General features: G+C 64.8%; 57 protein-coding genes and 1 tRNA gene (2 of these 58 cut by a window edge). 40 read left to right on the top strand and 18 right to left on the bottom strand.

Annotated features, from left to right (window positions below; genetic code table 11):
* Together K3152_RS09295 and dut are read left to right on the top strand one after the other, a co-directional pair.
* Positions 1-657, top strand: the final stretch of a protein-coding gene (locus K3152_RS09295) for a bifunctional phosphopantothenoylcysteine decarboxylase/phosphopantothenate synthase (RefSeq protein ID WP_247713334.1). It extends 1,125 nt beyond the left edge of the window; only the last 657 of its 1,782 coding nucleotides appear in the window; its start codon lies beyond the left edge, outside the window; it ends in the stop codon at positions 655-657.
* Positions 650-1,111, top strand: a complete 462-nt coding sequence (gene dut / locus K3152_RS09290) for a dUTP diphosphatase (protein WP_221573852.1) — start codon at positions 650-652, stop codon at positions 1,109-1,111. The genes K3152_RS09295 and dut overlap by 8 nt, the downstream gene beginning before the upstream one ends.
* Positions 1,112-1,201: 90 nt before the next feature.
* Here the strand turns inward: dut and K3152_RS09285 are convergent, their stop codons facing one another.
* Positions 1,202-1,738 (bottom strand): hypothetical protein, encoded by a 537-nt coding sequence (locus tag K3152_RS09285; protein ID WP_221573851.1) that lies wholly within the window; start codon positions 1,736-1,738, stop codon positions 1,202-1,204.
* Positions 1,739-1,868: 130 nt separating this feature from the next.
* On the opposite strand from K3152_RS09285, the gene K3152_RS09280 reads away from it, so the two are divergent.
* On the top strand, positions 1,869-2,867 hold the full coding sequence (locus K3152_RS09280; RefSeq protein ID WP_221573850.1) for a winged helix-turn-helix domain-containing protein: 999 nt from the start codon (positions 1,869-1,871) through the stop codon (positions 2,865-2,867).
* 60 nt (positions 2,868-2,927) lie between these two features.
* Here K3152_RS09280 and K3152_RS09275 read toward each other — a convergent pair whose 3' ends face one another.
* Positions 2,928-3,674, bottom strand: coding sequence for a DUF4136 domain-containing protein (locus K3152_RS09275; RefSeq protein WP_247713333.1), 747 nt, complete (start codon positions 3,672-3,674; stop codon positions 2,928-2,930).
* Positions 3,675-3,952: 278 nt separating this feature from the next.
* Between K3152_RS09275 and K3152_RS09270 the strand changes: the two genes are divergently transcribed.
* The 3 genes from K3152_RS09270 to K3152_RS09260 all read left to right on the top strand — a co-directional run bounded on the left by K3152_RS09270 (position 3,953) and on the right by K3152_RS09260 (position 5,782).
* Complete coding sequence (locus K3152_RS09270) at positions 3,953-4,696, top strand: YebC/PmpR family DNA-binding transcriptional regulator (RefSeq protein WP_221573849.1); 744 nt, start codon at positions 3,953-3,955, stop codon at positions 4,694-4,696.
* A 136-nt stretch (positions 4,697-4,832) separates the two neighbouring features.
* Complete coding sequence (ruvC, locus tag K3152_RS09265; protein ID WP_221573848.1) at positions 4,833-5,315, top strand: crossover junction endodeoxyribonuclease RuvC; 483 nt, start codon at positions 4,833-4,835, stop codon at positions 5,313-5,315.
* A 119-nt stretch (positions 5,316-5,434) separates the two neighbouring features.
* Positions 5,435-5,782, top strand: coding sequence for an ArsC family reductase (locus K3152_RS09260; protein WP_221573847.1), 348 nt, complete (start codon positions 5,435-5,437; stop codon positions 5,780-5,782).
* Here the strand turns inward: K3152_RS09260 and K3152_RS09255 are convergent.
* The gene (locus K3152_RS09255) at positions 5,776-5,943 is read right to left on the bottom strand and encodes a hypothetical protein (RefSeq protein WP_221573846.1); all 168 of its coding nucleotides are present in this window, start codon (positions 5,941-5,943) and stop codon (positions 5,776-5,778) included. The genes K3152_RS09260 and K3152_RS09255 overlap by 7 nt on opposite strands.
* Positions 5,944-6,035: 92 nt before the next feature.
* Positions 6,036-6,794, bottom strand: coding sequence for a bifunctional 2-polyprenyl-6-hydroxyphenol methylase/3-demethylubiquinol 3-O-methyltransferase UbiG (ubiG, locus tag K3152_RS09250; protein ID WP_221573845.1), 759 nt, complete (start codon positions 6,792-6,794; stop codon positions 6,036-6,038).
* Positions 6,795-6,847: 53 nt separating this feature from the next.
* On the opposite strand from ubiG, the gene K3152_RS09245 reads away from it, so the two are divergent.
* From K3152_RS09245 to purU, 5 genes are all read left to right on the top strand, one after another.
* Positions 6,848-8,128 carry an aspartate kinase gene (locus K3152_RS09245; RefSeq protein WP_425594674.1) on the top strand — a complete coding sequence of 427 codons (1,281 nt, stop codon included), beginning with the start codon at positions 6,848-6,850 and terminating at the stop codon, positions 8,126-8,128.
* Positions 8,129-8,136: 8 nt separating this feature from the next.
* Positions 8,137-9,300: a formate-dependent phosphoribosylglycinamide formyltransferase gene (gene purT / locus K3152_RS09240; RefSeq protein ID WP_221573844.1), complete on the top strand. Its 1,164-nt coding sequence runs from the start codon at positions 8,137-8,139 to the stop codon at positions 9,298-9,300.
* Positions 9,301-9,345: 45 nt separating this feature from the next.
* Positions 9,346-10,362, top strand: coding sequence for an NAD(P)H-dependent flavin oxidoreductase (locus tag K3152_RS09235; protein ID WP_221573843.1), 1,017 nt, complete (start codon positions 9,346-9,348; stop codon positions 10,360-10,362).
* 1 nt (position 10,363) lies between these two features.
* On the top strand, positions 10,364-10,690 hold the full coding sequence (locus K3152_RS09230; RefSeq protein WP_221573842.1) for a hypothetical protein: 327 nt from the start codon (positions 10,364-10,366) through the stop codon (positions 10,688-10,690).
* A 73-nt stretch (positions 10,691-10,763) separates the two neighbouring features.
* Complete coding sequence (gene purU / locus K3152_RS09225; protein ID WP_221573841.1) at positions 10,764-11,618, top strand: formyltetrahydrofolate deformylase; 855 nt, start codon at positions 10,764-10,766, stop codon at positions 11,616-11,618.
* Between the two features lie 18 nt (positions 11,619-11,636).
* Here the strand turns inward: purU and K3152_RS14150 are convergent, their stop codons facing one another.
* A complete protein-coding gene (locus K3152_RS14150) occupies positions 11,637-12,083 on the bottom strand; it encodes an NINE protein (RefSeq protein ID WP_247713332.1) in 447 nt (148 codons plus the stop codon).
* A gap of 206 nt (positions 12,084-12,289) precedes the next feature.
* Here K3152_RS14150 and K3152_RS09215 point away from each other — a divergent pair, with 206 nt between their 5' ends.
* The 4 genes from K3152_RS09215 to K3152_RS09200 all read left to right on the top strand — a co-directional run bounded on the left by K3152_RS09215 (position 12,290) and on the right by K3152_RS09200 (position 15,978).
* A complete protein-coding gene (locus K3152_RS09215; RefSeq protein ID WP_221573840.1) occupies positions 12,290-13,162 on the top strand; it encodes a dienelactone hydrolase family protein in 873 nt (290 codons plus the stop codon).
* Positions 13,159-14,418 carry a serine hydrolase domain-containing protein gene (locus K3152_RS09210; RefSeq protein WP_221573839.1) on the top strand — a complete coding sequence of 420 codons (1,260 nt, stop codon included), beginning with the start codon at positions 13,159-13,161 and terminating at the stop codon, positions 14,416-14,418. The genes K3152_RS09215 and K3152_RS09210 overlap by 4 nt, the downstream gene beginning before the upstream one ends.
* A gap of 94 nt (positions 14,419-14,512) precedes the next feature.
* A complete protein-coding gene (locus K3152_RS09205; RefSeq protein WP_221573838.1) occupies positions 14,513-15,535 on the top strand; it encodes an SPFH domain-containing protein in 1,023 nt (340 codons plus the stop codon).
* Positions 15,535-15,978 carry an NfeD family protein gene (locus tag K3152_RS09200; RefSeq protein ID WP_221573837.1) on the top strand — a complete coding sequence of 148 codons (444 nt, stop codon included), beginning with the start codon at positions 15,535-15,537 and terminating at the stop codon, positions 15,976-15,978. Before K3152_RS09205 ends, K3152_RS09200 begins: the two co-directional genes overlap by 1 nt.
* 16 nt (positions 15,979-15,994) lie before the next feature.
* Here the strand turns inward: K3152_RS09200 and K3152_RS09195 are convergent, their stop codons facing one another.
* Positions 15,995-16,945 (bottom strand): complex I NDUFA9 subunit family protein, encoded by a 951-nt coding sequence (locus tag K3152_RS09195; RefSeq protein WP_221573836.1) that lies wholly within the window; start codon positions 16,943-16,945, stop codon positions 15,995-15,997.
* Positions 16,946-17,130: 185 nt separating this feature from the next.
* Between K3152_RS09195 and K3152_RS09190 the strand changes: the two genes are divergently transcribed.
* Positions 17,131-17,217: transfer RNA gene (locus tag K3152_RS09190), tRNA-Leu, on the top strand.
* A gap of 13 nt (positions 17,218-17,230) precedes the next feature.
* Here K3152_RS09190 and hutC read toward each other — a convergent pair.
* Positions 17,231-17,923, bottom strand: a complete 693-nt coding sequence (gene hutC / locus K3152_RS09185; protein ID WP_221573835.1) for a histidine utilization transcriptional repressor HutC — start codon at positions 17,921-17,923, stop codon at positions 17,231-17,233.
* Positions 17,920-19,290, bottom strand: a complete 1,371-nt coding sequence (locus tag K3152_RS09180; RefSeq protein ID WP_221573834.1) for a formimidoylglutamate deiminase — start codon at positions 19,288-19,290, stop codon at positions 17,920-17,922. Before K3152_RS09180 ends, hutC begins: the two co-directional genes overlap by 4 nt.
* A gap of 65 nt (positions 19,291-19,355) precedes the next feature.
* Here K3152_RS09180 and hutI point away from each other — a divergent pair, with 65 nt between their 5' ends.
* Genes hutI through hutU form a run of 4 tightly spaced genes read left to right on the top strand, consistent with a single transcriptional unit; the run spans position 19,356 to position 24,544 of the window.
* Positions 19,356-20,570, top strand: a complete 1,215-nt coding sequence (gene hutI, locus K3152_RS09175; protein ID WP_221573833.1) for an imidazolonepropionase — start codon at positions 19,356-19,358, stop codon at positions 20,568-20,570.
* On the top strand, positions 20,560-22,095 hold the full coding sequence (gene hutH / locus K3152_RS09170) for a histidine ammonia-lyase (protein WP_221573832.1): 1,536 nt from the start codon (positions 20,560-20,562) through the stop codon (positions 22,093-22,095). The genes hutI and hutH overlap by 11 nt, the downstream gene beginning before the upstream one ends.
* Positions 22,092-22,880, top strand: a complete 789-nt coding sequence (gene hutG, locus K3152_RS09165; protein ID WP_221573831.1) for an N-formylglutamate deformylase — start codon at positions 22,092-22,094, stop codon at positions 22,878-22,880. Before hutH ends, hutG begins: the two co-directional genes overlap by 4 nt.
* On the top strand, positions 22,877-24,544 hold the full coding sequence (hutU, locus tag K3152_RS09160) for a urocanate hydratase (RefSeq protein ID WP_221573830.1): 1,668 nt from the start codon (positions 22,877-22,879) through the stop codon (positions 24,542-24,544). Before hutG ends, hutU begins: the two co-directional genes overlap by 4 nt.
* Before the next feature lie 4 nt (positions 24,545-24,548).
* Here hutU and K3152_RS09155 read toward each other — a convergent pair whose 3' ends face one another.
* The gene (locus K3152_RS09155) at positions 24,549-25,733 is read right to left on the bottom strand and encodes a molybdopterin molybdotransferase MoeA (RefSeq protein ID WP_221573829.1); all 1,185 of its coding nucleotides are present in this window, start codon (positions 25,731-25,733) and stop codon (positions 24,549-24,551) included.
* Between the two features lie 9 nt (positions 25,734-25,742).
* Positions 25,743-26,759, bottom strand: a complete 1,017-nt coding sequence (gene moaA, locus K3152_RS09150; RefSeq protein WP_221573828.1) for a GTP 3',8-cyclase MoaA — start codon at positions 26,757-26,759, stop codon at positions 25,743-25,745.
* 116 nt (positions 26,760-26,875) lie between these two features.
* On the opposite strand from moaA, the gene K3152_RS09145 reads away from it, so the two are divergent.
* Genes K3152_RS09145 through K3152_RS09135 form a run of 3 tightly spaced genes read left to right on the top strand, consistent with a single transcriptional unit; the run spans position 26,876 to position 28,652 of the window.
* A complete protein-coding gene (locus K3152_RS09145; RefSeq protein WP_221573827.1) occupies positions 26,876-27,808 on the top strand; it encodes an MBL fold metallo-hydrolase in 933 nt (310 codons plus the stop codon).
* Complete coding sequence (locus K3152_RS09140; protein WP_221573826.1) at positions 27,805-28,239, top strand: YeeE/YedE family protein; 435 nt, start codon at positions 27,805-27,807, stop codon at positions 28,237-28,239. The genes K3152_RS09145 and K3152_RS09140 overlap by 4 nt, the downstream gene beginning before the upstream one ends.
* Positions 28,236-28,652: a DUF6691 family protein gene (locus tag K3152_RS09135; RefSeq protein WP_221573825.1), complete on the top strand. Its 417-nt coding sequence runs from the start codon at positions 28,236-28,238 to the stop codon at positions 28,650-28,652. The genes K3152_RS09140 and K3152_RS09135 overlap by 4 nt, the downstream gene beginning before the upstream one ends.
* A gap of 12 nt (positions 28,653-28,664) precedes the next feature.
* On the opposite strand, the gene K3152_RS09130 is transcribed toward K3152_RS09135, so the two are convergent.
* Positions 28,665-28,997 carry an ArsR/SmtB family transcription factor gene (locus tag K3152_RS09130; protein ID WP_221573824.1) on the bottom strand — a complete coding sequence of 111 codons (333 nt, stop codon included), beginning with the start codon at positions 28,995-28,997 and terminating at the stop codon, positions 28,665-28,667.
* 192 nt (positions 28,998-29,189) lie between these two features.
* Here K3152_RS09130 and K3152_RS09125 point away from each other — a divergent pair, with 192 nt between their 5' ends.
* From K3152_RS09125 to K3152_RS09075, 11 genes are all read left to right on the top strand, one after another.
* Entirely contained in the window at positions 29,190-32,165 is a 2,976-nt protein-coding gene (locus K3152_RS09125; protein ID WP_221573823.1) for a molybdopterin oxidoreductase family protein, read from the top strand.
* The gene (locus K3152_RS09120) at positions 32,162-32,911 is read left to right on the top strand and encodes a 4Fe-4S dicluster domain-containing protein (RefSeq protein WP_221573822.1); all 750 of its coding nucleotides are present in this window, start codon (positions 32,162-32,164) and stop codon (positions 32,909-32,911) included. The genes K3152_RS09125 and K3152_RS09120 overlap by 4 nt, the downstream gene beginning before the upstream one ends.
* Positions 32,912-32,924: 13 nt before the next feature.
* Positions 32,925-33,890, top strand: coding sequence for a dimethyl sulfoxide reductase anchor subunit family protein (locus K3152_RS09115; protein ID WP_221573821.1), 966 nt, complete (start codon positions 32,925-32,927; stop codon positions 33,888-33,890).
* 1 nt (position 33,891) lies between these two features.
* Positions 33,892-34,464: a molybdenum cofactor guanylyltransferase gene (mobA, locus tag K3152_RS09110; protein ID WP_221573820.1), complete on the top strand. Its 573-nt coding sequence runs from the start codon at positions 33,892-33,894 to the stop codon at positions 34,462-34,464.
* 68 nt (positions 34,465-34,532) lie between these two features.
* Entirely contained in the window at positions 34,533-35,609 is a 1,077-nt protein-coding gene (locus K3152_RS09105) for a CaiB/BaiF CoA transferase family protein (protein WP_221573819.1), read from the top strand.
* Positions 35,610-35,637: 28 nt separating this feature from the next.
* Complete coding sequence (locus K3152_RS09100) at positions 35,638-37,059, top strand: aldehyde dehydrogenase family protein (protein ID WP_221573818.1); 1,422 nt, start codon at positions 35,638-35,640, stop codon at positions 37,057-37,059.
* On the top strand, positions 37,059-37,508 hold the full coding sequence (locus K3152_RS09095; protein ID WP_221573817.1) for a MaoC family dehydratase: 450 nt from the start codon (positions 37,059-37,061) through the stop codon (positions 37,506-37,508). Before K3152_RS09100 ends, K3152_RS09095 begins: the two co-directional genes overlap by 1 nt.
* Before the next feature lie 60 nt (positions 37,509-37,568).
* Entirely contained in the window at positions 37,569-38,237 is a 669-nt protein-coding gene (locus K3152_RS09090; RefSeq protein ID WP_221573816.1) for an exopolysaccharide biosynthesis protein, read from the top strand.
* A 64-nt stretch (positions 38,238-38,301) separates the two neighbouring features.
* On the top strand, positions 38,302-40,257 hold the full coding sequence (locus K3152_RS09085; protein WP_221573815.1) for a DUF3604 domain-containing protein: 1,956 nt from the start codon (positions 38,302-38,304) through the stop codon (positions 40,255-40,257).
* The gene (locus K3152_RS09080) at positions 40,254-41,039 is read left to right on the top strand and encodes a peptidyl-prolyl cis-trans isomerase (protein ID WP_221573814.1); all 786 of its coding nucleotides are present in this window, start codon (positions 40,254-40,256) and stop codon (positions 41,037-41,039) included. Before K3152_RS09085 ends, K3152_RS09080 begins: the two co-directional genes overlap by 4 nt.
* Complete coding sequence (locus K3152_RS09075) at positions 41,036-42,004, top strand: HupE/UreJ family protein (protein WP_221573813.1); 969 nt, start codon at positions 41,036-41,038, stop codon at positions 42,002-42,004. The genes K3152_RS09080 and K3152_RS09075 overlap by 4 nt, the downstream gene beginning before the upstream one ends.
* Here K3152_RS09075 and K3152_RS09070 read toward each other — a convergent pair.
* The 4 genes from K3152_RS09070 to K3152_RS09055 are packed head-to-tail and all read right to left on the bottom strand — an operon-like array spanning position 41,974 to position 46,224.
* Positions 41,974-43,398 (bottom strand): efflux transporter outer membrane subunit, encoded by a 1,425-nt coding sequence (locus tag K3152_RS09070; RefSeq protein WP_221573812.1) that lies wholly within the window; start codon positions 43,396-43,398, stop codon positions 41,974-41,976. The two genes, K3152_RS09075 and K3152_RS09070, sit on opposite strands and share 31 nt — an antisense overlap.
* Positions 43,398-44,390, bottom strand: coding sequence for an efflux RND transporter periplasmic adaptor subunit (locus tag K3152_RS09065; protein WP_221573811.1), 993 nt, complete (start codon positions 44,388-44,390; stop codon positions 43,398-43,400). Before K3152_RS09065 ends, K3152_RS09070 begins: the two co-directional genes overlap by 1 nt.
* Positions 44,390-45,094 carry an ABC transporter ATP-binding protein gene (locus K3152_RS09060; protein WP_221573810.1) on the bottom strand — a complete coding sequence of 235 codons (705 nt, stop codon included), beginning with the start codon at positions 45,092-45,094 and terminating at the stop codon, positions 44,390-44,392. Before K3152_RS09060 ends, K3152_RS09065 begins: the two co-directional genes overlap by 1 nt.
* Complete coding sequence (locus tag K3152_RS09055) at positions 45,091-46,224, bottom strand: ABC transporter permease (protein ID WP_221573809.1); 1,134 nt, start codon at positions 46,222-46,224, stop codon at positions 45,091-45,093. The genes K3152_RS09060 and K3152_RS09055 overlap by 4 nt, the downstream gene beginning before the upstream one ends.
* Positions 46,225-46,366: 142 nt before the next feature.
* Between K3152_RS09055 and K3152_RS09050 the strand changes: the two genes are divergently transcribed.
* The 3 genes from K3152_RS09050 to K3152_RS09040 all read left to right on the top strand — a co-directional run bounded on the left by K3152_RS09050 (position 46,367) and on the right by K3152_RS09040 (position 49,401).
* Positions 46,367-46,948 carry a TetR/AcrR family transcriptional regulator gene (locus K3152_RS09050; RefSeq protein ID WP_247713331.1) on the top strand — a complete coding sequence of 194 codons (582 nt, stop codon included), beginning with the start codon at positions 46,367-46,369 and terminating at the stop codon, positions 46,946-46,948.
* A gap of 82 nt (positions 46,949-47,030) precedes the next feature.
* Positions 47,031-48,995: an ATP-dependent zinc metalloprotease FtsH gene (gene ftsH / locus K3152_RS09045; RefSeq protein ID WP_221573807.1), complete on the top strand. Its 1,965-nt coding sequence runs from the start codon at positions 47,031-47,033 to the stop codon at positions 48,993-48,995.
* A 115-nt stretch (positions 48,996-49,110) separates the two neighbouring features.
* Positions 49,111-49,401, top strand: a complete 291-nt coding sequence (locus tag K3152_RS09040) for a hypothetical protein (protein ID WP_221573806.1) — start codon at positions 49,111-49,113, stop codon at positions 49,399-49,401.
* Between the two features lies 1 nt (position 49,402).
* Here K3152_RS09040 and K3152_RS09035 read toward each other — a convergent pair whose 3' ends face one another.
* Positions 49,403-50,548 (bottom strand): DUF3667 domain-containing protein, encoded by a 1,146-nt coding sequence (locus K3152_RS09035; protein WP_221573805.1) that lies wholly within the window; start codon positions 50,546-50,548, stop codon positions 49,403-49,405.
* Between the two features lie 110 nt (positions 50,549-50,658).
* Here K3152_RS09035 and K3152_RS09030 point away from each other — a divergent pair, with 110 nt between their 5' ends.
* Positions 50,659-51,441 carry a sterol desaturase family protein gene (locus K3152_RS09030; protein WP_221573804.1) on the top strand — a complete coding sequence of 261 codons (783 nt, stop codon included), beginning with the start codon at positions 50,659-50,661 and terminating at the stop codon, positions 51,439-51,441.
* Positions 51,442-51,508: 67 nt separating this feature from the next.
* Here K3152_RS09030 and rpoZ read toward each other — a convergent pair whose 3' ends face one another.
* Complete coding sequence (rpoZ, locus tag K3152_RS09025) at positions 51,509-51,853, bottom strand: DNA-directed RNA polymerase subunit omega (RefSeq protein WP_221573803.1); 345 nt, start codon at positions 51,851-51,853, stop codon at positions 51,509-51,511.
* Positions 51,854-51,969: 116 nt separating this feature from the next.
* Between rpoZ and K3152_RS09020 the strand changes: the two genes are divergently transcribed.
* Positions 51,970-53,157, top strand: a complete 1,188-nt coding sequence (locus K3152_RS09020) for a phospholipase D-like domain-containing protein (RefSeq protein WP_221573802.1) — start codon at positions 51,970-51,972, stop codon at positions 53,155-53,157.
* Positions 53,158-53,161: 4 nt separating this feature from the next.
* Here K3152_RS09020 and K3152_RS09015 read toward each other — a convergent pair whose 3' ends face one another.
* On the bottom strand, positions 53,162-54,688 hold the full coding sequence (locus tag K3152_RS09015; RefSeq protein ID WP_221573801.1) for a replicative DNA helicase: 1,527 nt from the start codon (positions 54,686-54,688) through the stop codon (positions 53,162-53,164).
* A gap of 133 nt (positions 54,689-54,821) precedes the next feature.
* On the opposite strand from K3152_RS09015, the gene K3152_RS09010 reads away from it, so the two are divergent.
* Positions 54,822-55,029 carry the 5' portion of a UPF0262 family protein gene (locus K3152_RS09010; protein WP_221573800.1) on the top strand. It continues 296 nt past the right edge of the window, so 208 of the gene's 504 nt are visible here — the first part of the coding sequence; its start codon is at positions 54,822-54,824; its stop codon lies beyond the right edge, outside the window.

Raw genomic sequence — 55,029 nt, 5'->3', positions numbered from 1 at the left:
GTGCTGGTCACCGCAGGCCCGACGCGCGAGCCCATCGACCCGGTGCGCTACATCGCCAACCGCTCGAGCGGGAAGCAGGGCTTCGCGATTGCCGCCATGGCCGCCGCAGCCGGTGCGCGCGTGACGCTGGTCACCGGACCCGTGCACCTGCCGACACCGCTTGGCGTCGACCGCATCGATGTCGAGACCGCCGAGGACATGGCTGAGGAAGTGCGCAATGCGCTCCCCGCCGATGCCGCATTCATGGTCGCTGCCGTGGCCGACTGGAAGAGCCGCCATGTGGCGGGCGAGAAGATGAAGAAGCGCGGCTCCGCGCCGCCGGCTCTCATCCTCGCCGAAAACCCCGATATCCTCGCCGCCGTGGCTGCCGGGCGCAAGCGTCCGCACCTCCTCATCGGCTTTGCCGCCGAGACGGAAAACGTGGTCGAGAACGCCAAGTCCAAGCGCAAGCGCAAGGGCGCCGACTGGATTGTCGCGAACAATGTCGCAGGCGGCATGGGCGAAAGCGTGATGGGCGGGGACCTGAACCAGGTTCACATCGTCACGCAGGGCGGGGTCGAAAGCCTCGCCGAAATGCCCAAGGAAGACGTCGCGCGCGAACTGGTGCGCCGCGCTGCCGAGGCGCTTGCAGAGCCCGAGGTGGACCCGCGTGACTGATACGGTCGGCGTGAAGATCAAGCGCCTGCCGCATGGCCATGGGCTCGACCTGCCCGCTTACGCCACCGACGGCGCGGCAGGCATGGATGTTCTGTCCGCGGAGAGCGTCACGCTCAAGCGCGGCCAGCGTCATGCGGTCGCGACCGGCCTTTCGATGGCCATCCCGCAGGGCTACGAAATACAGGTCCGCCCCCGCTCGGGCCTCGCGCTGAAGCATGGCATCACCGTGCCCAATACGCCCGGCACCATCGACAGCGACTATCGCGGCGAGCTGAAAATCATCCTCATCAACCACGGTGATGACGATTTCGCAATCGAGCGCGGCGACCGTGTGGCGCAGCTCGTTCTCGCGCCTGTAACGCAAGCCGCCTGGGAAGAGGTCGACGACCTCGATGCGACGACCCGCGGCGAAGGCGGCTTCGGCTCCACTGGCGGCCACGCGAAGCTTACCTGACTTTCTCTGCAGGGAAGTGACGCCCGCCCCAGGGGAGGCGAGCGTCACGGAAGGTGGTCGCGACTGGCGACCGTGGGCGCAGAGCTGGACTCAGTCCGCGCACGCCTTGCGGAAGAGGAGGGCTGCTATCGCCCACAATGCGGCGAATACACCAAGGACGCCCCATTCGACGCCGTGACCGGGCATGGTGAAGGCTGCGACCAGTCCAAGGATCGGCTGCAGGATGGCTAGGGCCAAGCACGCTCCGCGCATCACTGCAGGACGAAATTTGAAGACCAGCGCGAGGACTATGGCGGCGAAGACTGCGAGCGTGAAACCACCGTTCACCGGCTCGCTCTCTGCCCCGATGATGCCGACTGCCATGTTCGACCACAGCGTCAGGAAGGAGAGCAGGGTGAAAAGCGCGATTGCCGCCGCTTGCAGGCCGCTGCGGCCGATACGGAACGCGAGCTCGACACCGCCACCTAGCAGGCCGAGGAGGATGGCGGCGAAGACGAAGTCGCCGCCACTCCAGTTTGCCTCGCGGGTGAATTGCATGGCTACGGCAGGCAGCGCCAGCAGGGCGAGCAATGCGCCCCAACCGGCGATGCGCCAGCCGTTGAGCCATGGTGTCTTGGTGTCGGTCATCTTGTGCCTCGTACCCTTGCGTTGGCGATGACCATGTTCCTAGGTGCCCGCCGGATGAGCGGCATGAGCAATTCGTGAGCAATGGCTGAAACCCTTCCTCACGCGGCCCTCATCGCCTAACCAGCAGGCGATGGGAGAGAATTCCGCCATCTTGCGCTTCGGCCAGTTCACGCTCGACCTTGCGGACCGGCGCTTGCTGCGCGGGGGCCAAGCTGTCGAGCTGGGCAGCCGCTATTTCGACGCGCTGGCGCTGCTGGCGCGGCATCCCGGACAACTGGTCTCCAAGGACCGGTTTATGGACGAGGTCTGGCGCGGCATTCCCGTTACCGACGAGGCGCTCACGCAGGCAATTCGCACGCTGCGCCGGGCATTGGGCGACGAGGCATCCGCGCCGCGTTTCATCGAGACGGTACCCAAGCATGGCTATCGCTTCGTTGCCGAAGTGGAAGACGTACAAGCGCCCGAAAAGAAGAGTGCACGGCAATCCCCAGCGGCGCGCATTGCGGGGGCGACCACATTGGGTGGGCTTGCGGCGGGAGTCGTTGGCGGGGCCTTCTACGGGATATTCGCCACGAGCGGAGGTATTGCGGGCTTCGTGACGCTCTTGCTGCTGACATCGGCGCTCGCGCTGCTGGGAGGTGCGGGCATCGGCACCGGAATGGCGCTTGCATCGCTTTGGCGCGGGGAGCGAAGCTGGGCCGTCGTGGCAGGCGGGGCGGCAGGCGGAGTGGTCGTGGGTGCGCTGGGCTCGGCGCTGGCAAGTTACGGTTTGCGGGCGCTCACCGGGATGGAGCTGGGCAGGGTTACGGGGCTGTTCGAAGGCATGGTGCTGGGATTGGCGGCTGCCGCGGCGACGGTCGCCGCGTGGAGGTTGTCGCTTTCGCGCCCCACGGCAATTGTTGCTGCGCTAGTTTGCGGCGCTGGCATCGCCGCCATGACCGCTGCGGCAGGTGGTCGCTTCTACGCTACCACGCTGGCGATACTCGAATGGCGCTTCCCACATTCAGACCTCCGCATGGCGGGCGTTGGAAGCGCGCTCGGAGAAATCGGGACCGCTGCGCTTGAAGGCGCGGTCTTCGCCGCCTCCATCGCTATGGCCAACATCATCGCAAAATCACGACAGGCATGAAAAAGGGCGGCCCGATCCTTGGCCGCCCTTCTCGTGTTTCCCGTCCGGGGTTTGTCCGGTTTACCGCACGCGGCGAACCGTGTTCTCGTCTTCCGGCTTCACCGTGATGCGCACCGTCTCGCCCGAATTGCCGGGAAAATCGGTGAACATGGCTTCGACCAGGTTCGGCACGAGGTACTGCAGGCGGTTCGAGCGCGACAGGGCCTGCGCCTTGCCTTCGAACAGGCGCTCGCCGGTGGCGGCGCGGTCGATCTTCATCTCGATACCGCTGGTGTAGACCGTATAGCTGCGGACTTCCGGGCCACCCATCCACGGGTCGTAGAAGCCATAGCCCCAGGGCCTGCCGGCATAGCCGACGCGCACGATGCGGCCATCGCGGGTGCGGACATAGCGCGGGCGGTAATAGGGCGAACGGTAGCCGTAATATCCCATGCGGCCATAGGCGCGCCACGGCGAATAGAACGGGTCGTGCATGCCGGTGGTGCGAACGCGCTCGCGGCCTTCGTCGACACCGTAGTCGAAGCGAACCAGCAGCGTGGCGTCCTCGGGCGAGGCAGCCTGCGCATATCCGAGACGAGCCATCTGCTCTTCGACATGGTCGGCATATTGCGCGAATTCGAGACCGCCGGCGAGGCTCGGGTCCTCGGCGACGACGGCGAAACTTTCACCCTGCGGGGCGGGAAGCTGCGTCTTGAAGCGCGATACGTCGGCGTTGAAACCGGTGGTGCAGGCGGCAAGGCCTGCCAAGATCATCGGTACGGAGGCCAGTTTGAGAGTGCGCCCCCAACCCTTTGCACGGGTAGTCATAACTCTTGGTCCTTTCGCTTCGTACCGGTCACTTCCGCGGGAGTGCGAAAACACATGTAGCACGAATTGTCGTAACTGTCGCTGTGTGCCGTGTCCGGACCTGTTTCCCGGGGACATTCTTCCAGCGAATGACCATGGTTTTAGAGGTTAGGCCATGAACCCGCTTTGAATATGCGGATTCACATATGTTTCACCCTGGTCCAAGGGTTGTGCGCTACGCATTCGAGCGGCTAAAGGTCCGCCGATTCCAAACCCATTTCAGGCGGCAAAGACGACCCATGGCAGGCCATTCCAAGTTCAAGAACATCATGCACCGCAAGGGCGCGCAGGACAAGAAGCGCTCGAACCTCTTCTCCAAGCTCAGCCGCGAAATCACCGTGGCAGCGAAGATGGGCATGCCCGACCCGGACATGAACCCGCGCCTGCGCCTTGCGGTCAACAACGCCAAGTCGCAGTCGATGCCAAAGGAAAATATCCAGCGCGCCATCGACAAGGCGACCAGCGGCGACGACGAGAATTTCGAGGAAGTGCGCTACGAAGGCTATGGCCCGGGCGGCAGCGCGATCATCGTCGAGACCCTGACCGACAACCGCAACCGCACCGCCACTGCCGTGCGCACAGCTTTCTCGAAGAACGGCGGCAATCTCGGCACCGAAGGCAGCGTGCAGCACGGCTTCGAACGCCTCGGCTTCATCCTCTATCCGGCCGCTGCGGGTGACGAGGAAAAGGTCCTCGAGGCCGCCATGGAGGCGGGCGCGGAAGACATCACCTCGACCGAAGACGGCCACGAAATCTGGACCGCGGCAGACGACCTCCACCAGGTTGCTGGCGATCTCGAAAAGGCGCTGGGCGAAGCGGAGACCGTGAAGCTTGCGTGGAAACCCAACATCACCGTCGACATGGACGAGAAGAACGCCGGCACGCTCCTCAAGCTCATCGACGCGCTCGAAGACGATGACGACGTCCAGACCGTCTGGGGCAATTACGACATCTCGGACGAGGTGATGGAGAAGGTGGGCTGATCCTCCCCGGTCCGGGGAGGGGGACCGCGACGCAAAGCGGCGTGGTGGAGGGGACTTTGCCACTTTCACCTGCGCTTGGGGCCGATCCCCTCCACCATCCTGCGGATGGTCCCCCTCCCCATGCTGGGGAGGAAGGATGATCATTCTCGGCCTCGACCCCTCGCTAAGCTGCACCGGCTGGGGCATCATCCGCGCCGAGGGTTCGCGCATCACCCATATCGGCAACGGTCAGGTGCCGACCGACGCCAAGATGCCGATGACCGAGCGGCTGGCGGCACTGCAGCAGGCCCTGGCGGCCGTCATCGCCGCGCATTCCCCGGACCGCGCGGCTGCAGAAGAGGTGTTCGTCAACAAGAACCCGCAATCGACGCTTAAACTCGCTCAGGCGCGCGGGGCTGTGCTCGCTGCCTGCGGCGGTGCGGGGCTGACCGTCAACGAACACGCCGCACGGCTGGTGAAGAAGGCTGTCGTCGGCACGGGCGGGGCCGACAAGACACAGGTGCAGGCCATGCTCAAGATCCTGCTGCCGGGCGCGAAGATTGCCGGTGCCGATGCCGCAGACGCGCTCGCCGTGGCTATCGCCGATGCGCATCTTTCCTACGCCCCGGGCGCGCGCTAGGTCTTGGCCAAAGCGGTGCGGCGACAGCCCGAAACCGGCAGTTGCGCGCCAATTTCCGGCCCTCGCGCTTTTCCGCGCTGGACCGTGTTCCATCTGTTCCATCCTGTAGGACCGCACGAATGACCATCCATGTTTACGGCATCCCCAATTGCGATACCGTCAAGAAGGCGCGCAAGTGGCTCGACGCCCATGGCCTCGAATACACCTTCCACGACTACAAGAAGGAAGGCGCCGATGCAGGCAAGCTTGCATCATGGTGCGATGCGGCGGGCTGGGAGGTTCTGCTCAACAAGCGCGGAACGACGTTTCGCAGGTTGGACGATGCCGACAAGGCCGAGTTGGACCGCGACAAGGCGATCGCCTTGATGCTGGAACATCCGAGCATGATCAAACGCCCGGTCGTCGAATACGATGGCGGCGTGTTGGTCGGTTTCAACGAGGAGGAATGGACAACGGCGCTTCAGTAGCCGCTTTCATCACCCCAGTCGTGATTCCCGCCGGCGGTAAACCCGCGCGCGCCTTCGTTCGAAGTGCTGGTGATCTGGCGCTTGATAGTGCCGAAGTCATTGCCCGACCCGTAAATCAGGCCGACCACTATGGCTGTGCCGAGGAGGAGCTTCTTGAACATACTTCGGGAAAATACCCGATTCGTCGTTAACTCCGGCCTAAGACTTAGCCTTACCGCAAGCGGCGCAGCTGTTAACGGATGGGGCTGCGTGGTCAGCGCGCCCGGGCCGTGACGATGTAATTGAGCGAGAGGTCGTCCGAGAGGTGGAGGCCTTTCATCGGCGAGAAGGCAATGCCCTTGGGCTCGCCCATCTCGAGGCCTGCCGCAGCGAGGAGTTCGCCGAGTTCTTCGGGCGTGATGAAATCGTCCCAATGGTGCGTACCGCGCGGGATGAGGCCGATGCCCTCGGCCGCCCCGATCATCAGCGTGCGGCTGCGCACAGTGCGGTTCGGGGTCGAAAGGACCATCAACCCGCCCGGCGCGAGGCGTGCAGCAAGCTCGTTGGCAAAGGCCTGCTTGTCGGCGACATGCTCGATGACCTCCATCGCGGTGACAAGGTCGAAGCGGCCGATATCGTGGCTCGCCAGTTCGCCTGCCATGTAGCGGATATCGAGACCCGAGCGCTCGGCATGAATGGCGGCAGCGGCGGTGTTCTCGGGCGCGGCGTCCACGCCGGTCACCTCGGCGCCGAGCCGGGCAAGCGGTTCGCACAGCAGCCCTGCGCCGCAGCCGACATCGAGCGCACTCTTTCCGGCCAGCGGTTTTGTGTCGCGAATATCGCCCGCCCAGTGCAGGTCGATGGCTTCGCGCAGGAATTTCAGGCGCACCGGGTTGAGCTTGTGGAGCATGGCGGAGGAGCCCTTCGGGTCCCACCAGTCCGCCGCGAGCTTGCCGAAATGCGCGGCCTCATCGGGCCGGATCGTTTGGCCGGTATAAGTTTTGCTTTGACGGCTCGTGGTTGCATCGCTCATGCCGCGTGGCTAGCAGCCTCAAGGCAGTCATTCCAGCACGGAGAATTCCCCGCTTGGCCCGTATCGTGATGAAATTCGGCGGCACCTCCATGGCGGGGACCGAACGCATTCGCCGCGTCGCCAATATCGTGCGCAAGCAGGCGGCGGGCGGTAACGAGGTCGCGGTCGTCGTCAGCGCCATGGCGGGCGAGACCGACCGGCTGGTCAATTTCTGCCGCGAAGCAAACGCGCTTTACGACCCCGCCGAATATGACGTGGTGGTCGCGAGCGGCGAACAGGTCACTTCGGGCCTGCTGGCTCTCACCCTGCAATCGCTCGGCGCGAAGGCACGCAGCTGGCTCGGCTGGCAGCTTCCGGTCCGCACGATCGAGGCGCATGCCAAGGCTCGGATTGCGGACATCGATGGTGACGAGCTTACCGCCTCCATGAAGGCCGGCGAGATCGCAGTCATTCCCGGCTTCCAGGGCCTGTCCGACGACGGGCGCATCACGACGCTCGGACGCGGAGGCTCGGACACCTCGGCAGTCGCTGTGGCGGCGGCGGTGAAGGCCGACCGCTGCGATATCTACACCGATGTCGACGGGGTCTACACGACCGACCCGCGCATCGTTGCCAAGGCGCGCAAGCTGAAGGCGGTGACGTACGAGGAAATGCTCGAACTGGCGAGCGTGGGGGCCAAGGTGCTGCAGACCCGCAGTGTAGGCCTAGCCATGAAGGAGGGCGTGCGCGTGCAGGTCCTCTCCAGCTTCGTGGGCGACGATGCCGTCCCCGCAGACGAACTTCCGGGCACGATGATCGTGTCGGAAGAGGAAATGAACGAATTGGTGGAGAAGGGCCTCGTGGAACGCCAGCACGTAACGGGCATCGCGCATGACAAGAACGAAGCGAAGGTGATCCTCACCCGCGTGCCCGACAAGCCGGGCGCGGTGGCGCATATTTTCGAGCCGCTCGCCAAGGCCAGCATCAATGTCGACATGATCATCCAGAACGTCGGCCGCGACAAGGGCGAAACGGACGTGACCTTCACCGTCCCTCAGGCCGACCTCGCGCGCGCGCAGGCGCTGCTCGAGGACAAGCGCGACGACATCGGCTACAACCGCCTCATCACCGACAGCAAGATTGCCAAGATCTCGGTCGTCGGCGTCGGCATGAAGAGCCACGCTGGCGTTGCGGCGACGATGTTCCAGGCTCTGGCCGACCGCGGCATCAACATCCAGGCCATCACGACTTCGGAAATCAAGGTCAGCGTGATGATCGACGAGGACGAGACCGAACTCGCGGTGCGCGTGCTGCACACGGCCTATGGCCTAGATGCAGCCGACGAGGCGGCGTAGGAGCGGGGATGGGCTTTACTGCGAAAATCCTGCTGCTGGGTTCTGGCGAACTGGGGCGCGAATTCGTCATCTCGGCGAAGCGGCTCGGCGCTTACGTGGTGGCTTGCGACAGCTATGACGACGCGCCTGCCATGCAGCTGGCCGATGCGCGCGAGGTCTTCTCGATGCTCGATGGCGAGCGGCTGCGCGAGGCGGTCGAGACGCACCGGCCCGACTACATCGTCCCCGAAATCGAGGCCATCCGCACCTCGGTACTCGCCGAGCTGGAGGAAGAGGGCTTCACCGTCGTCCCCTCCGCCCGCGCGGCGCAGCTGACCATGAACCGCGATGCCATCCGCGACCTCGCGGCAAACGAGCTGGGTCTGGTGACGTCGAAATACCGCTACGCGAAGAACCTCGACGAGGTGCGCGCGGCGGCCGAGCACACCGGCTTTCCCTGCGTCATCAAGCCGGTCATGTCGTCGAGTGGCAAGGGCCAGAGCACCGTGCGCGAGGAGGGCAGGCTGGAGGAGGCGTGGGACTATGCCTGCGCCAATATGCGCGGCGACCGCCAGCGCGTCATCGTCGAGCAATTCGTCGACTTCGACTATGAAATCACCCTGCTGACCGTCCGCCACAGGGGCGGCGTGACCTTCTGCCCGCCCATCGGCCACCGGCAGGAGCGCGGCGATTACCAGGAAAGCTGGCAACCCACGCCCATGTCCGACGCGGCCACCGCGAAGGCGCAGGGCATGGCGAAGAAAGTGGTCGACGACCTCGGCGGTTATGGCCTGTTCGGGGTCGAATTCTTCGTGAAGGGCGAGGAGGTCATCTTCTCCGAGCTCTCACCGCGCCCGCACGACACCGGCATGGTCACGCTGGTGAGCCAGAACCTCACCGAATTCGACCTCCACGCCCGCGCGGTAATGGGCCTGCCGGTCCCTGCCGAACTGCGCGCAAGGCCCTCAGCAAGCGCAGTCATCCTCGCCGAGCGTGATAGCGCGGAGCTATCCTACGAAGGCCTCGCCGATGCGCTCTCGGAGAGTGGAGCCGACCTGCGCATCTTCGCCAAGCCCACCAGCCGCCCTTATCGCCGGATGGGCGTGGCGCTGGCGACGGCTGGCGACACCGACGAGGCACGCCGCAAGGCCCGCGATGCCGCGCACAAGGTCCGCATCAGCTACGGCGACTAGCTGCCCGCTTGCCGTAACGTTGCGCGCGTCCTAAGCGCTCCTCCCATGACAGACTTTCCCAAGACCGACCGCCTGATGCAGCGCGGCGCAGAATTCCTCGGCTCCAAATATGCCATCCTGTGCGGCGCGATGAGCTGGGTGTCGGAGCGCAACCTCGTCTCCGCCATCTCCAACGCCGGTGGTTTCGGCGTGATTGCCTGCGGGGCGATGACACCCGAACTGCTCGAGAACGAGATTGCCGAGACGCAGAAGCTGACCGACAAGCCTTTCGGCGTGAACCTCATCACCATGCACCCGCAACTCTTCGACCTCATCGAAGTGTGCGACAAGGCGGGCGTGAGCCATGTGGTGCTGGCGGGCGGTATCCCGCCCAAGGGCAGCGTCGAGGCCATCAAGGGCGGCGCAAACCCCGCCAAGGTCATCTGCTTCGCGCCGACGCTGGCGCTGGCGAAGAAGCTGCTCCGCTCGGGCGCCGATGCGCTGGTCATCGAAGGCATGGAAGCGGGCGGCCATATCGGCCCTGTCTCGACCAGCGTGCTGGCGCAGGAAATGCTGCCTGAGCTCTCCGAAGAGCACCTGATCTTCGTCGCCGGCGGCATCGGGCGCGGAAATGCGATTGCGGGCTATCTCGAAATGGGCGCAGCGGGTGTCCAGCTCGGCACGCGCTTCGCCTGCGCAGCCGAAAGCATCGCGCACGAGAACTTCAAGAAGGCCTTCTTCCGCGCCAATGCACGTGATGCGATCGCCAGCGTGCAGGTAGACCCGCGCCTGCCGGTCATCCCGGTGCGCGCGCTGAAAAACAAGGGCACCGAGGAATTTACGCGGAAACAGATCGAGGTTGCAGGCGTTCTGGACCGCGAGGAAATCGCGATGGAAGAAGCACAGCTGCAGATCGAGCATTACTGGGCGGGCGCACTGCGCCGCGCGGTCATCGATGGCGATGTCGAGAATGGCAGCCTGATGGCCGGCCAGTCGGTCGGCATGCTCAAGGCGGAAGAGCCCGTCGCGGACATCATGCAAAAGCTGATGGCGCAGAGCGAGGAAGCGCTGACGCGCAGGTGACATGGAAATCCACCGGCTCGATCTCGATGTCGCGATTTATCGCGACCGGGTGCAGGTAACGCACCGGCCGACCGATACATTCGTCGACCAGCGGGCCGAATATCCCTTTTCGACCGAGCGTTCGATCGTCGGCAATGCGCGCTATCTGGAAGACACCATGGTCCGCGCCATCCGCAAGGTCATCGCGCAGGGAGGCTTCTCGCTGCGCGACCCGATTGCCCGCGTGGTACGCTGCGACGGCCCCCTGGCAGAGGACGAGCGGGTGATCGTGGAGTATTCGCTGCGCGAGACCGGCATGCGCCAGGTCATCTTCGAACTCGAGGAATGAGAAACCCGCCGTTTGGCGCGGCCTAGTATGTCGCGCTTGCCTTGTGGCGGGTCGAGGCGGCAATAGCGGGGCCATGAGCGAACCTCTCGTCCTGACCCTGTCCTGCGCCGACCGCCCGGGAATCACTGCGCGCGTCACGTCCTTCCTGTTCGAGCGCGGGGGCAATATCCTCGAAGCGCAGCAGTTCAACGACCGTGCCTCGGATGCCTTTTTCATGCGGGTGGAATTCGACCCCGGCGAGGCTTCGCGCGAAGCCATTCGCGAAGATTTTGCTGCAATCGCAGGCGAGTTCTGCATGGACTGGAAACTGGCGCTACGCGACCGAGCGCGGCGTGTGCTCATCATGGTCAGCAAGTTCGACCACTGCCTTGCCGATTTGCTCTACCGTTGGCGTATCGGGGAAATGCCGATGGAGCCGGTGGCGATCGTCTCCAACCACCCGCGCGAAGCCATCGAGCACACGCCGCTGGGTGACATTCCCTTCCATCACCTGCCCATTACCAGCGATACCAAGGCAAGCCAGGAAGCGAAGGTGCGCGAACTCGCCGACCGTTACGATGCCGAACTGGTCGTGCTGGCGCGCTACATGCAGATATTATCCGACGAGCAGGCGGCGCATTTCGCGGGGCGATGCATCAACATCCACCATTCCTTCCTGCCCGGCTTCAAAGGTGCAAAGCCCTATCACCAAGCCTACGAGCGCGGGGTGAAGATGATTGGCGCGAGCGCGCATTACGTCACCGCCGACCTCGACGAAGGTCCCATCATCCACCAGGCGGCAGAGCCCATCAGCCATGCCGACAGCCCGGAAGAACTGGTGCGAAAGGGCCGAGATATCGAAAGCCGCGTGCTGGCCGAGGCCGTGCGCCTTCACTTGGAAGAACGCGTCCTCCTGGGTGGCCAGCGCACGGTGGTTTTCAGGAGCTGATCAGGGGCTGGCCCGACTTCACCCGTATTTCTGCCAGAAGCGTTCTTCGTCCATCACGAGATAGACGATGCCTTCGACAAAGGCGATAATCGCAGGGATGAAGGTCCAGCAGAAGATGAGGTAGATCAGGCCTTGGCCGACACGGTTGAGGTAGAATTTGTGCCCGCCAAACCCGCCGAGGAACCAGGCGAGGATGAAGGCGACGATTTTGCTCTTGGTGCGGCTGTAGCCGACCGGTCCGGCCTGCGTGGTGTTGCTGACCGCGGCGTTCATGTAGACGTTTCCGCCCCGCTCGCTCGCGCGCATGGCTTCTTCTGCGCGGCGCAAGGAAACGTCGAGCGTTTCACCGCAGTGCCGGCATTTCTTGGCGCGTGCCGAAATCGTTTCGTCGCACATCGGACAGTTGGTCTGTGCGACCTGCGCGCCCTCGTTTACGCCGAATTCGGCGTCTGCCTGCGTAGCCATTTGTAATCCCCCCGAATAAAATTCCACTTCTTTGTGGAGCGGCACCGTCGAGGGGTCAAGACATACTATTACCGCTTCGAATTTAGGCGGTTAATATTGCCCTACCGAGCGGCCAGGTCCGCCGCGGTATTTCAGCCTCCGTCGCCCTTGTCGACTACGGTGGCACTGCTAGTCTTGGCTCCGGACGGGGAAGTGGAGAGAGATGCATGTGCGACCAGGAAGACCTTGCCCGCTGGGCGAAGCAGAAGCTCACCCGCAGGACCTTCGGCGCGGGCACGCTGGCAGGTGCGGCGGCGGCTTGTTCGCCGGGAGAACCGGTCAATAGCCAGGCCGATGGACCGAGCACGATAGCCCATGGCAATGTTACCATCGCGACCCCGTCGGGCACGATGGACGCGGAATTCTTCCACTCCGGAACCGGCAAGTCGCCCCCGGTGCTCTTCTGGCCCGACATTGCCGGGATTCGCCCGGCCAAGCGCGCCATGGCGCAGCGGCTGGCGGAAGAAGGCTATGCCGTCCTCCTAGTGAACCCCTATTACCGCGATGTCGCTGGCGAACAGTTCGCCGACTTCGCCGATTTCGCCGGCAATGGGGGATGGGACAAGGTGAAGCCCTGGCGGGCGAAACTCGATGCCGAAGCTATTCGGAGCGATGCTCGCGCGGTGGCCGAATGGTTTGCCGGGCAGGCGGCGGTCGACCAGTCGGCAGGCATTGGCACGCAGGGCTATTGCATGGGCGGCCCCTTCACCATCTGGAGCGTCGCCGCGCACGATCATTATCACGCTGCAGCCAGCTTCCACGGAGGAGGACTCGTCCGCGAAGGCGAGGACAGCCCGCACCGCATGCTGCGCGAAGATGCGCACTACCTCATCGCGATTGCCGAGAACGACGATGCGAAGGAGCCGGAAGCCAAGACCGCGCTTCGCAATGCCGCCAGCGCGGCCGGGACGACTGCCGAAATCGAAGTCTATCCCGCCGACCATGGCTGGTGTGTTCCGGACAGTCCTGCCTACGACAAACCCGCCGCTGAAAGGGCGTGGAGCCGATTGCTCGCAACCTATGCCGAGGCGCTCGTATGAAGCTGCTCCTGCGCGTCGTGGCGGCGCTTGCCGCTTGTCTCGGCACCCCGCTCGCCGCGCAAGACTATGAGCCGGATTGCGAGCGGATAGCCGCATTCCTCGATGATATTGTTGAACAGGAACGCGTGGCAGGCGCTTCTGCACTCGTCTGGAAAGGTGGCGCCGAACGATGCTTCGATGCCGCCGGGATGGCCGATCGCGAAAAAGGGCGCGAGTTTAACCGCGACACCGTGGTCCAGTTCTTCTCCATGACCAAGCCGGTCACCGGCGTCGCGGTGATGACGCTGTGGGAAGAGGGCAAGTTCCACCTCGACGACCCGCTCCACTGGCATCTCCCAGAGTTCCGCGATGTCGAGGTGCTGCGCGGTGAGACTGTCGATGGGCGCGTGATCACCAGCCCGCCGCGTCGCCCCATAACCGTGCGCGACGTTCTGCGGCATACGGCGGGCTTTACCTATGGCCCGGACGGCGATCCGCAAAACCACGCCGACCTCGTGTGGAACGACTTGCAGCCCCTGTCGCCCGACAAATCGCTCGCCGAATTCTCGCAGGCGATGGCGCAGGTCCCGCTGCTCTACGAGCCGGGCACGCAGTGGCACTACAGCGCAGCTGTCGACGTCCAGGCGCGGTTGGTCGAGGTCCTCTCGGGAAAACCATTTGCGCAATATGTCGAGAAAACGATCTTCGACCCGCTCGGGATGGACGACATGGGCTGGCCCAATGCCCGTACGGACTTGCATCGCCTGGCGACGATCTATGATGTGGGGCCGGGCGGAACTTTCACCCCGGTGCTGAATCCGGACTGGATTGCTGCGGGCTTCGTCGGCAAACCGATGACCATGGGTGGTGGTGGGCTGGTCGGGACAGTCGACGATTACCTTCGCTTCGCCCGCATGTTGCTGGGCGATGGCGCGCTTGATGATGTGCGCATCCTGAAGCCGGCCACGGTGGGGTTGATGGCGACCGACCACCTCGACCCGTCGATTGGTCCAGAACGCCGGTCTTTCCTCCCTGGCAAGGGTAGCGGCGGCTTCGGCTTCGATTTCTTCGTCCGCACCGCGCCGCCCGCCACGCCGGACGAAAACCGCGGTAGCGTCGGCGAATTCTTCTGGGACGGCTGGCCATCGATGCTGTTCTGGGTCGATCCGCACCAGGACATGGTCGTCATCTTCGCGACGCAGAAAATGCCTTTCGACAACCAGTTGCACCATGATTTCCGCGATGCGGTTTATGGGCCGGAATATACCGGACGCTAACCTCTGTCGAAATAAGGGCGCGTCACATCCGGTTTTGCTTGCCCGCCGACAAAGGCGCGCTAGCATCGCCGACAGGATCATTCAGGGGGTCATCATGGATTTGCTAGCCGTTCTTATCGCCATTCTCGGACTGGTGATTATTTTCATCGCGATGGGCGTTCGCGTCGTCAAACAGGGGTATGTTTACACGATCGAGCGGCTCGGCAAGTTCACGCTGGCGGCCGAACCGGGCCTCCACGTCATCATCCCCTTCATCGACCGCGTCGGGCAGAAGGTGAACATGATGGAGCAGGTGCTCGACATTCCGGGGCAGGAAATCATCACCGCCGACAACGCGATGGTCGGCACCGATGCGGTGGTCTTCTTCCAGGTCCTCGATGCGGGCAAGGCGGCTTACGAGGTTTCTAACCTCTACAACGCCATCATGGCGCTCACCACCACGAACCTGCGTACGGTCATGGGCTCGATGGACCTCGACGAAACGCTGTCGAAGCGTGACGAGATCAACGCCCGCCTGCTCTCGGTGGTCGACCATGCGACCTCGCCATGGGGGGTAAAAATCACCCGTGTCGAGATCAAGGACATCCGTCCGCCGATGGACATCTCCGAAGCCATGGCCCGCCAGATGAAGGCGGAGCGTCTGAAGCGCGCCGAAATTCTCGAGGCGGAAGGCGACCGCGCCTCGAAAATCCTTCGCGCAGAAGGTGAGAAGCAGTCCGCCATCCTCGAAGCAGAAGGTCGCCGCGAATCTGCTTTCCGCGATGCCGAGGCGCGCGAGCGTGAGGCCGAGGCAGAAGCCAAGGCAACGCAGGTCGTCAACGATGCCATCGAAGGTTCGGGCGGGCAGGCGCTCAATTACTTCGTGGCGCAGGAATACACCAAGGCCATCGGCAAGTTCGCCACCAGCCCCAACGCCAAGACCATTCTCTTCCCGGTCGAGGCGACGCAACTCATCGGCTCGATCGGCGGCATCGGCGAGCTGGTCAAAGGCATCACCGACGACCGCCCGGGCGGCGGCACGCCGCCGCGCACTCCCTCGCCCAGCCCCGCACCGCGCCCGCAACCGCGCTCCGCTGCGCCGAGCGTTCCGCGTAGCGGCTATTCGGGAGACCGTTAATGGAATGGTTCGAAACGCTCGATAGCCACTGGATCTGGATCGCGCTGGGCTTCTTCCTCGCCGCGGCCGAAATCCTCGTCCCCGGGGTCTTCCTGATCTGGCTGGCGGGAGCAGCCCTGCTGACGGGGCTCATAACGCTCGTCCTGCCGATCGGCGTGCCGATCCAGGTCGTGGTTTTCGCCGTGCTCGCCGTCGCCGCCGTGTTCATCGGACGCAATTACCTGCGCGCGCACCCGGTCGAAGACGCCGATCCCAAGATGAACCGCCGCGGCATGCGTCTGGCCGGTGAAATCGCGGTCGTTACGTCGGCCATCGACGGCGGTACCGGCAGGGTGAAGCATGGCGACAGCGAGTGGCTGGCGAAGGGCTGCGACGCGGCGGTCGGAGACAAGGTCCGCATCAGCGGCAGCGACGGCGCGGTGCTGATTGTCGAGCCGCTTTAAAGGCGGCTTTCGCTGATCAGGCGCTGAGGCGCGGCTCGAAACGGCCGTGCTTGCGGAAGCGCGTCATCCACTTGTCGAGGAACAGGCCGAGCGGTTTGGGCTCGATGCCGAACTTCTCGAAGCCGGGATAATCTCCGCTGGCGACATTGCCTTGCTTGAGCAGGTTCCACTGGTCGCTGCCCATCGGCGTGCCGGGAAGCGCGGCGAATGTGGCCGAGAGCGCGTCGGGCATCGGCAGGAAGGTGCGCTTGCGGCGCTGGGCATCGGCGATGCGCTGGTTCACTTCCATCATGGTGAGCGCTTCGGGCCCGCCAAGCTCGTAAGTCTTGCCGCCATGCTTGCCCGGGTTCTCGAGCGCCTGCGCGATGGCTTCGGCGACATCGTCGACATAGACCAGCTGCAGTTTGGCCTCGGGTCCGAAGACTGGCAGCACCGGCAGCTTGGAAATCAAATCGCCGAACATGTTGAGGAAGTTGTCGTCCTTGCCGAAGATAATCGACGGGCGGACGATGGTGGCGTTCTTGTAGGCCGCCTTCACGCGCTCTTCGCCGAGATGCTTGGCGCTGGCGTATTCGTTGACCGTATCCTCGTCCGGCTCGGCTGCGATGGCGCTGACATGGACGAAGCTCTGTGCACCGGTGCTCTTGGCTGCCTCGGCCATCCAGCCCGGTGCCTCGCCCATGAGCTTGCGCAGATTGCCGTCGAAGCTGCCGACGAGGTTTACCACCGCATCGGCGCCTTCGATGCAGCGCTCCACGCTCTGGCGGTCGGTCGCGTTCATGCGCGCGAACTGCAGCTGGCCGAGATTGGCGAGCGGTTTGAGCTTGAAGGCCGCTTGCGGGTCGCGTCCGCAGATGCGCAGCCGCGCGCCGCGCGAGAGCAGCGCCTGCGCCACGTAATTGCCGAGGAAACCGGTGCCACCCATCAGCACCACCATCTTGCCGTTCAACGCGCCGCTCTTTGCCATCTGTCTCGTCTCGAAATTTCGCGAAATGGGGAATCGTGGCTGCGCCCTAGCCGCAAGGCGCGCGTCCCCGCAAGCATTCGCCGCACGCGGTGCGCAATTAGCGTTGACAAGGTGCCAGCCCCTTCGCTAGTGGCCCGCGCCTACCACGGACGCGGACACCAATGTTCCGCATCCTCGACAAGTGTGCCCAGATGGCGGAATTGGTAGACGCACCGTCTTCAGGTGGCGGCGCTCGCAAGGGCGTGGAGGTTCGAGTCCTCTTCTGGGCACCACTTTTCCCGATAATCAGATTGTAAAATCGAGCTCGTATCCGGGCGCGTAGTATAGTGTCACGGCGGTGACCGATGCCTCGCCGAGCCATGTTGTGCGCCGCATGGTGAAGAGCGGGGCCGACAGCTCGACCTGCATTGTTTCGGCGGTTTTGTTGTCGGCGCTCGTTGCGCTCAGGGTCACGGTGCCCCGGGAGAAGGGGACTTCGCGCACCAGCCATTCGTTGGCGCTGAGGTTGCCGAGCGCCTCGACCGTGAACTGCGGCACGTTGGCGAGGTTTATCCATCGGCGCTCGAACGCGAAGACCTGTCCATCGGCGAGGTGGAGGGTTTCGAGGTAGGCGCATTCCTGTGCGGGCAAGAGCCGCATTTCCTCGCGCGTTGCAGTGTCGGGCCTTCCTACCGAATGCGTAGTGACCTCTGGGGTATAGGCTAGACCGCGCTCTTCGACCTGTTCGCGCACGAGCGGGATGGCGAATTGCGCCTGTGGAGCGGGCAGGGGGCTGACCCGCGTGCCGCCCCGACGCTTGCGCTCGACGATGCCTTCTTCGGCGAGTGCCTGCAGTGCGCGGTTCACCGTGGTGCGCGAGCAGGCGTATTCTTCAGCAAACTCGACCTCGCCGGGGATGAGGTCACCCAGCTGCCATTCGCCCGCCACGATGCGCTTGCGGATGGCCTCGCGGATGGACTGGTGGGTGTTGCTGTTCACAGGGCCTCCGCCAATTCGCGCATCGTCTTGCGGAAGCGCGCGGTGATGGCCTCGCGGCGGATGTGGTTACCCTCGGTCACGATATGCCGGCCTGCGGACCAGACGTCGCTGACGGCTTTCTCCTCCGCGCCGAATATCCACGCATCCAGCCGGTGGTCGGGGGTCGGCCAGTCGAGAAAGGGTGTTTCGTCGGACAGGGCGACGAGGTCGGCGAGCATGCCGGTCTCGATGCCGCCAGCATTCCTGCCGATAGCCTTCGCTCCGCCTGCGGCGGCGCGTTCGAGGAGGTTGCGGCCGTTCGAACGGTTCGCGTCATCGGTCAGCACGGCACGCTGGCGCAGGGCGAGGCGCTGCGAGACCTCGAGCATGCGCAATTCCTCGGCGAGCGAGATGCGGATGTTGGAATCGGAGCCGACACCGAAGCTGCCACCGGCGGCGAGGAAGGTTTGGGCAGGGAAGATACCGTCGCCCAGATTTGCCTCGGTCGTCGGGCACAGGCCTGCCACCGCTCCCGAGCGGGCAAGGTCGGTTACCTCGCCATCGTCGACATGCGTTGCGTGGATGAGGCACCAGCGCGCGCCTGCACCTACGGCGTCGAGCAGGTAGCGGACCGGGCGCGCGCCGAGGTGGGCGGAGACTTCCTCGACTTCCTTCACCTGCTCGGCGGCGTGGATGTGGATGGGGCCGTCGGGGCAGAGTTCGCGGCAGGCGTCCAGCCCGTCTCGGCTTACTGCGCGCAATGAATGCGGGGCAATGCCGAGGCGGAAATCGGATGGCATGTCGCGCGCCGCGTCCACGATGGCTTCATAGAGCTTCGCGAACTCGTCCGGCGTGCAGCCGAAGCGCGCCTGGCCCTCTGAGAGCGGGCGGTCATCGAGTCCGCCGCGGCTGTAAAGCACCGGCAAATGGGTCAGCCCGATACCGGAGGTTTCGCTCGCAGCCATGATGCGGCGCGAGGTCTCTGCCATGTCGGCAAAACGCGCGCCTCCGGGCTGGTGGTGGAGGTAGTGGAATTCGGCGCTGGCGGTGAAGCCCGCTTCCGCCATGTCCATCTGCACCTGCGCGGCGATGACCTCGATATGCTCGGGCGTGAGCACGCCGAGGAAGCGGTACATGACCTCGCGCCAGCTCCAGAAATCGTCCGCGCCCGAGGGGCCGCGCGTCTCGGCGAGACCCGCCATGGCGCGCTGGAAGCTATGCGTGTGGAGGTTGGCGACACCGGGAACGAGCGTCCCGACGGCGGTGGCTTCATCAAAACCGCCCCCGTCGACCGAGGTGATGCAGCCATCATCGTCCCAGCTCACGACCGCATCCGCCAGCCAGCCTGCGGGGGTCAGCACCTGCCTTGCCGAGATTTTACCGCCCATCGCTCATTGCGCCTTTCGCTGAATATGTGCATACATAATCAGGAATCGCGGAGAGGCACAAGTCTATGCAGGAGAGGCTGTTCACGGGCTGCACGGCAGCGACCATGGCCGGGGGGGCGCCCTACGGGCTGGTCGAGGATGCGGCCATCGTGGCGCGGGGGGATGCCGTGGCCTGGGTTGGTGCGCGCACGGATTTGCCCGAAGATTTCAGCACACTCGAAGCGGTCGACTTGCAGGGCGCGCTTGTCACGCCAGCACTAATCGAATGCCACAGCCACCTTGTCTTCGGCGGCGACCGCGCGGCGGAATTTGCCATGCGTCTCGGCGGGGCGAGCTATGAGGAAATCGCCCGCGCAGGGGGCGGCATCCGTTCGACGGTTGCCGCGACGCGCGAGGCGAGCGACGAGGACCTGCTCGCCTCTGCCCTGCGCCGGGTCGACGACTTGCTCGCCGACGGCGTGGCGGTCATCGAGGTCAAGTCGGGCTACGGCCTCTCGGTAGAGCAGGAGATGCGGATGCTGCGCGTGGCGCGGCAAATCGAGCAGCATCGCCCGGTTCGCATCATGACGACGTGGCTCGCCGCCCATGCACTGCCGCCCGAATATGCCGAGCGCAGCGACGACTATATCGAGGAGGTCGTCATCGCAGGCCTGCGTCAGGCGAAGGCCGAAGGGCTGGTCGATGCGGTCGACGGCTTTTGCGAGAACATCGGCTTTACGCCCGCGCAGGTCCGCCGCGTGTTCGAAGTCGCACGCGAGCTCGGCCTGCCGGTCAAGCTTCATGCCGAACAGTTGAGCGACCTCAAAGGCGCGGTGCTTGCCAGCGAATTCGACGCGCTTTCCGCCGATCATCTCGAATATCTCGCGCCCGAAGATGCAGTGCATATGGCGAAGAGCGGGACGGTCGCTGTGCTCCTCCCCGGCGCCTATTTCACCCTGCGCGAAACGCAGCTTCCGCCCATCGACGCCCTGCGCGGTGCGGGCGTTCGCATGGCGGTGGCGACCGATGCCAATCCGGGCAGCTCGCCCATGTCCTCGCTCCGGCTCGCGATGGGCATGGCTTGCACGCTGTTCCGCCTGACCCCTGAAGAGGCGCTGGCAGGTGCGACTCGCAACGCCGCCGCCGCGCTCGGCCTGTCGGGCGAATACGGCAGTATCGAGCCGGGCAAGCGCGCCGAGCTTGCCGTGTGGGATGCCGGGCACCCCGATTTCCTCAGCTACTGGCTCGGCGGCAATTTGCTGCGCGGGCGCATCATCGACGGAGAATTCAATGAGCGTTGAGCTCAGCCCCGGCCATGTCGGCATGGCGCAACTCGAAGCGCTTTACCGCGAGGGTTCGGCCTTCCACGTCTCGGACGAGGCGATGCGCGATGTCGCAGGCGCGGTCGAGCGGCTGGATCAGGCGGTCGCGACCGGCGAGGCGCTCTATGGCGTCAACACCGGTTTCGGGAAGCTCGCCAGCGTGCGCATCGGCGATGCCGACCTCGCCACGCTCCAGCGCAATATCGTGCTCTCGCACAGTGCAGGCTTCGGCAAGCCGCTGGCGCCCGCGGTGGTGAAGCTCATCATCGCGCTGAAATGCATTTCACTGGGGCGCGGGGCTTCGGCGGTGCGCCCGGTGGTCATCGAGCGGCTGCAGCAGATGGTCGCTGCCGATGTTATACCCGTGGTGCCCGAAAAGGGTTCGGTCGGTGCCTCGGGCGACCTTGCACCGCTGGCGCATGTCGCGTCCGCGCTGATTGGCGAGGGCGATGCATTCTACAAGGGCGAGCGGATGGCGGCTGGCGCGGCCTTGCAGAGGGCTGGTCTCGAGCCGGTCGAACTGCAGGCCAAGGAAGGTCTCGCGCTTCTCAACGGCACGCAGGTTTCTACAGCGCTCGCGCTGGTCGGCCTGTTCGATGGGTGGCGGCTGGCGATGAACTCGCTGGTGACGACCGCGCTTTCCATTGACGCGGCGATGGGCTCCTCGGCGCCCTTCCGTGACGAAATCCACACGCTGCGTGGCCATCGCGGCCAAATCGATGCGGCGCGGATGGTGCGCGACCTGCTCGAAGGCTCGGAAATCCGCGAGAGCCACCGCGAGGACGACTTGCGCGTGCAGGACCCCTATTGCCTGCGCTGCGCCCCGCAGGTGGTGGGCGCGTGTCTCGACCAGATGCGCCATGCGGGCGAGGTCCTGCGGACCGAGGCCAATGCGGTGACCGACAACCCGCTGGTTCTCTCCAACGGCGAGGTCGTGTCAGGCGGCAATTTCCATGCCGAGCCGGTGGGGCTGGCAGCAGACGCCATAGCGCTGGCGATTTCCGAGGTGGGCGCGATTTCGCAGCGCCGCATCGCTCTGCTCGTCGACCCGTCGCTGAGCTTCGGCCTGCCTGCCTTCCTCGCCGCCAATCCGGGCCTGCAATCGGGCCTGATGATTGCGGAAGTCACCTCGGCCGCGCTGATGAGCGAGAACCGCGCGCTGGCGAACCCGCGTACAGTCGATTCCACCCCGACCTCGGCCAATCAGGAAGACCATGTCTCGATGGCCTGCCACGCCGGGCGGCGGCTCATCGAAATGAACGAGAACCTCTCCGCCATCCTCGGCATCGAGGCGCTGTCGGCGGTGCAGGGTATCGAGTTGCGCGCGCCTTTGCAGACGAGCGAGGCTTTGCAGCGCGTTATGGCCAGTGTGCGCGATGTCTCACCCACGCTCGACAGCGACCGGCAGGTCGACGGCGACATTGCCGCCGCCGCAAAGCTGCTCGCCGCCGCACCGCTGGTCGACGATTGTCCCGATGCCTCGATTGGCGGGGCGCTGGCTTGAACCCTGTCACCATCCAGCGTGGCTCGTCGCCCATCGTGCTGGCCCAGCCGCATTCGGGGACCTGGCTGCCCGAGGATGTGCGCGAGGCGCTGGTGCCCGAGGCGCTCGTGCTGGCCGACACCGACTGGCGCATTCCCGAACTCTATGACGGCCTGCTGCCCGATGCGACCATCGTGCGCGCCGAGTTCAACCGCTACGTCATCGACGCCAACCGTCCGCCCGATGATGTGTCGCTCTATCCGGGTCAGAATACCACCAGCCTCGTGCCGAACACCGGCTTCGATGCCGCGCCCTTGTGGCGGCAGGAGCCTGACGAGGCTGCCATTGCGAAGCGCAAGGAGCTCTACCACGCGCCCTATCACGCGGCGCTCGAAGGCGAACTTACGCGGGTGAAGGCCCTGCATGGCTTCGCCGTGCTCTACGACTGCCACTCCATCCGCAGCGAGGTGCCCTATCTCTTCGAAGGCACGCTGCCCGACCTAAATATCGGCACCAATTCCGGCAATTCCTGCGCGCCTCACATTGAATCTGCCGTTGTCGCGGCCTGCGCAGCCAGCCCGTTCAGCCACGTCCTCAACGGCCGCTTCAAGGGCGGCTGGACAACGCGACACTACGGGCGGCCCGCACAGAACATCCACGCGGTCCAGATGGAAATCGCGCAAAGCACCTATCTCGCGGACGAAGAGCCGCCCTTCGCCTATTCCCCCGACAAGGCCGCAAACCTTCGCGACACGCTCGCGGCGGTCTTTGCCGGCATCGAAAGCACCTTCGGAGACCTTGCATGACCATCGACCGCCGCAACGCCCGCGACGTGAAAGCGCCCACCGGCCCCGACCTCACCTGCGGCAGCTGGCAGACCGAGGCGCCGTTCCGGATGATCCAGAACAATCTCGACCGCGAAGTGGCCGAGAACCCGGACGAACTCGTGGTCTATGGCGGCATCGGCCGAGCGGCGCGCAGCTGGGACGATTTCGACCGCATCCTCACCAGTCTCAAGACGCTGTCGGACGAGGAGACGCTGCTGGTCCAGTCGGGCAAGCCCGTCGGCGTGTTCCGCACGCACAAGGATGCGCCGCGCGTGCTCATCGCCAATTCCAATATCGTGCCGCACTGGGCCAATTGGGAGCATTTCAGCGAGCTCGATCGGAAGGGCCTGATGATGTACGGCCAGATGACCGCCGGCTCGTGGATTTACATCGGCACGCAGGGCATCGTGCAGGGGACTTACGAGACCTTCGTCGAGGCGGGTCGCAAGCATTATGGCGGCGACCTTACCGGCAAATGGATCCTCACCGGCGGCCTCGGCGGAATGGGCGGCGCGCAGCCGCTCGCCGCAGTGATGGCGGGCGCCTGCTGCCTCGCGGTCGAGTGCAATCCCGAAAGCATCGATTTCCGCCTGCGCACGCGCTACCTCGACGAGAAGACCGACAGCGTGGACGAGGCGCTCGCCATGATCGAGCGCTGGACCGCGGCGGGCGAGGCCAAGTCGGTCGGCCTGCTCGGGAATGCCGCCGAAGTGTTCCCCGAACTGGTGAAGCGCGGCGTGCGGCCCGATATCGTCACCGATCAGACCAGCGCGCATGACCCGGTCAACGGCTACTTACCTGAGGGCTGGACGATGGGCGAATGGCGCGAGAAGCGCGACAGCGACCCAAAGGCAGTCGAAAAGGCGGCGCGCGCCTCGATGAAGAAACAGGTCGAGGCCATGCTGGCGTTCTGGGATGCCGGCGTGCCGACGCTCGACTATGGCAACAACATCCGTCAGGTCGCGCTGGAAGAGGGGCTGGAGAACGCCTTCGACTTCCCCGGCTTCGTCCCCGCCTATATCCGCCCGCTGTTTTGCCGCGGCGTCGGCCCGTTCCGCTGGGCGGCGCTCTCGGGCGATCCGGAGGACATCTACAAGACCGATGCCAAGGTGAAGGAACTGCTGCCCGAGAACCACCACCTCCACAACTGGCTCGACATGGCGCGCGAGCGGATCGCCTTCCAGGGCCTGCCCGCGCGCATCTGCTGGGTGGGTCTGGGCGACCGGCACCGGCTCGGCCTCGCCTTCAACGAGATGGTGGCGAATGGCGAATTGAAGGCGCCCGTGGTCATCGGGCGCGACCACCTCGATTCAGGCTCGGTCGCCAGCCCCAATCGCGAGACCGAGGCGATGAAGGACGGCTCGGATGCAGTGAGCGACTGGCCGTTGCTGAACGCGCTGCTCAACACCGCCAGCGGGGCGACATGGGTGAGCCTGCACCACGGCGGCGGGGTCGGCATGGGCTTCAGCCAGCATGCGGGCATGGTCATCGTCGCCGACGGGACCGAGGATGCCGCACGGCGCCTCGAGCGCGTGCTGTGGAACGACCCGGCGAGCGGCGTCATGCGCCACGCCGATGCGGGTTACGAGGAAGCAAAGGACTGTGCGCGCGAGAAGAAACTCGTGCTGCCGGGAATTCTCTGAGCCGCTAGAAGGCCAGCGCGCTGACCGTTTCGCCGCGCGCGGTCGCTGGCGAACCTGCCGGGCGACGGATGAGCCAGTCGGACTGTGCCAGCGGGGCCTGCGCGCCGCTCTCCTGGTTCTGCGCCGGGGTCAGCCCTTCGGGTGTGGCGATGGCGCGGATGAAGGTTTCGCGCCCGCCGGCCTCGGGAAGTGCTGCGGCGCAGGGCATTGGCAGGAACTGGAGATTGGCGGCTGCCTCGCCTCCCTGCATCGCGGCGAGGAGCGGCTGGAGGAAGAGCCGCGCAGTGACCATGGCCGAGGTCGGATTGCCGGGAAGGCCGAGGACCGGCTTGTCGCCGACCTTGCCCAGCCACACAGGCTTGCCCGGCTTTATGGCCACTTTGGCAAAGACGAGTTCGAGGCCGAGCGCCTCGAACATGGGGCGGGCGAGGTCATGGTCGCCGACCGACGCGCCGCCAGTCACCACGACAAGGTCTGCCGTTGCGAGAGCCTCGCTCGCCAAGTCGGTCAACAGGCCAAGTTCATCGCGTCCGGTCAGTCGGAGGACGACTGTACCACCCATGGCTTCGCACAATGCTGCCACACCGTGACTCGCGCTTTCGGGGATAGCGTTAGCGGTAGCGTGCGCTTCGCCCGGCGACACCAATTCGTCGCCGGTTGCGATGATGGCGACGCGCGGCTGGATGCTGACTTCGATTGAGGCGCGGTCGGCGGCAGCGGCGGCGACCATGGCGCGTGGGGTCAGGCGAGTGCCTCGGGCAAGCAGCACGTCGCCCTCGCAAAAATCGCTCCCTGCCTTGCGGATGTGGCGGGTGGGGCCATGCCCTTCCTCAAAGCTGACCGTGTCGCCCTCGGCCCGCGCATATTCCTGCATCACGACGCAATCCGCGCCTTTCGGGACGGCGGCTCCGGTAAAAATGCGCACCGCCTCGCGGACGCCGACTTCGCCACCGAAGGGCATGCCCGGTCGCGCCTGACCAAGCACTTTGAACGGGACACCGTTCTCCAGCGTGCCTGCACGAACGGCATACCCATCCATCGCCGAAACATTACTGCGCGGTGCGTCGAACCTAGCCAAGAGGTCTTTGGCGAGAAAACGCCCAGCCGCCTCCTCAATCGTCACGGGCTCAGCGGGTAACGCCGCGACGTTCTCGCGCAGCAGGCGGCTCGCCTCTTCAAAGCCAATCATGCTTTCACCCTACCCGCCGATAGAGGCGAGGTGCGGGGTGGCGCCGCTGTCGCCTTCCCTGAGCCGGTGACCGCGCGCCTTGCCGGGCATGGCCGCAACGATACGCGCCACCAGCTCGTCCTGCTGGTCGTCGCTCTGCAAGAGGTCGCGCAAATCGAGGCCGTCCTTGCCGAACAGGCAAAGATGCAGCCGCCCGCGGCTCGACAGGCGCAGGCGATTGCAGCTGTCGCAAAAGCCGTGCTCGTAGGGGGCGATGAGGCCGATGCGCCCGCGATAATCGGGGTGGGCATATTCGACTGCCGGACCTGCCCCGTCGCGGCGGGCGAGGGCGTACCAGCCCGCGTCCAGCAGCCGCTCGCGCACCTTGGCACCGGGCGTCGCCTGCCGCTCGTGCAATTGCACATTGCCGGTCGTGCGCATCAATTCGATGAAGCGCCATGCGACATCGCGGTGACGCACGAAGGTGAGCACGTCCTGCCAGCCCGAACCTCCAAGGTCGCGCATCAGCACGCTGTTGACTTTCACCGCGCCGAAACCGGCTGAAAGCGCAGCATCGACCCCCGCGACGACCTCGTCCAGCAGGTCCTTGCCCGTCACTTCAGCAAAGCGTTCCTTGTCGAGCGTGTCGATACTGACATTGACTGCATCGACGCCCGCTTCGCGCCACTCGGCAGCGCTGCGGGCGAGGCGATAACCGTTGGTGGTCATGGCCACGCGCCGGATGCCTTCGATGCCGGCCAGCTCGCTCGCAATCTGGGTGAAATCGGTCCGTACCGTAGGCTCGCCGCCCGTCAGTCGAAGCTTCCACAGGCCAAGCCTGGCGAAGGCCTGCACTGCCCGGCGGATTTCGTCGCGCGATAATTCTTGGGGCAGGCCGGCCTGCTTGTGGAACCCGTTCGGCAGGCAATAGGTGCAGCGAAAGTTGCAGCGCTCGGTCACCGACAGGCGCAGGTAGGAAAAACGGCGTCCGAAACCGTCCTGCAACTGCTCCGTTTGAGGAGGTGGGGGAGGGTCGAACAATGCCATCGGGAGCAGTCCTATCTGCTTCCAGGGCGCAATGCCACCGGCACCGATACCCACGCGGGACATTGACAGGCGGCGATGGTATATTAGATAATGCTGATATGAAAAGCGAGGCTTCCATGACCAGCTCAGATTACATTCTCGATGCCGCCACTGCGCAGGTGCTGCGCGCAGCCGACGCCAGGGACAAGCGCCCCTCGATTGCCGGTTTCTTCGACGAGGCGACCAATACGGTCAGCTACGTGGTGCACGACCCGGCTTCGAAGGAGGCTGCAATCATCGACTCGGTGCTCGACTATGAAGCGGCTGCCGGGCGCACATCGACCGGTTCGGCCGACCTGATCGTCGAATATGCGAAAGCCAACGACCTCACTGTCACCTGGCTCATCGAAACCCATGCGCATGCCGACCATCTTTCTGCCTCGCCCTATCTGCAGGAGAAGCTCGGCGGGACGATCGCCATCGGCCGCGAGATCACCCGCGTGCAGGATGTGTTCGGCAAATTGTTCAACGCCGGCACCGATTTCGCGCGCGACGGATCGCAGTTCGGGCACCTGTTCGAAGATGGCGAGACCTTCGCTCTCGGCGAAATCGAAGGGATCGCCATGCACGTGCCGGGGCATACGCCTGCCGACTACGCCTTTATCATCGGCGATGCGGCCTTCGTGGGCGACACGATCTTCATGCCCGATTACGGAACGGCGCGGGCAGATTTCCCCGGCGGCGACGCGCGCCAGCTCTATCGGTCGATCCGGCGCTTGCTCTCGCTCCCGGAGGAAACCCGGTTGTTCATGTGCCACGATTACAAGGCGCCCGGGCGCAGCGACTATGCGTGGGAAACGACGGTCGGACAGCAGCGCCGCGAGAACGTGCATGTAAAGGACGGCACGACAGAGGACGAATTCGTCGCCATGCGCACCGCGCGCGACGAAACGCTCGCCATGCCGCAACTCATCATGCCCAGTGTGCAAGTCAACATTCGCGCAGGCCACCTGCCGGAGCCGGAGGATAATGGAGTGAGCTACATCAAAATTCCGGTGAACGCGGTATGATGCTGCCGGGTTTTCCAGACGCCGCGCCTCTCGAAGGCTTCGCCGGCGGTCTTCTCATCGGGCTGGCGGCGGCGCTGATGCTGCTCGGTCTCGGGCGTATCGCGGGGGTCTCCGGTATTGCCGGACGGGCTTTCGCCATCAATTCCTCCAGCTTGCCGAAATCGAGTGCCTGGGCCTTCCTTGTCGGCCTGCCGGTCGGCGCCATCCTGATTGTGCTGGCGACGAGTGCCGAGCGGCCTGAATTCGCCGGCTGGCCAATCATTCTCACCGCCGGACTTATCGTCGGCTTCGGTACGCGGATGGGGAGCGGCTGCACCAGCGGACATGGCGTTTGCGGTCTCAGCCGCTTTTCGCAGCGTTCGATCGTGGCGACGCTGACCTTTATCGCGACCGGCGTAGCCACCGTCTTCATCATGGGAGCCCTGTCATGATCGCGCGTATCCTCGTCCCGGCAGCGTCGGGCACATTGTTCGGCGCGGGCCTTGCACTGGGTGGGATGACAAATCCGGCGCGCGTCCGCGGTTTCCTCGACCTGTTCGGCGACTGGGATCCGACACTGGCATTCGTGATGGGCGGCGCGGTGCTGGTGATGATTATCGCCTGGCGCTTCATCCCGAAGATGGCGCACCCGCTGTTCGCCAGCGGTTTCTCGCTGCCTGACCGCAGCGACCTCACCCCGCAATTGCTGATCGGGGCGAGCCTTTTCGGTATCGGCTGGGGACTTGCCGGGCTTTGCCCCGGACCCGGCTTCGCCATCCTGTTCGTGGCCCCCGCACAGGCACTCGTCTTTATTGCGGCACTGCTGGCAGGCATGGTGGTCCACCGCCTGCTGTTCGACAAATAGCCTGACGTCGGTTCACTCCGCCGTTTCGGTGACCTCGTCTTCACAGGCTGCGCAGAACTGCTCGTAAAGCACGCCGATCACGGCTTTCACCTCCTCGCTGTCGAGCGAATAATGGACGAATTGCGAGCTCCGGCGGGTCCTTACCAGCCCTTCGCGCCGCAGCACGGACAGGTGTTGCGACAAAGCCGATTGCGACAGGTCGACCAGGGCAGAAAGCTCGCCCACGGTCATCTCCTGCTGCGATAGCTGGCACAGGATCATCAGGCGCGATTCGTTCGCCATGGATTTCAGCAGCATCGTGGCGCGTCCTGCGTTCTTGCGCATGTCTTCGAGCGGCAGGTCCATTACGCGAGTGCTTTCCCTTCATTGCAGGTCCAACGGGTATATCCTGCGGGGAAATTTAGCGAGTGCCCGTGGCCGAGGCAATCGCCAGCTCCTGAGCTGGGCAATCGCTTCGCTTGGCTGTTGCCCCTCGGCATCGCGGGTGCGATAGCCGGGGCAGGCACCTGCGATATAACGCAGGGCCGCAGGAGAGAGATGGGCTTCAATCCGTTCGAGACCGTGCGCGAGGACGTGGGGCTTTCCCCCGAGGTCGGCGACGAGGTGAAGACCTCCACTTGCTACATGTGCGCCTGCCGCTGCGGCATCAAGGTGCACATGAAGAACGGCACCGTCCGCTACATCGAGGGCAATCCCGACCATCCGGTCAACAAGGGCGTGCTCTGCGCCAAGGGCAGCGCGGGCATCATGCACCAGTACGCGCCGGCCAAGCTGACCAAGCCGCTGCTGCGCGTGGGCGAGCGCGGGTCGGGCGAGTTCAGGGAAATCGAGTGGGACGAAGCGCTGGAGCTTGCCACCGAATGGCTTGGCGAAGTGCGTGCACGCGATCCGGGCAAGCTCGCCTTCTTCACCGGGCGCGACCAGTCGCAATCCTTGACCGGCTGGTGGGCAAGCCAGTTCGGCACGCATAATTTCGCGGCCCACGGCGGCTTCTGCTCGGTCAATATGGCGGCTGGCGGGCTCTACACGCTGGGCGGGGCGTTCTGGGAGTTCGGTGAGCCCGATTACGAGCGCACGCTCTATCACATGATGTTCGGCGTCGCCGACGACCATGACAGCAATCCCATCAAGCTCGGCCTCGGCAATCTCAAGACGCGAGAGGGCACGAAGTTCGTCTCGGTCAATCCGGTGCGGACCGGTTACTCCGCGATTGCCGACGAGTGGATCGGCATTCGCCCCGGCACCGACGGACTGTTCGTCTTCGCCCTCATCCACGAATTGCTGCGGGCGGAGAAAATCGACTGGGCAAGCCTCGCGCGCTATTCGAACGCACCGTGGCTGGTCATTCGCGAACCCGGCGCGGAAGACGATGGCCTCTTCCTGCGCGGGCCAGATGGCGGACCGCTGGTCTGGTGCCTCGAACAGGGCAAGCCAGTGCTGGCGAATGCGGTGCACCGCAAGCCTGCCTTTGCCGGTGAGCGGCAGGTCGACGGGCGCACGGTCGTCCCCTCCCTCCAGCTTCTCGCAGAACGCTATCTGGCCGAGGAATTCTCCCCCGATGCCGTGGCCGAGACCACCGGCGTTCCCGCCGAAGTCACCCGCCGGATCGCTGCCGAGCTAGCCGAGACCGCCTTCGAGAAGGAAATCACCATCGAGGAGCCCTGGGTCGATGCCTGGGGTCGCCATCACGACAAATTCGTCGGCCGTCCGGTGAGCTTCCATGCCATGCGCGGCATTTCGGCGCATTCGAACGGCTTCCACACTTGCCGCGCGATACACATCCTGCAGGCGCTGCTCGGCAGTGTCGATTGCCCGGGCGGCTGGCGCTACAAGGCGCCGTTCCCCAAGCCCATCCCGCCAGGCGTAAAGGCGGCATGGCCCAAGGCCGATGCGGGGCTGCCTTTGGACGGCCCGCCGCTTGGCTTCCCCCGCTCGCCCGCCGACCTCATCGTCGACCAGCACGGCGACCCGCTGCGTATCGACAAGGCTTTCAGCTGGGAGCACCCGCTCGCGCTGCACGGCATGATGCACATGGTGCTGCACAATGCGGCGAACCACGACCCCTACGGCATCGACGTGCTGTTCATGTTCATGGCAAACATGGCGTGGAACAGCTCGATGAACATCCCCGAGACGCTGGGATACTTCACCAAGAAGCGCGAGGATGGCAAGTACGTCATCCCGAAAATCATCTACTCCGATGCCTTCTATTCGGAGACGGTCCCCTATTGCGACCTCATCCTGCCCGACACGACCTATCTCGAACGGTGGGACTGCATCTCGATGCTCGACCGGCCGATATCCTCGGCGCATGGCGGGGGCGACGCCATCCGCCAGCCGGTGGTCCCGCTCGACCGCGACGTGCGGCCGTTCCAGACGGTGCTGCTCGACCTCGGCGCGCGGCTCGGCCTGCCGGGCATGACGAACGAGGATGGCTCGCCCAAATTCCCCGGTGGCTACGAGGATTACATCGTCAACCACGAGCGCGCGCCGGGTGTCGGCCCGCTGTCGGGCTGGCGGGGTGAGGACGGGAGCAAGTCGGGCGTGGGCGCGGTCAACCCGAACCAGCTGACCCGCTACATAGAGAACGGCTGCTTCTGGCACGAGGAATTGCCGCTCTCGGCGCAGTTCATGAAATACGCCAACCGCGAATATCTCGAGCACGCGAAGAAGATGGCGTGGCTGGGGCATGCCGACCCGATTACCTTCCAGCTCTATAACGAGGACCTGCAGAAATTTCGCCTCGCCGCGAAGGGGCACGGCGATATCCAGCCGCCCGAGGCGCATCGGACACGCATCGAGACCTATTTCGACCCGCTGCCCATCTGGTACCAGCCGTTCCTAGAGAGGGACGAGGGCGGCGAGGAATTCCCCGTCCACGCGCTCTCCCAGCGTCCGATGCACATGTATCATAGCTGGGGCAGCCAGAATGCCTGGCTGCGGCAGATTACCAACGCCAACAAGCTCCACATGCACCGCGACCTCGCTGCCAAACATGACCTTGTCGACGACGACTGGGTCTGGATCGAAAACGGCCGCGGTCGGGTGAAGGCGCAGGTACGGCTTGTGACGGGCGTGAACCCGAGCGTGGTCTGGACATGGAACGCCATCGGCAAGCGTAAAGGCGCATGGGGCCTCGACAAGGACAGCCCCGAATTCGAAAAGGGCTTCCTCCTCAACCACATCATCACCGAGAAGCTGCTGCCCGAAAAAGGCGGCAAGGAATATTCGAACTCCGACCCGGTCACCGGACAGGCGGCGTGGTACGATCTGCGCGTGCGGCTGAGGAAGTGCAGCGCGGCGGAAGCGGGAGAGGCCTACCCGATGTTCGAAGCAATGGACACGCGCTTCAGCGGCAAGGACGGCCCGCTGGAATTCGGCGAGAATTTGCAAGGCACTAACACCGGCGGCAAAGCGCCGCTTAAGGACTTCATTGGCCAGCGCAGCGCTAATCACAGCTGGGTCGATGGCATCAGGGACGGACGCGGTAACAGGGTGAGCGAAGACAGATGACCAGCCTTCCCGACACTACCGCCAAGAAGCTCGGCCTCGTCGTCGACCTCGACATCTGCGTCGGCTGCCACGCTTGCGCGGTGAACTGCAAGGAATGGAACGCCAGCGCCAAATCCGCGCCGCTCACCGATTACGACCCCTACGGCAAGAAGCCCGACGGCGTGTGGTTCAACCGCGTCCACACCTATGAAACCACCGATGATGCGGGCCACGGCCAGACCGTCCATTTCCCGCGCTCCTGCCTCCATTGCGAGGACGCGCCCTGCGTCACCGTCTGCCCGACCGGCGCGAGCTACAAGCGCGAGGAAGACGGCATCGTCCTCGTCAACGAGGATATCTGCATCGGCTGCAAGCTGTGCAGCTGGGCCTGCCCCTATGGCGCGCGCGAATATGACGAGAACGAAGGCGTGATGAAGAAATGCACGCTCTGCGTCGACAAGATCTACAACGAGAACCTGCCCGAGGAGAGCCGGGTCCCGGCTTGCGTATCGACCTGCCCCGCAGGCGCGCGCAGCTTCGGCGATCTGGGCGACCCGGAAAGCGAGGTCTCGAAACTCGTCGCAGCGCGTGGCGGATACGACCTCATGCCCGAACAGGGGACGAAGCCGGTCAACAAGTACCTGCCGCCCCGCCCGCGGCAGGATGGCCGCGGCGGCGACAAGGCTCCCCGCATGCTGACTTCCGCCGATGACAGCACCGAGGGCGCCGGGTTGATTGCGCGCTGGGTCGACAAGATACTTTCGTAAGGGACGGACAGACATGCATCCGGCGAAATCCGTCATCTTCTTCACCACCGCGAGCGGCGCGGGCTACGGCATGATGATCTGGCTGGCGGTCCTCGCCGCGCTGGGCATGCTGCCGCAGGAGACCGTGTTCGGGCTCCTCGTCTTCGGCCTCGCCTTCGCGCTGATCGTCGGCGGGCTGCTGTCTTCGACCTTCCACCTCGGCCGGCCCGAGCGGGCGTGGAGGGCGATGTCGCAATGGCGCACCAGTTGGCTCAGCCGGGAGGGACTCGCCGCAATCATCGGCTTCATGCCGCTCGGCCTGTTTGCGGTCGTCACTATCTTCGGGATTGCCGACATGGCGCTGGGCGTGGTCTTCGGCCTGGTCGGGGCTGCGATGGCGCTGCTGACGCTCTACTGCACCGCGATGATCTATGCCTCGCTGAGGACTATCCCCGCGTGGCACAACGGCTGGACCGTCGCGGGATACCTCGTCCTTGGCCCGATGAACGGCGCGGTAATCCTCGCATTCCTGCTGGCTGCATTCGGCTTCGAAGAAGCGGCGGGTGCGATGCGCACGATCGCCGGTGTCATGGTCATCATCGGCCTGACGGTGAAAACCTTCTACTGGAAGCATCTCGCCACAGCGCCCGCCACGAGCACTGCCGGCAGCGCGACCGGCCTTGGGCATCTCGGCAAGGTCGAGATGACCGGAAGCCCGCATGACCAGAACAATTACCTCCTGCGCGAAATGGGTTTCCGTATCGCCCGCAAGCACGCGCGCAAGCTCGGCAGGATTGCCATCATGCTCGGCTTCTGGGTGCCACTTGCCTGTCTCCTCGTGGCGGGAATTTTCCTCGATGGCGGATTGCCTGCCGCCGGGATAGCGCTCCTTTTCGTCGCGGTCGTCGCCTGCCAGGTCGGCATCACCGCCGAGCGCTGGCTGTTCTTCGCCGAGGCCAAACATGCAGTTACGCTGTATTACGGCGAACAGGCAGTCTGACATGCTGGTCGCCGTACTTGCTGGCGGCGAGGGCAGGCGCATCGGCGGTAGCAAGCCGCAACGGCTGCTGGCTGGCGAGACCTTGCTAGAGCGGGCGCTGGCAACGGTGCGCTATTGGGACAAAAAGCCGGTCGTCGTGACCCGCTACGACCTGCCCGATACAGGATGCGAGACAATCCGGGACCGGAGCGGTATCGAAGGACCGCTCGCGGGCCTCGCCGCTGCTTTCGACCACGCCCGCGAAACGGAAGCGGCCTGCCTTCTCCTCCTCGCCTGCGACATGCCCTTCCTGCCGGGCGACGTGCCCGAGCGGCTGGCATGGATGGTCGATGGCGGCGCCAATTGCGCCATGGCGCGCAGCGGCGGGCGAGACATTCCGGTCTGCTCCATGTGGAGCGTCGCGGCACTGGGGCGCGCCCTGCCGCAATATCTCGAGGGCGAGGATCGCTCGCTGTTCGGGCTGGCCAATATGCTGAACTACGTGACGGTCCAATGGGACGCGGGCGAAGGAGACCCTTTCTTCAATATCAACACGCCCGAAGATCTCGCCGAAGCCGGGGAGCGGCTCGGCTGACGCGTCAAACCGGTTGCAATTGCGGACCGTTTCGCTTTGGTGGCGCAAACGCCATTCGGGAGAGAGCAATGAGCAACGGACCGCTGACCGGCCTTCGTGTCGTCGAATTCCAAGGCATTGGACCGGGGCCGCATGTCGCGATGCTGCTCGCCGATCTGGGCGCGGAGGTCGTGCGTATCGAGCGGCCCGGGCACCAGCCGATGAATGCTGTGGTTGAGCGGGCGCGCAACCGGGCGGCGGTCGATCTGAAGAGCGAGGATGGTCAGGCTTTCGTCAAGAAGGCGCTCGCTAGTGCCGACGTGCTCATCGAAGGCTTCCGACCCGGCGTGATGGAACGCCTCGGCCTTGGTCCCGATGTCGTGCTCGAGGCAAATCCGCGTATCGTCTATGCACGCATGACCGGCTGGGGGCAGGACGGGCCGTTGGCGCAGGCGGCGGGGCACGACCTCAACTATATCGCCATCACCGGCGCGCTCGACAGCATCGGGGCGAAGGGCGAATTGCCCATCCCGCCGCAGAACCTCGTCGGCGATTTCGGCGGCGGGTCGATGTATTGCGCCTTCGGTATCCTCGCCGCGCTTTACGAGCGGCAGACCAGCGGCAAGGGGCAGGTGGTCGATGCCGCGATTGTCGATGGCGTCACCAGCCTGATGAGCTTCTTCTACGGCCAGCCGCACAGCGCGCTTCGCACGACGGAACGCGGTGCCGGCCTGCTGGGCGGAGCCGCGCATTTCTACCGCTGTTACGAATGCGCCGATGGCAAGGAAATCACCGTCGGGGCCATCGAACCGCAATTCTATGCTGAGCTGCTCGCCCGCGCCGATGCGCCGAAGGAATTGGCCGAAGGACAGTTGAACCCCGCAAACTGGGACGACTACACCGAAAAGCTCGCCGCGCTGTTCAAGACCAAGACGCAGGCCGAATGGACGGCGCTGCTCGAAGGCACGGATGCCTGCTATGCCCCGGTGGTCCCATTGGACGAGGCGAAAGACCATCCGCACATGAAGGCACGCGGGCTTTTCGTCGAGCGCGATGGCCGTTCGCACACCGCGCCCGCGCCGCGTTTCGACCGCACGCCGGGCGTCATCCGCGACTCTGCACAGGACGGCGAAGAGGTGGTGGCGCGCTGGGCGCAAGGGAGCTAGAGAGCCGCGCATAAGGAGAGAAATTCCCATGCGCGATTGCACCAAGTTCTACATCGACGGCCAGTGGGTCGACCCGGTCACCGAGAATACGCAGCCGGTCGAGAACCCCGCCACCGAAGAGACCATCGGCCACATCAGCTTCGGCACCAAGGCCGATGTCGACAAGGCGGTGGCCGCCGCGCGCCGCGCTTTCGAGAGCTTCAGCCAGACGTCGAAGGAAGAGCGCCTCACGCTGCTGCGCGCCATCCAGGCCGAAATCGCCAACCGCAAGGATGACCTCGCGCTCGCCGTGTCGGAGGAAATGGGCGCACCGATGAGCCTCGCCAATGGTCCGCACACAGGGCTTCTCGCAGGCCACTGCCAGACCGCCATCGAAGTGCTCGAGAAGTTCGAGTTCGAACGCCAGGACGGCCCGACGCTCCACGTGTGGGAGCCGATCGGCGTGGTCGGCATGATTACGCCCTGGAACTGGCCGCTCAACCAGATTGCCTGCAAGGTCTTCCCCGCGCTGGCGACCGGCAATACGATGATTCTGAAGCCTTCCGAGATCGCGCCCTTCGACGCCTATATCTTCGCCGAGATCATGGACGCAGCGGGTGTGCCTGCGGGCGTCTTCAACCTCGTCAACGGTGACGGTCCGGGCGTGGGCGAAGCCATGAGCGGCCATCCCGACATCGACATGATCAGCTTTACCGGCTCGACCCGCGCCGGCGTGATGATCGCCAAGAACGCTGCCGATACGGTCAAGCGCGTGGCGCAGGAATTGGGCGGCAAGAGCCCCAACATCATCCTCGACGACAGCGCCTTTACGAAGTCGGTCATGCGCGGGACCACCGCCATGATGGGCAATTCGGGGCAGACCTGCACTGCGCCCAGCCGCATGCTGGTTCCGAACAAGCGCATGGAAGAAGCCAAGGCCGCGGCGAAGGAAGCAGCCGAGGGCGTCATCCCCGGCGACCCGAAGGGCAATGCCACCATCGGTCCCGTCGTTTCGAAGGCACAGTGGGACAAGATCCAGGGCCTCATCCAGAAGGGTATCGACGAAGGCGCGACGCTGGTCGCAGGCGGCCCCGGCAAGCCCGAGGGGCTCGAAACCGGCCACTACGTCAAGCCGACAGTCTTCGCCGATGTCACCAACGACATGACCATCGCGCGCGAGGAAATCTTCGGGCCGGTCCTCGCGATGATCGGCTATGACGATTACGACGACGCCATCCGCATTTCGAACGACACCGAATACGGCCTCGCCAGCCACATCATGGGCGAGGATGTCGAAACCGCGAAGAAACTCGCCAAGCGCATCCGTGCAGGGCGTGTCGCCATTAACGGCGGCTACGACATGAACGCGGCCTTCGGCGGCTACAAGAAATCGGGCAACGGCCGCGAATGGGGCGAGTGGGGCTTCCACGACTTCCTCGAGGTCAAGGCCGTCATGGGATACGACGCGTAATGGCGGGCCGGCACTTCGACGAATGGCAGGTCGGCGACAGACTGACGCATGAAATCCGGCGCACGGTGACCGAAGCGGACAACCTCTTCTTCACCGTGATGACCCACAACCCGCAGCCGCTCCACCTCGATGTGGAAGCGGCGAAGGAAAGCGAATTCGGGCAAATCCTCGTCAACGGGACCTATACCTTCTCGCTGATGGTGGGGCTGTCGGTGGGAGACACCACGCTCGGGACGCTGGTGGCGAACCTCGGTTACGACAAGCTGGTCATGCCCAAGCCCGTCTTCATCGGCGATACGCTGCATGCGACGAGCGAAGTGATTGGCCTTCGCGAGAGCAAGTCGCGCCCGGACACCGGCATCGTGACCTTCCTCCACGAAGCGGTGAACCAGCGCGGCGAAGTCGTCTGCCGCTGCGAACGCTCGGCACTGCTGAAGAAAAGCGGCTGATTTTCCGCCGCTTGCACCCCTTTGCCCCGTTCATGCGTTACGGGGCGAAGGGGAAGCGGATTGAACAAGGCAACCGAAGGGCACGAGCCGGAAAGCGTCGAGGAAGTGCTCGGCGATCTGGACGAGCTTGCAGCCGGTCAGGACAAGGTCTGTATCGGAGATGCGCTCGACGATTTTGGCGGGCGCAGCTTCGGTCCCTTCATCATGCTGCCTGCGCTGCTGGAGATAACGCCCGTCGGCGGAATCCCCGGCGTGCCGACCTTCCTCGCGCTTATCATCGCCATCGTCGCGGTGCAGCTGTTGCTCGGCAAGGAGCACATCTGGCTGCCCGGTTTCATCCAGGACCGCGCGGTCGCGTCGAATAAGCTGCACAAGGGGCTGAAGAAGCTGCGCGGCATCGCCCATTGGCTGGACGAGCATAGCCACGGCAGGCTCGAAGGCCTGACGGAAGGCATCTGGACCAAGGTGGCCGCGGTAGTGGTCATCCTCCTGTGCTGCATGGTCCCGCCGCTCGAATTCCTGCCCTTCGCCAGCAGTGCCCCCATGCTCGCCATTGCGGCCATCGGGCTGGCGCTGACCGTGCGCGACGGGGTAATGATGCTCATCGCCCTCCTGCTCGCCATGGCGGCGGTGGGCGGGGCGGGCTATCTTGCCATGACCTATAGCGGGGACGAAGCCGAAGGCTCGCTCGAAGGCGTGCCCTTCGTCACTCCCCAGCCGATGAACTAGTCGCACCCTTGACCGGAGCCCTCGGGTAGGCGCACAGTCTCTCGACGACGGTTGGGGAGAGCCGATGCGCATCATTACTTTCACATCGACCTTGGCCGCGGCTCTCGCGCTGGCAGGCTGCAACAGCGGCGGTGCAGGCGGCGAGCCGAGCGCGGCCCAGCGCGGCGACGGCAGCGACACGGTCGAACTCGCCGAATTCCCCGACCGGCCCTATTGGGGCGACACGCATCTCCATACGGATATCTCGGTCGATGCCTTCGGTTTCGGCGTGCGGCTTGGCCCCGAAGCCGCGCTGCAATTCGCGCGCGGGGAGGAAGTTACCGCCACCACCGGGATGAGCGCGCAGCTCGACCGCCCGCTCGATTTCCTCGTCATCGCCGACCATTCGGACGCGATGGGTGCCACCCGCCGCCTCTATGATGCGCCGCGCATGATGGTGCGCGATCCGGTCCTGCGCCGCTGGTACGACATGATGCACGAGAGCCCCGACCAATCGGCCCGCGCCGTTGGTGAGCTCATCACCGCAGCGGCGAATGATGAAATTCCCGAAGCGCTGCGCGATCCGGAAAACCAGGCGCGGGCGACCCGCGAGCTGTGGGACCGCCATCTCGACATTCTCGATCGCTATAACGAGCCGGGCACCTTCACCGCCTTTGCGGGCTTCGAATGGACGCTGATGCCGGGCGGCAATAATCTCCACCGCGTGGTCATGTTCAGGGACGGCAGCGCAAGAACGCGCGAGGTGCTGCCCTATCCCGGTCTCGATGGCGATGTCACCGGGCTGTGGGATTACATGGACGCCTATGAGGAGGCGACGGGCGGGCAGGTGCTCGCCATCCCGCATAATTCCAACCTTTCGAACGGCATGATGTTCGAGCTGACCGGCCCCGATGGCGGGGCGATGAGCGCGCAATATGCCCGACGCCGCGCCGCGCGCGAGCCGGTGGTCGAGGCGACGCAGATCAAGGGCGACAGCGAGACGCATCCCTTCCTCTCTCCCAATGACGAGTTCGCAGGCTTCGGCGTGGCGGGCTGGGACCTCGGCAATCTGCCGCTCACCGCGCGCAGCACGCCAGATATGTTCGCGGGCAGCTATGTCCGCTCGGCGCTGCTGCGCGGGCTGACGCTGGAGGAGCAGCTGGGAGTGAACCCCTACGCCTTCGGCCTCATCGGTTCGACCGACAGCCACACCGCGCTTGCCACGGGAGACGAGGACAATTTCTTCGGCAAGCACACCGGGAACGAGCCCAAGGCGGACCGTGCCATGCGCCCGCAGAACCTCGGCACGCGGCAGGGGCGTTTCGGCTGGCACTATCTCGCGGGAGGCTATGCGGCCGCTTGGGCGCGGGGGAACACGCGCGCGGAAATCTTCGACGCCTTCATGCGGCGCGAGGTCTATGCGACGACGGGGCCGCGAATGGTGCTGCGCCTGTTCGCTGGGCATGATTTCGTCGGGGACGACTGGGACGGCGACTGGGTGCGCGCCGGCTATACGCGCGGCGTGCCGATGGGCGGCGAATTGCAGGACACGGGCCGCGCGCCGACTTTCCTCATTTCTGCACTGAAGTACCCTGAAGGCGCCAATCTCGACCGCGTGCAGGTGGTCAAGGGCTGGGTCGACGCCAGCGGCACGGCGCAGGAGAAGGTCTATGACGTCGCATGGAGCGCGCGGGAAATGGACGGCGCGTCGGACTCGCCCGTTCCGCCAGTGGGCGATACGGTCGACCGGCTCGAAGCGACCTACGAGAACTCCATCGGTGCGCCCGAACTGCGCGCGACCTGGACCGACCCCGATTACCGCCGCGGCCAGCGCGCTTTCTACTATGTGCGCGTCATCGAGATCCCGACGCCGAGCTGGGTGCTGTTCGATGCCAAGCGCTTCGGGTTGAAGCTGCCCGCGAACGTCGTCGAGGCGAATGTCATCCAGGAACGCGCCTATTCCTCGCCCGTATGGCTGCGCCCCGAACCCAAGCCGCGCAAGACGCCCGGCGATGCGCCGCCCATCATGAGCGAGGGATGATGCGCGAATGGCTGCGCGACCCGCTCGCGCATTTCCTGATTGCTGGCGCTGCCATTTGGGGCGTCTTGTCGCTGACCGGCGGTGAGGTCGACCCCGAAGCGCGCACCATCAGCCTCAGCCGCGAGCAGCAGGCAGGCCTCGCGCTGGCATTCGAGCGCACCATGGGCCGCGCACCGACCGATGCGGAACTCGACGCGCGCGTGGCGCAATGGGTGCGCGAGGAGGTGCTTTACCGCGAAGCGCTGCGGCTCGGCCTCGACGAAGGCGACCCGGTGGTCAAGCGGCGGCTGGCAACCAAGATGGACGAGCTCGCCAGCGCGCAGGCGGAATTGGTGCAACCCTCCGAAGAGGAGCTGCGGGCGTGGTATCGCGAGAACGCCTCCGGTTACGAGAGCGGTGGCATCTACGTTTTCGAGCAGGCCTATTTCCCGACCCGTGATGCTGCGCTGGCTGCGAGAGGTGAAGACCGACCGCGTGGCCAACCCATCAGCCTCCCGCGAAATGTCTCGGGCATGTCGGACAAGGAAGTGGGCCAACTTTTCGGAAGCGAATTCGCCGAAGGACTGTCGCGATTGGAGGCCTCTCCCGAATGGCAAGGACCGGTGGAATCGGGCTATGGCTGGCACCTCGTGCGGGTCTCTAGTCGCGACGATGGAGAAATCCCGCCGTTCGAAGACCTGCGCGAGAAGGTCGAGCGTGACTGGCGCAGCCGGACCATCGCAGCACGGCGCGAGGCAGCTTTCGAGGTCTTGCGCGAAGCCTACACCGTCGAGGTCGAATGATTCGCCTGCTGGCTGCGCTTTACCTGCTACTGGGCGCGGCTCCGGCGCTGGCCGATGAACTCCGGCCCGTCTCCATCCAGTTCACGCAAGGCGAGGACGGCCACTGGTCGCTCGATTGGAAACAGCCGCTCTCTGGCGCACGCGGCGAGGTGCTCGGCACGCCGCAAATTCCGGCTAATTGTGAGATGGGAGAGGTGTCGCGCGAGCGGGCGCGCGCGGCGGTGACCGGCCATGCCGATGTCATCTGCAACGGTCATACGGCCAACCCGCAAATCGGCTGGCCCGCCTTCCCCGGGCAGGGCGAGGCCATCCTGCGTATCGGCCCGCGCGACCGGCCCGTGCAGGTCCACCGCCTGACCCCGGATGCGCCTTTCGCCACCATCGAAGCGCGCCCTTCTTCGCTGCAGGTGTGGCGCAGCTATTTCGTCATCGGTCTCGACCACATCCTGACGGGCTGGGACCACCTTCTCTTCGTCATCGCGCTCGTCCTGCTCGTGTGTCGCGGCTGGGCGGTGGTGAAGGCTGCGACGGCTTTCACGGTCGCCCATTCGCTGACGCTGGCCGCAGTGACACTAGGCTTTGCCGGATTGCCGCAGCGTCCGGTCGAGGCGCTGATTGCGCTCTCCATCGTTTTCCTCGCGGTCGAGGTGGCGAGGGGAACACGCGAGACGCTGACGCGCCGCCTGCCTTGGCTCGTCGCCTTTGCGTTCGGCCTGCTCCACGGTTTCGGCTTTGCAGGAGCCTTGCGCGAAATCGGGCTGCCTGAGGGCGAGGTGCCCGCCGCGCTGGTGAGCTTCAATCTCGGCGTGGAGGCGGGGCAATTGCTCGTCATCGCCCTCGTCATGCTGCTGCTTGAAGCGGTGCGCAGGCTGCGTCCGGTCCTCGAGCCGCGCGTGGTGCACTTCGCCTCCTACGCCATCGGCATTACCGGGGCTTACTGGCTCATCGACCGCGTCGTCGGCTGAGGCTCGCCTCCGAGCGCCTGCCACAGCAGCACGCGCGCGCGTCTCGCACGGCCGAGCGCTGCCGCCGCCCGCTCGCCGCTCGCATCGGCAGCGCGGCGGGCTTCGAGCACGGTGAGGAAGTCGGCGAGGCCGGCCTTCTGGCGGGTCTCGGCTAAGCTGGCGGCACGGCGGAGGCTGGCAGCTTCGGCTGCAGCTGCAGCGAGTTCGCGGTCGGCGGCGGCGACGAGTCCATAGGCCGCTTCCGCATCGCCAAGTGCGGTGTAGACCGCGCCGCGATAGGACTGGAACGCGGCCTGCTTTTCGGCAGCAGCGCCGTCAATCTCCGCCTCGACGCGCCCGAAATCGAGCAGGGGTCCAGCCACCGATGCGGCGAGCGAGCCGACGATGCTGTCCTCGTCGAACAGGTCGGCGGGGCTGAAGGCGAGCAGGCCGATGACAGCGGAGAGGTCGAATGTGGGGAAGCGGCGGCGCGCGGTGGCAGCAAGCTCGGCATCCTCGGCGGCCAGTGTCGCCGCAGCGGCGAGTACGTCGGGACGGTTCGCCAGCAGCGCCGAGGGCAGGGCTGCAGGCGGCGCTGGCAGGGCAGGCGCTGGCGGGTCTAACGCGAGCGCTGCTCGCACCTGCGCCGCCCCTTGCGCGGTCAGCGTGACCAGCCTGCCGGTGAGCCGCGCGCGCTCGCTTTCGAGCGCAGCAAGGCGGCTGCGCGAGGCATTGGCGGCGCTTGTCGCCCGAACGCGGTCGAAGCCGGGGGCAATGCCCGCCTCCTCGCGCACGCCGGCAAGACGTGCCAGTTCTTCGGCGGCGGCGATGTCTTCCTCGATAGCCGCCTGCCGCGCTTCGAGCGTGCGCCAGTCGATGACGCTGGCGGCGATTTCGGCGAGCAGGGCGTTGCGCACCGCGCGCGAATTCGCGTCCGCCGCATCGACACGGGCGATGGCGGCGCGTTCCTGGGCACGCAAGCGCCCGAAGATGTCGGGGTCCCAGCGTGCGGTGAGATTGGCGGCATAACTCACCCGTTCGGTGTCGAACTCCACGCCGGTAGGCAGCGAGGCGCCGAACTGGTTCGGATTGGTGCGCTGGCCGGTCACCGAGGCGTTCGCGCCGATGTTGGGCAGCCGCTCGGCCCCTGCGCGGTTTGCACCGGCGCGGGCCTGGTCGATACGGGCAAGCACCTCGGCCAGCGTCGGAGAATTTGCCAGCGCCTGCGAAGCGAGAGCGTCGAAGCCGGGGTCTTCGGCAGGCAGGAGCCCGGTGAGCGCCGTCTCGCCCGCGGCATCGGGCGCGTAATAGAAGGTGGGAGGCAGCACTGGCGTGGGCGTCGCGACTTCGGGCGGCGGACCGCCCGCGCAGGCTGCCAGCGCCAGCGTGCTTGCGAGGAGGAGGCTGTGGCGCATCACTGGCCCTTCTTCGCCGGGATATAGGCATCGACCTGCTGCCCGACACGGAAAATGCCGCCGTCGCCCGTCGCGCTGGCAGGCAGTTCATAAATCAGCTGCAGGACGCGCACATCGACGCGCTCGGCCGCCGAATTGGTGAGCGAGCGCTTGGGGACGACACGCGGCTCGGCGCGGACGAATGTCGCCTGTACCTGCTGGCCTGCCGCACCGCGCGGGGAGACCGTGGCCGGCTCGCCCAGGGCAAGGCGCGGGGCCTGTTCCTCGTCGATATCGATGCGCACATGCATCGGCTGGGTCTGGCCCATTTCGATGAAGGGCTGTGCACCGCCGCCGCCCATGGTGCTGACATATTCTCCCTTGCGGATGTTCACGGCGAGGATTTCGCCCGCAATCGGCGCGGTGATGGTCAGGCGGCCTATCTCGGTGCGCGCCGATGCGGCTCGCGCCTGTGCCGCCTCATAGCGGGCACGCGCGAGCCGAAGGCGCTCGGCGGCGGCGCTCGCCTCGCCCTCTGCACGAATGACTTCGCTGCGGCTGACGGCAGCGGGGTCGGAGACATTGCGATAGAGCGCGAGCTGGCTGCTGGCAGTCGCCTGCGCGCTGCGGGCTTCGGCGATGGCGGCCTGCGCCTCGCGCACGGCGGCCTCGGCTTCGCGCAGCTGGGCGCGGGCCTGCCGGGCATCGACGGTGAAGAGCGTCTGGCCTTCGCTCACGCGGTCGCCCGGTTCGACGAAGAGGCCCGTGACCAGACCCGACAGCGCCGAGCCCACCTGCACCACTTCGCTCGACGGCTCGACCACGCCGGAGCCTGCCACGCGCGCGGCGTTGGCGAGCGCTTCGGGGGCACGCGGCGGTTCGCGGTCCGGCTCGGACAGTTCGCGGTCGGGCTGGCCGGAGAGGATGAAGAAAGCGGCTATCACGAGCCCCAGCACGGCGATGACCGGAAGGATCTGGCGAGTGAAGCTAAGGTTGCGGATATCGAAAGCCATCAATGGTCCTCCGGCATGTGTTTGCCGTCATGGGTGACCTTCCCGTCCTCGAGCACGAGGATGCGGTCGGCCATGTCGAAAATGCGGTTGTCGTGGGTGACGATGATGCAGGCGCGGTCCTCGGCGACCGCCACTTCGCGCAGCAGGTCCATCACGCGGCGGCCCGAAGCGGCGTCGAGCGCGGCGGTCGGCTCGTCGCAGACCACGAGGCGCGGTTCGTGCACCAGCGCGCGGGCGATGGCGACACGCTGCTGCTGACCGCCCGAAAGCTGGTTCGGCAGCTTGCCCGCCTGATCGCCGATATTGAGCTTTTCCAGCATGGCGACGGCTCTCTTGCGCGCCTCGTGCCGGTCCATCCCTTGCGCAATCAGCGGCACGGCGGCGTTGCTGGCGGCATCGATCGAGGGGATGAGATTGTACTGCTGGAAGATGAAACCGATGTTCTGGAGCCGGAACTCGACGAGGTCATCGTCGGACAAATCGTAGATGTCGGTCCCGAACACCTCGACCTCCCCCAGCGTCGGCCAGAGGATGCCGCACATGATGGAAATGAGCGTCGTCTTGCCCGATCCGCTCTCGCCGACGAGGAAGGTGAGCTCGCCCGCTTTCACGTCGAGGTCGATGCCGTGCAGGACCGTGATGGTCTGCTGGCCCGCCTTGAAATCACGCGTAACGCCGCGGGTGGAGATGGCAGGACCGCTCACCGGAACACCGATGCCGGCTCGGTCTTGAGCACGTTGCGCAGCGCCAGCCAGCCGGTCAGCGCAAGGATGAGCGTGACCGCGACGAGGCTGATAAGCGGGATCTGCCAGGGGATGTAAAAGCCCTTGAAGGTCGGGTTGGCTGAAAAGGCATAAATGAAGCCGACCGTTCCCAGCACGCCGAGCCCGTAGCCGATGAGGCCCACCAGTCCGGCTTGCGCAGCAACCATCCTGCGGATCGTCCCGTTGGTTACGCCGATGGCCTTGAGCGCGCCGAATTGCTTGATGTTGTCGCGGATGAAAAGGCTGAAGGTCAGGCCCACGATGGCCACGCCGACGATGAAGCCGAGCGCAACGGTAATCCCGAAATTGAGCGGGATGCCGGTGTTTTCGATGATGAAATCGACCCCGTCGCGGGCGAACTGTTCGCGGGTGCGGGCGCGCAGGCCGGTTTCGGCTTCGATACGGTCGACCAGTTCCTGCGAGGTCAGCCCGTCCGCCTTGCCCACCAGCACGAAGGACAGGCGATTGCGCGTGCCGGGGACGAAATTCAGCGCGTTGGAGTATTTGGTATAGAGCACCACTGTGCTGGTGAAGCTTGGGATGGCATCGGCAATCCCGCGAATGACCGCGCGCTGGTCGTTCAGCTCCAGCCTCTCGCCGATGGGGGAGGCATCGGGGAACATGCGCGTGGTGCCGACATCGTCGATGATGACGCTGTCGGGCTGCGAAAGCACGTCGACCGAACCTTCAACCATGTTCTTGGGCAGGCCGATAAGCGTCGCGTCGTCCACCCCGATGACTGCCACGCCTTCGAGGTCGCCATCCTTGGTGCGGACCGATGCGTTCGCGCGAATATGCGGCACGGCCCATTCCACGCCGGGCACACCGCGCACCTTGTCGAGCGCGGTCGAGGGCATGGCGTAGGCGACATCGGTGGTGCGGCTGACCGGGTCCATCACCCAGACATCGGCGCTGGAAACGTTGTAGACCCCGCTCGCCCCGCGCTCGAGCAGGTTCACGAAAATCGTCAGCTGCTGGGTGATGAGCAGGGTGGAAAAGGCGATTCCAAAAACTAGCCCGAAGAACTTCTGCGGGTCGCCTGTGAGCATGCGGATGGCAATCCAGATCATGGCGCTGTCATCGGCTCCGCTTGCTTTGCTTTTGCGACTCGTCCATTAGTGAACGGTAGCGTTTAACTGAACGGGACCGTTCACTTTGTCAAGCGAAGCTAAAAAGGCAGGCCGGCCGGCGGATACCGCCAAGCGCGAGGCAATGATTGCCGCGGCCTCGCGCGCGTTCTTTGACCATGGCTTTGCTGCAACCTCCATCGAGCAGGTCGCCGCCGATGCAGGCGTGTCCAAGGTGACGGTCTACAACCACTTCGGCGACAAGCGCGGTTTGTTCGCGGCAGCCGTTGAGTGCGAATGCGAGAAGATGCGCGACCAGTTCGCGGTCACACCCGACATGCGCGGGTCATTGCGCGACCGCCTCATCGCTATTGGCGAGGCCATGGTCAGCTTCCTCTCGCGTCCCGAAATGGTCCAGTTCGAACGCCGCATCGCGGCCGAGACCGAGCATGAGCCCGAAATCGGCGCGGCCTTCCTCGCCGCCGGTCCGCACCGGATGAAGGCGGCCTTTGCGGGGTTGATGCGGGCGATGAACGAGGCGGGCGAAGTCGACATCGACGACGTCGACCTCGCGGTCGAACAGTTCGCCAGCATGTGCAAGGGCATGGGCGATCTGGAGCGCCGTTTCGGCCACCCGCGCGACCCTGTGCGCGACCGCCAGCGCATCGAAGGCGCGGTCGAGGTCTTCTGCAAGGCCTATGCGGTCGATGAGTGTGAGCGGAAATAAGCGAGAAATCGGCAGCCGCTAAACTTGCCATTCACCCCCGCGCTCCTACATTTGCAGTTCAAGGAAAGGATTGCCCACAGCAATGCGCGACCAGAACGACAATTCGAACGGTGAACCCGAAGGCGGCGGACCCAACCCGTGGATCAAGAGCCTCATGGTCTGGGGCGGCGTGTTTCTCGGCCTGCTGCTGGTCGTGTCGCTGCTCGGTGGCGGCCAGCCTGCGGGCGAAGCCATGGGCTATTCCGAGTTCAAGCAGCAGGTGGCTGCCGGCGAAATCAAGTCGGTCGAACTGTCCGAGGAAACCATCACCGGCGTCGACAAGGACGGCAAGGCGTTCTCGACCGTGCGCGTGAAGGACGATCCCACCCTGACTCGCCTGCTCGACGATAATGGTGTTTCTTACGTCGGCAAGGAGCCGGACAATGGCGGGCTGCTGATCTACGCGCTGATGAACTTCCTGCCGTTCCTGCTCATCCTCGGCATCGCGATTTTTGCGCTGCGCCAGGTCCAGAAGGGCGGCGGCGCAGGCGGCGCTATGGGCTTCGGCAAGTCGAAGGCCAAGCTGCTCACCGAACGCCAGGGCCGCGTGACCTTCGACGATGTCGCCGGCATCGACGAAGCGCGCGAGGAACTGGAGGAAATCGTCGAGTTTCTCAAGGACCCGAGCCGCTTCTCCAAGCTCGGCGGCCAGATCCCCAAGGGCGCTCTGCTGGTCGGCTCGCCCGGTACGGGTAAGACGCTGCTCGCCCGCGCGATTGCAGGCGAAGCGGGTGTTCCCTTCTTCACCATCTCGGGTTCGGACTTCGTCGAAATGTTCGTCGGCGTCGGCGCCAGCCGCGTGCGCGACATGTTCGAACAAGCAAAGAAGAACGCGCCCTGCATCCTCTTCATCGACGAAATCGACGCGGTCGGTCGCAGCCGTGGCCATGGTCTCGGCAACTCGAACGACGAGCGCGAGCAGACGCTGAACCAGCTGCTGGTCGAGATGGACGGTTTCGAGGCCAACGAAGGCATCATCATCATCGCGGCGACCAACCGTCCCGACGTGCTCGACCCTGCACTGCTGCGTCCGGGCCGTTTCGACCGCCAGGTCGTGGTGCCGGTCCCCGATATCGACGGGCGCGAGAAGATCCTCGCTGTCCACATGCGCAAGCTGCCGCTCGCACCCGATGTGAACCCGCGCACCATCGCGCGCGGTACGCCGGGTTTCTCGGGCGCCGACCTTGCCAACCTGTGCAACGAAGCCGCCTTGCTGGCTGCGCGCCGCAACAAGCGCCTCGTCGCGATGCAGGAATTCGAGGACGCGAAGGACAAGGTCATGATGGGCGCCGAGCGCCGCTCCATGGTCATGACCGAGGACGAGAAGAAGATGACCGCCTATCACGAGGCAGGCCATGCGCTGGTCAGCCTCAATGAACCGGCATCAGACCCGATCCACAAGGCCACCATCATCCCGCGCGGCCGCGCGCTGGGCATGGTGATGCGCCTGCCCGAGCGGGACAACTACTCGTATCACCGCGACAAGATGCACGCGAACCTCGCGGTTGCCATGGGCGGCCGCGTGGCGGAAGAAATCATCTTCGGCCATGACAAGGTCTCGAGCGGGGCATCGGGCGACATCCAGTACGCCACCGACCTTGCCCGCAACATGGTCACCAAGTGGGGGATGAGCGACAAGCTCGGGCCGCTCCAGTACGAGCAGAGCCAGGAAGGCTATCTCGGCATGGGCCAGACCGCGCGCACCATGTCGGGCGCGGAGACGAACAAGCTCATCGACGAGGAAATCAAGCGCCTCGTCGAAGACGGCCTGAAGCGCGCCACCGAAGTGCTGACCGAACAGGAGGACAAGCTCCATCTGCTGGCCCAGGCCATGCTCGAATACGAAACGCTGACCGGCGACGAGATCGACCAGCTGATGAAGGACGGCAAGATCGACCGTCCCGACGAGCCGAAGGGCCCGGTCGCCGTGCGCAAGCCGGGCGGGACCACGGTTCCCAAGGCAGGCAAGAAGTTCGGCGGCCCTGACGAGGCTCCTGCCGGGGCGTAACTCGCAAGAGCCAAGACATCACGAAGGGCGCCGGTGGGAAACCTCCGGCGCCCTTCTTGCGTTTGTCATGGGAAACCGCCGCGCCTGCGGCTCACGAATGCACGAGGAATTGCCCATGAAACGCCTGCTTATCGCCACCGCCGCTGCCGCCACGCTCGCCGCCTGCTCGCAGGAAACGCAGGACGATGCCGCCCGCACTGCCGAGCTTGCCGGCGATGATATCGAGGCCAATGCGGCAGTCGTCGGCGAAGCAATCGAGGACGGCGCGAAGAAAGCCGCCGGCGCGGTGAGCGAAGGGGCTGCCAATCTCGAGCGCGAAATCGAGGAAGGCGACAAGGAAACGCCCGGCCCCGCTCCGATTACCGGTCAGGACCTCAACAGCGACCAGGAAAATCCTGCCGACTAGTTCAGAAAACGCCGATCAGCAGCAAGAGCTGCAGGAACAGCAGCAGCACGATGACGATGAAAACCATCAACACGCAAAGCCGCCAGAAGGCGGAAATGCGTGACAGGCCGTAGGTTTGGCGCAGTTGCTTGTACATGTGGATCGGCGGGAGGAAGGCGAGCATGCTGCCCCATACCGCTCCGGCCACTCCGACTAATGCCATCAGTGTAACGGATAGAATGAGCAACGTCATGAACGAGATCGAGTAGGTGATGAAGATTGCGTGATCGTAGGCCCTGAACCTTCGCTTCCAGGCAAAAAGCAGCCAGACGAAGGGTATCGAGAGCGGGATCAACAGCCAGCTGAATTTGTAGAAATTCGTTTGCAGCTTGTAGAGCATCAGCCCCGGGTTTTTTCGCCACTTTTCCAGCCCGCCATCGATCCATTCGATGCCGGACGCCTTCATCTTCATTGTCGCCCCGTCGCTATTGGTGAGCGGCACGATCGTGTTGCCATCCTCATCGGTTTCGAGTTGGCGCGGTTCGCTGTCATTCCGCAGGAAGGGCACGTGCTTTCGTGCCTCGCGAATTCCGGCGACCTGGTCCGATAGTTCCTTGCGCCGCCGTTCGAGATCCTCGCGCTCCTGCGCGCTCGTCCCGGGGGCTGCGAGTTCGCTCTCGACCTCGACCAGTTGCGCCTCGACCCGTTCGAGTTCGGTGGTCGCCAGTTGCGCCAGCTCCTCGGTGCTGTCGCCGCGAATATCGGTGGGAGCGCTGACCCCGGCGAACTGGAAAACAGCAAACATGAGGAAAATGCAGAACAGGAACAGTGCCATTGGCGACACGAACCGCGCGCGCTCGCCATCGATATAGCGCCGGGTGAGTTCGCCGGGCTTGAAAAACAATTTCGGCAGCGTGTGCCAGATACGGCCCTCGAAGTGCAGCGCGCCGTGGAGCAAATCGTGCATGAAGGCGCCGATGGTGCGGTGGAGGTGCACCTTCTGGCCGCAGGAGTGGCAATGGCTGCCGATCAATTCGGTCCCGCAGTTGAGGCAGGCTCCTTCGGCAAAGTGCCCCTTCACCAGCGGTTTGCCCTTTTCATCCGCGACAGCCTTGGACAGCAATGCGCCCTCTGCTGCTGTGCCGAATGCGTCACCGATATCGCTCACTTGGAAAACCCCCCGTGTCCTTCGTGTGAACCTATAAGCGCAAGACGACGCGAGGCAAACCGCGTGTAATCCGGCTTGCGATGCGCGCCGCGGGTTGCAAGTGTGGAACGATGAACAGTGTCTCACCCCAAGCCGAATGGCTGGCACTCGGTGCCATGGCGGCGGTGTTTGCGCTGTTCGCCGTCATCGAACTTGCGCGCCCGGCGACGACCGCTCCAAGGGGCGGACGCTGGGTCACGAACCTTGCGCTCTTTGCTATTGATACGCTGGCCGTGAGGTTGCTTGTCCCCTTGCTGATGGTGGGCGCTGCGGCGCTGGCGGCCGAAAAGGGGTGGGGGCTGCTCAACCAGTTTGCGCTTCCTGCATGGGCGGGCATCCTGCTCGCCATCCTCGCGCTCGACCTCGCGCTGTATTTCCAGCATTGGGCGACGCATCGCGTCCCGCTGCTCTGGCGGCTGCACAAGGTGCACCATTCGGACCCTGGCTTCGACGTGACCACGGCGGCGCGTTTCCACCCCTTCGAGATCGTGCTGAGCATGGGCTACAAGATGGCGGTAGTGGTTGCGCTCGGCCTGCCGGTGCTCGGCGTGTTCCTGTTCGAGCTGGTGTTCAACCTCGCCACGCTGTTCACGCACGCAAACTTCGCCCTGCCGCGCGCGCTGGAAAGGCCCGTTCGCGCGCTGCTGGTCACGCCGTCGATGCACCGCATCCACCACTCCGCCATCCGCCAGGATACGGACAGCAATTACGGGACACTGCTTTCGGGTTGGGACCGGCTTTTCGGGACCTACACGAGGGAAGCGGAAGGCAGGCTCACCATCGGCCTCGGCGAATATCAGGATACCCGCCCGCACAAGCTGGGCTGGAGCCTGCTGCTGCCGTTTCGCAAATAACTCGGCCACAAATGAAAAACCCGCCCGGTGAGGGGCGGGTCTTCAATGTCTCGCCAATGCGAAAGGCTCAGCCTTCGTAGTCGGCACCAATCGAGGTCGAGCGGGTCGGAGCCGATGCGGTGATGCGCAGGGCTTCTGCCGACTGGCTGAGCGAACCGATTTCGTCCATCTCGTCGTCGTCGTCCGGCAGAATTTTCTGCAAATTGGTGACGGCGGCTTCCTTGAGGTCCTTGGGCTTGACCGTCTGCTCGGCGATTTCGCGCAGGGCGACGACCGGGTTCTTGTCACGGTCACGATCCAGCGTGATTTCCGCACCGCCCGAAATTTCGCGTGCCCGCTGGGCAGCCAGCAGGACGAGATCGAAACGGTTGGGAATCTTGTCTACGCAATCTTCGACGGTAACGCGCGCCATGGGCACTCCGGTGTAATAAGTTCGAGAATCTCGGAAAGAGCGGCGCAAATAGGGTTGCAGGGCGAAATAGTCAAGGATTTGCGCCCCCGGCAACTGCCGCCTAAGGGGAAAGCTGCATGGGAGAGCCAGCCACAGACGCGCCCGCAGCGCCTTATCGCGATCCGCCGCCTTTTGCGATCGAGGCGCAGGGGCAGTCGCTCACCTTCTATCCCGCGGGCAAGGACCGGCGCGAAGCGCTGATGAAGCTGGTGCGCGAGGCGGAAAAGACCCTCGACATCTGCTTCTACATCTTCGCCGAGGACGAAGTCTCGACCGAGCTGCGCGATGCCTTGTGCGATGCGGCGTCGCGCGGGGTCGCGGTCACGCTGATTATCGACCGCTTCGGCGCGTCGGCGAGCGATGAATTCCTCGCCCCGCTGGTGGACGCGGGCGGCAAGTACCTTTGTTTCAGCCCGCGCTGGTCGATGCGCTACCTCATTCGCAACCACCAGAAGATGGTGATCGCCGACAATCAGCAGGCCATGTTCGGTGGCTTCAATATCGAGGACGATTATTTCGCCCCGCCCGAGCGCAACGGCTGGAACGATATCGGCATCCATATCGAGGGTGACGCCGTCCAGGGACTGACAGACTGGTTCGCCCGGCTGCGCGACTGGACCGACGATGACCACGCGCATTTCACTGCCATCAAGAAAACGGTGAGAGACTGGTCGTGGAGCTCGCATGAAGGCCATGCGTGCTGGCTGGTGGGCGGGCCCACGAGCGGGCTTTCGACCTGGGCACGCTGCGTTACGCAGGACCTGAAGGAAGGCGAGAAGCTCGATATCTTCATGGCCTATTTCTCGCCGCCCTACACGCTGCTCAAACGCATCGCGCGGGTGGCGAAGAAGGGCCAGACGCGGCTGCTGATGGCGGCCAAGAGCGACAATGGTGCCACCATCGGGGCCACGCGCTCGCTCTACAACTACCTGCTCAAGCGCGGCGCGAAGATCTGGGAATTCACACCCTGCAAGCTGCACACCAAGCTGCTGGTACTGGACGATGCGGTTTACATGGGCAGCGCCAATTTCGACATGCGCAGCCTCTACCTCAATCTCGAGATCATGCTGCGGATCGAGGACAAGGCGCTGGCCGAGACGATGCGCGATTTCGTGACCCACCATATCGAGGCGTCGGAACACATCACGCTCGAAAAACACAAGCAGCGCGCGACGCTGTGGAACCGCATCCGCTGGTCGCTCGGCTGGGTGCTGGTCTCGGTGATCGATTACACCGTGGCGCGGCGCACGAACCTGGGGTTTTAGACCCCTATTCGTAATCCTCGTCATAGCCGCCGCGCATTTCGGGCGAGCTGAACTTGGTGAACTCGCTCTGGAACAGGAGCGGGACGTTACCGGTCGAACCGTGACGCTGCTTGGCGACGATCAGCGTGGCGCGGTTGACCAGCTCGAGGTGGCGCGCTTCCCAGTCGGCATATTTCTGGCGCACGTCCTCGCTGCTGGTCTCGTCCGGCGTGTCGGGCTTGAGCGCATTGTGGTAATACTCGCCGCGGAAAATGAACCAGACCATGTCGGCGTCCTGCTCGATCGAGCCCGATTCGCGCAGGTCCGAAAGCTGCGGGCGCTTGTCCTCGCGCTGCTCCACCGCACGGCTGAGCTGCGAGAGGGCGATGACCGGGACATGCAGCTCCTTCGCCAGCGTCTTCAACCCGCGGCTGATTTCCGAGATTTCGTTCACGCGGTTGTCGTTGGCACGTCCCGAGCCCTGCAGCAGCTGGAGGTAATCGACGATGACCAGCCCGATATCGTGGCGACGCTTCAAACGGCGCGCACGCGTGCGCAGCGCGCCGATGGTGAGGCCGGGCGTGTCATCGATATAGAGCGGCAGCTCGTTCAGTTCCTGGCTGGCGAAGGAAAGGCGCTGGAATTCTTCCTTGCTGAGGCGGCCCGAACGCAGCTTTTCCGAGGAAATCTCGGCGGTCTCGGCAAGGATACGCGTGGCGAGCTGGTCGGCGCTCATTTCGAGGCTGAAGAAGGCGGTGGCCGCACCCGGGCTTTCGCTTCCCTCCACGCCCAGCTTCTTGTCGTCCATCAGGCGCCGCGCGGCGTTGAAGGCGATGTTGGTGGCGAGCGAGGTCTTGCCCATACCGGGGCGCCCGGCGAGGATGATAAGGTCGGAATTGTGCAGGCCCGAAGTCTTGTCGTTGACCGTCTCGAGGCCCGTCGTCTTGCCGGAAAACTTGCCGCCCGAATTGATGGCGGCTTCGACCATCTTCAGCGCGCCGAGCGCAGCGGTGCGGAAATCCTGCGCTTCGTTGCCCGTCGTCGCACCCTCGGCGACCTTGTAAAGGTCGGCCTCGGCCTGGCTGATGCGGTCCATCGGCGCGACTTCGTCGGACGTATCTAGCGCGCCCTCCACGAGGTTGCGGCCGACATGGACCAGCTCGCGCAGCAGGGCGAGGTCGTAAATCTGCTCGGCCAGCTTGCCGGTGGCGAGCAGGCCCTGCCCGTCGGCAGTGAGCTGCGCGAGATAGGTCACGCCGCCGAGCTGCTTCAATGCCTCGTCGCTCTCGAAATAGGGTTTGAGCGTCACCGGCGTGGCGACCGAATTGCGGTCGATCAGCTTCAGCACGCGCTCGTAAATGCGCTCGTGTACCGGCTCGTAGAAATGGTGCGGCTGCAGCGGCGTGTTGAGTTCGCCCACCACCTGGTTGTCGATCAGCACCGCGCCAAGAAACGCGGCCTCGGCCTCGACATTGCTGGGCAGGCTGGTGCCCTGCGGTTCTTTCGCTGGAGTCGAATCGTTGGCGGGGAAGAGGAGATCGGTGTCGGCCATGAGGGCACCATGCAGGAAATCGGCTGGCGATTGAACCGCGTGACATTTGCGCAATGAGGACAGCCCTGTGGATGGATTGGCCTAAGTTGGAACTTGCCCCGCTTGACCGCAGTTGCGAAAGCAGCATCGGACGATGAGCGATTCAACCAACCCTGCCGGCGACCAGCGCATTGCGAAGATCGACCTCGATGAGGAGACGATCATCTGGCGCAATGCCGATATCGAGCAGGAACGGCGCATCGCCATCTTCGACCTGATCGAGGAAAATACGTTTCTGCCGGTCCGCGCAGCCGAGCGCGGGGCGAGCGGCCCCTATCACCTGCGGCTGGCCGTGCGCGATG

Source organism: Qipengyuania polymorpha (assembly GCF_019711435.1).
Classification (GTDB): Bacteria; Pseudomonadota; Alphaproteobacteria; order Sphingomonadales; family Sphingomonadaceae; genus Qipengyuania; species Qipengyuania polymorpha.
This window is presented reverse-complemented; position numbering and strand designations above follow the sequence as displayed.

Excerpts from the sequence above, each read along its gene's own strand:
- K3152_RS09020 (WP_221573802.1), top strand. The coding sequence starts at position 51,970 with ATGGGAGAGCCAGCCACAGACGCGCCCGCAGCGCCTTATCGCGATCCG.
- K3152_RS09235 (WP_221573843.1), top strand. The coding sequence starts at position 9,346 with ATGACAGACTTTCCCAAGACCGACCGCCTGATGCAGCGCGGCGCAGAA.
- K3152_RS09015 (WP_221573801.1), bottom strand. The coding sequence starts at position 54,688 with ATGGCCGACACCGATCTCCTCTTCCCCGCCAACGATTCGACTCCAGCG.
- K3152_RS09255 (WP_221573846.1), bottom strand. The coding sequence starts at position 5,943 with ATGTTCAAGAAGCTCCTCCTCGGCACAGCCATAGTGGTCGGCCTGATT.
- K3152_RS09285 (WP_221573851.1), bottom strand. The coding sequence starts at position 1,738 with ATGACCGACACCAAGACACCATGGCTCAACGGCTGGCGCATCGCCGGT.
- ruvC (WP_221573848.1), top strand. The coding sequence starts at position 4,833 with ATGATCATTCTCGGCCTCGACCCCTCGCTAAGCTGCACCGGCTGGGGC.
- K3152_RS09140 (WP_221573826.1), top strand. The coding sequence starts at position 27,805 with ATGATGCTGCCGGGTTTTCCAGACGCCGCGCCTCTCGAAGGCTTCGCC.
- hutH (WP_221573832.1), top strand. The coding sequence starts at position 20,560 with ATGAGCGTTGAGCTCAGCCCCGGCCATGTCGGCATGGCGCAACTCGAA.
- K3152_RS09145 (WP_221573827.1), top strand. The coding sequence starts at position 26,876 with ATGACCAGCTCAGATTACATTCTCGATGCCGCCACTGCGCAGGTGCTG.
- K3152_RS09125 (WP_221573823.1), top strand. The coding sequence starts at position 29,190 with ATGGGCTTCAATCCGTTCGAGACCGTGCGCGAGGACGTGGGGCTTTCC.
- K3152_RS09215 (WP_221573840.1), top strand. The coding sequence starts at position 12,290 with ATGTGCGACCAGGAAGACCTTGCCCGCTGGGCGAAGCAGAAGCTCACC.
- K3152_RS09055 (WP_221573809.1), bottom strand. The coding sequence starts at position 46,224 with ATGATCTGGATTGCCATCCGCATGCTCACAGGCGACCCGCAGAAGTTC.
- moaA (WP_221573828.1), bottom strand. The coding sequence starts at position 26,759 with ATGGCATTGTTCGACCCTCCCCCACCTCCTCAAACGGAGCAGTTGCAG.
- K3152_RS14150 (WP_247713332.1), bottom strand. The coding sequence starts at position 12,083 with ATGGCTACGCAGGCAGACGCCGAATTCGGCGTAAACGAGGGCGCGCAG.
- K3152_RS09180 (WP_221573834.1), bottom strand. The coding sequence starts at position 19,290 with ATGGGCGGTAAAATCTCGGCAAGGCAGGTGCTGACCCCCGCAGGCTGG.
- purU (WP_221573841.1), top strand. The coding sequence starts at position 10,764 with ATGAGCGAACCTCTCGTCCTGACCCTGTCCTGCGCCGACCGCCCGGGA.
- K3152_RS09230 (WP_221573842.1), top strand. The coding sequence starts at position 10,364 with ATGGAAATCCACCGGCTCGATCTCGATGTCGCGATTTATCGCGACCGG.
- K3152_RS09030 (WP_221573804.1), top strand. The coding sequence starts at position 50,659 with ATGAACAGTGTCTCACCCCAAGCCGAATGGCTGGCACTCGGTGCCATG.
- K3152_RS09275 (WP_247713333.1), bottom strand. The coding sequence starts at position 3,674 with ATGACTACCCGTGCAAAGGGTTGGGGGCGCACTCTCAAACTGGCCTCC.
- K3152_RS09210 (WP_221573839.1), top strand. The coding sequence starts at position 13,159 with ATGAAGCTGCTCCTGCGCGTCGTGGCGGCGCTTGCCGCTTGTCTCGGC.
- K3152_RS09205 (WP_221573838.1), top strand. The coding sequence starts at position 14,513 with ATGGATTTGCTAGCCGTTCTTATCGCCATTCTCGGACTGGTGATTATT.
- purT (WP_221573844.1), top strand. The coding sequence starts at position 8,137 with ATGGGCTTTACTGCGAAAATCCTGCTGCTGGGTTCTGGCGAACTGGGG.
- ubiG (WP_221573845.1), bottom strand. The coding sequence starts at position 6,794 with ATGAGCGATGCAACCACGAGCCGTCAAAGCAAAACTTATACCGGCCAA.
- K3152_RS09100 (WP_221573818.1), top strand. The coding sequence starts at position 35,638 with ATGCGCGATTGCACCAAGTTCTACATCGACGGCCAGTGGGTCGACCCG.
- hutI (WP_221573833.1), top strand. The coding sequence starts at position 19,356 with ATGCAGGAGAGGCTGTTCACGGGCTGCACGGCAGCGACCATGGCCGGG.
- K3152_RS09155 (WP_221573829.1), bottom strand. The coding sequence starts at position 25,733 with ATGATTGGCTTTGAAGAGGCGAGCCGCCTGCTGCGCGAGAACGTCGCG.
- K3152_RS09080 (WP_221573814.1), top strand. The coding sequence starts at position 40,254 with ATGATGCGCGAATGGCTGCGCGACCCGCTCGCGCATTTCCTGATTGCT.
- K3152_RS09115 (WP_221573821.1), top strand. The coding sequence starts at position 32,925 with ATGCATCCGGCGAAATCCGTCATCTTCTTCACCACCGCGAGCGGCGCG.
- K3152_RS09195 (WP_221573836.1), bottom strand. The coding sequence starts at position 16,945 with ATGGCAAAGAGCGGCGCGTTGAACGGCAAGATGGTGGTGCTGATGGGT.
- K3152_RS09040 (WP_221573806.1), top strand. The coding sequence starts at position 49,111 with ATGAAACGCCTGCTTATCGCCACCGCCGCTGCCGCCACGCTCGCCGCC.
- K3152_RS09270 (WP_221573849.1), top strand. The coding sequence starts at position 3,953 with ATGGCAGGCCATTCCAAGTTCAAGAACATCATGCACCGCAAGGGCGCG.
- rpoZ (WP_221573803.1), bottom strand. The coding sequence starts at position 51,853 with ATGGCGCGCGTTACCGTCGAAGATTGCGTAGACAAGATTCCCAACCGT.
- K3152_RS09075 (WP_221573813.1), top strand. The coding sequence starts at position 41,036 with ATGATTCGCCTGCTGGCTGCGCTTTACCTGCTACTGGGCGCGGCTCCG.
- ftsH (WP_221573807.1), top strand. The coding sequence starts at position 47,031 with ATGCGCGACCAGAACGACAATTCGAACGGTGAACCCGAAGGCGGCGGA.
- K3152_RS09065 (WP_221573811.1), bottom strand. The coding sequence starts at position 44,390 with ATGGCTTTCGATATCCGCAACCTTAGCTTCACTCGCCAGATCCTTCCG.
- K3152_RS09260 (WP_221573847.1), top strand. The coding sequence starts at position 5,435 with ATGACCATCCATGTTTACGGCATCCCCAATTGCGATACCGTCAAGAAG.
- K3152_RS09200 (WP_221573837.1), top strand. The coding sequence starts at position 15,535 with ATGGAATGGTTCGAAACGCTCGATAGCCACTGGATCTGGATCGCGCTG.
- K3152_RS09095 (WP_221573817.1), top strand. The coding sequence starts at position 37,059 with ATGGCGGGCCGGCACTTCGACGAATGGCAGGTCGGCGACAGACTGACG.
- K3152_RS09070 (WP_221573812.1), bottom strand. The coding sequence starts at position 43,398 with ATGCGCCACAGCCTCCTCCTCGCAAGCACGCTGGCGCTGGCAGCCTGC.
- hutU (WP_221573830.1), top strand. The coding sequence starts at position 22,877 with ATGACCATCGACCGCCGCAACGCCCGCGACGTGAAAGCGCCCACCGGC.
- K3152_RS09130 (WP_221573824.1), bottom strand. The coding sequence starts at position 28,997 with ATGGACCTGCCGCTCGAAGACATGCGCAAGAACGCAGGACGCGCCACG.
- K3152_RS09280 (WP_221573850.1), top strand. The coding sequence starts at position 1,869 with ATGGGAGAGAATTCCGCCATCTTGCGCTTCGGCCAGTTCACGCTCGAC.
- K3152_RS09050 (WP_247713331.1), top strand. The coding sequence starts at position 46,367 with ATGATTGCCGCGGCCTCGCGCGCGTTCTTTGACCATGGCTTTGCTGCA.
- K3152_RS09105 (WP_221573819.1), top strand. The coding sequence starts at position 34,533 with ATGAGCAACGGACCGCTGACCGGCCTTCGTGTCGTCGAATTCCAAGGC.
- K3152_RS09135 (WP_221573825.1), top strand. The coding sequence starts at position 28,236 with ATGATCGCGCGTATCCTCGTCCCGGCAGCGTCGGGCACATTGTTCGGC.
- K3152_RS09120 (WP_221573822.1), top strand. The coding sequence starts at position 32,162 with ATGACCAGCCTTCCCGACACTACCGCCAAGAAGCTCGGCCTCGTCGTC.
- mobA (WP_221573820.1), top strand. The coding sequence starts at position 33,892 with ATGCTGGTCGCCGTACTTGCTGGCGGCGAGGGCAGGCGCATCGGCGGT.
- K3152_RS09085 (WP_221573815.1), top strand. The coding sequence starts at position 38,302 with ATGCGCATCATTACTTTCACATCGACCTTGGCCGCGGCTCTCGCGCTG.